The sequence below is a fragment of the Arthrobacter sp. SLBN-53 genome (genome assembly GCF_006715585.1).
Classification (GTDB): domain Bacteria; phylum Actinomycetota; class Actinomycetes; order Mycobacteriales; family Mycobacteriaceae; genus Mycobacterium; species Mycobacterium neoaurum_A.
On sequence record NZ_VFNN01000001.1, the window covers coordinates 1891157 to 1948029 of the forward strand.

The window sequence follows — 56873 nt, forward strand, 5'->3', positions numbered from 1 at the left end:
GGAAGCCCACCGCGCCGACAGTTCCCGGGCCGCCATCGCCGCCGCGACCATCAGCAGTGCCGAGAGCAGCACGATCAACTGCCCCACCCCGAAACCGGGCGGCGGCACGTCGATGCTGCCGAGCTTGCCGCCGATCGCGTTGGCCCGCCCCGTAGCTGTGGTCAACCACGGCAGCCAGGCACTCACCGCGAGTACCAGCGCGCAGAACGCGACCAGCCAGCCGGGACGCAATCGAGCCATGCACCACAGATTATCGGGTGGGTCTGCGTAGGCTGAACTGCCATGACGGAACTGCCCGACTGGGCCCGCGAGCTCGATCTCTCCCCGCACCCCGAGGGTGGGTGGTTCCGCGAAACCTGGCGCAGTGACCTCACCATTCCGCAGTCGGCGCTGCCGCAGGACTACTCCGGGCCCCGCCAGGCCGGTACCGCGATCCTGTTCCTCCTGATGCCCGGCCAGCAATCCGCGTGGCACACCGTGCGCAGCGCCGAACTGTGGCTGTACCACCGCGGCAGCCCGTTGGTGCTGGAGGTGGGCCGCGAGCAGCAGAACGCCGACAGCGTGGTGCTGGGGCCCGATATCGCCGCCGGCGAGCAGCCGCAGTTCGTGGTGCCACCCGGATACTGGCAACGAGCAACCCCTCGCGACCAGGCGCCGACCCTGGTCAGCTGCGTGGTGGTCCCCGGTTTCGACTTCGCCGATTTCGCGCTCAGCGCGGGGGCACCGACGACAGATTGAACCCGGCCCCGGTCGGGTCGGCGACCGCGGCCAGCCGGCCATACGGGGTGTTCTCCGCAGCGCGGACGACCGTACCGCCGTGATCGACGATCAGCTCGATCGTCTTGTCGACATCATCGGCACCGAGGAAGAAACACCAGTTCGACGGTTCATCGGCAGTCATGAACGCTGCGCCGTCCATCACGCCGAGACGCTGCTCACCGTCGAAGATCACCGTGCTGTAGCGGAATTCGTCACCGTCGGCCTCCACCTGGGTCTGCCACCCGAACACCGTGCGGTAGAAGTCCACGGTCGCCGCGAAGTCCCGCGTCGTCACCTGATGCCATACCGGGGCGCCCGCGACACCGGTCGCCTCGAAGCCCAGGTGGCCGGCGGGCTGCCAGAGCCCGACCATCCCGCCGGTCACATCGGAGATGACCGCCATGCGGCCCTTGGCCGGGATATCCAGCGCTCCGCCGCAGCTGAAGCCACCGGCACCGATCACCGCCTGCAGCGTCGCGTCGACATCGGCGGTGTGCAGATAGGTGGTCCAGCCATCGGGCATATCCCACTGCGGGTCGTTGGGCATCAGCCCAGCAACCTGGACACCGTCGACGAACGCGCTGACGTAGCCACCGTATTCAGGTCCGGCGGACTCGAACGTCCAGCCGAACACCGCACCGTAGAAGCGTTGCGCGCCGTCGATATCGGATGTCGACAGGTCTATCCAGCAGGGGGCACCGAGAGGGTGTGAAGTGGTCATGCCGATACCGACCCGGCCCGGCGCCCAAACTCATCGCCGACCGCAGAACTCCGCCGAGAGTGACGCTCTGGTCGCCCGCGGACTCGCCGCGGCAACCAATGCGTCACTCTCGCCGACCGTTAGGAGTAGACCTTCTTGAACTGCTCCAGCGACTGCTTGATATCGCTCTTGAGCGCACCGGCCACGATCATGCCGATCGGCCCGAACAGCGCGGGCCCACCCAGATGGATGTCCAGCTGCACCGAGGCGCCGTCGGCGACGGGCTTCACCCGCGCGATGAGCTTGATCTTGACCCCGCCGACACCATCGCCGTTGAGCGTCATCGATTCCGGCGGCTTGTAGTTCACGATGCCCCAGTCGACCCGGTTGTTCATCCCCTTGACCTCGACGATGGACGAGATCTTGGTGCCCTTGTCCAGTGTCTCGGGCAGCTTCGAGCGCCATACCCGGTGGATCGTCAGCCACTCGTCGAATCGGGAAAGGTCCGATGCCGCTTCCCAGGCCTGCTCCGGAGACAGCGGAACGTCGATGGAGACGGAGAGCTTCGCCATCTACGGCGCCGCCGGGGGCGGTGGCGAACCGGCCGGCGGCTGACCCGACTGCTGATTGGGCGGCACCTGTGGCGGTTGCTCGGCACCGGTCTGTTCGCGGGCGGCCTTCTTCGCGGCCTCCTGCACCTTGTCGACATGCTGGGCGTATTTGCCCTGGGTCTTCTTGTCGACCAGGTCACCGGCCTTCTCGATCACGGTGTCGACCTTGTCGGTGTTCTTCGCCACCAGGCCTTTGATCTTGTCCAAGAAACTCATGCCCCAACCCTAGCGCCACAACTTCCGTGGTTCACCGGACAATTTGCCCTCCACCCACCAGGCGATCTCGACCAGCATCGCCCCGACGGCGCCGATCAGCAGGCCCATCGAGGTCAGCTGGAGGTTCGACGGGTCGAGCAGGAAGGTCCGCTGGGCCACCGGCAGCGCGAAGATCACCACATAGGCCAACCCCGACGTCGCCACCAGCGCCACCCGCCACCACTCGTACGGGCGCGCCACGACGGCCAACACCCATACCGAGGCCACCAGCAGGGTGATCAGGGCGGTCGTCGACGCTTGGGTCTGCTGCTCGGCCGTGGCACCACGGCCTTCGTAGGCGAGCAGGTACGACACGAACGTGCTGGCCCCGACGATGACGCCGGCCGGCAGCGCCGAGGTCATCACCCGGCGCACGAAACCCGGTTTGGCGCGCTCATGATTGGGCGCCAGCGACAGGATGAAGGCCGGGATCCCGATGGTGAACCAGGCGGCGATGGTGACGTGGATCGGCTGGAACGGATACAGCAGTGGATCGGTGCCGAACAGTGCGGAGGTCAGACCGCCGATACCGACCAGTGCGGCCAGCAGCACCGAGTACACGGTCTTGGTGAGGAACAGATTGGAAACCCGCTCGATGTTGCCGATCACCCGGCGTCCCTCGGCCACCACATAGGGCAGGGTGGCGAACTTGTTGTCCAGCAACACGATCTGGGCCACCGCACGCGAGGCCGAGCTGCCCGAACCCATCGCCACACCGATATCGGCGTCCTTGAGTGCCAGCACGTCGTTGACGCCGTCACCGGTCATCGCGACGGTGTGCCCGCGGGACTGCAACGCGTGCACCATGGCCCGCTTCTGGTCGGGGCGTACCCGCCCGAAGGTGGTGTACTGATCCAGCGCGTCGGCCATCTCCTCGGTCTGCTCGGGCAATCGCCGCGCGTCCAGGGTCTCACCGTGCAGGCCAAGCGTGCCGGCGACGGCGCCGACCGACTTGGCGTTGTCCCCGGAGATCACCTTCACCGTGACCCGCTGCGAGGCAAAGTATTCGAGGGTGTCCTTGGCGTCCGGACGCACCCGCTGCTCCAGGATCACCAGCGCGACGGGGGTGACGGTGCCCGGTGCCTCCGGGGCGTCGACCGCGGTATCGCAAGACCCGAGCAGCAGCACCCGCAGCCCCTGCGAACCGATGCGCTCGGCCTCGGCGGCTTCCGGGGATTCCGGGTCGAGCAGGACATCGGGGGCGCCGATCACCCAGTTGCCGTGCTCCCCATAGGAGCTACCGCTCCATTTGGTGGCGGATTTGAAGGGGGCGGTGGCGGTGGCGGTCCAGCCGGGCGGATCAGCGTAGGCCTCGGCGATGGCCGCCATGCTGGCGTTGGGCCTGGTGTCGTCGGCGGCCAGCTGGGCCAGCACCGCCGCCGCCTCCGATTCGCCGAAAGACTCCAGATCGCTGACCCGCATCCCGTTCTCGGTCAGGGTGCCGGTCTTGTCCGCACACACCACGTCCACACGGGCCAGTCCTTCGATGGCGGGCAGTTCCTGCACCAGGCACTGACGCTGGCCCAGCCGCACCACGCCCACGGCGAACGCGATCGAGGTCATCAACACCAGGCCCTCGGGCACCATCGGCACCAGTGCCCCGACCATCCGCAGCACGGACTCCTGCCATCCCGCGTCGGTGGTGAACAGCTGGGTGTAGATGATCAACGCACCGGCGGGCACCAGCAGGTAGGTGATGAACTGCAGAATCTTGTTGATACCACTGCGCAGTTCGGATTTCACCAGGGTGAACTTGCTGGCCTCCTCGGCCAATTGCGCGGCATAGGCCTCGCGGCCCACCTTGGTGGCGCGGTAGGCACCGGTTCCCGCGACGACGAAGCTGCCCGACATCACCTTGTCACCGCGATCCTTGGGCATCGGATCGGCCTCACCGGTCAGCAGCGACTCGTCGACCTCAAGGTTGTTCTCCTCCAACACCTCTCCATCGACGGTGATCTGGTCCCCTGGACCGACCTCGATGATGTCATCGAGAACGACCTCGCTCGGGGCCACGGCCCGGGTGCCGGACTGCCTGCGCACCACCGGTTTGGCCTGCCCGACGATGGCCAGCTTGTCCAGGGTCTGCTTGGCCCGCAGCTCCTGGATGATGCCGATCGCGCTGTTGGCCACGATGAGCAGTCCGAACAGCCCGTTGATCAGTGACCCGGTGGCCACCACGATGGCGAACAGCACGCCGAGGATGGCGTTGATGCGGGTGAACACGTTGGCGCGCACGATCTCCGAGACGCTGCGCGCGGCCCGGGTCGGGACATCGTTGGTCTTCCCCTCGGCGAACCGCTGGGCAACCTCGGCGTCGGACAGGCCGGTGATCATCGCTGTCACCTGTGCTCCATTCTCTTCGCGCAGGCGCTCATCGCAAAAACACCCCGTCGTCGTAGTACTCCAGCGTCAGCTTCGCACCGTCGAAGGTGGCCGCCGATATCGTCCCCGGCGGTGCGTTCTCGGTGACGAAGGAGAAGGTGAACACGTCGCCGTCCCGGTGGGTCAGCTCGAAGGAATCCCCCCGCGGACCCATCCCGAGGAACAGCTTGCCGTCCCGTTCGGACACCGTCGCCGGACCCCAGAAATCGTTGCGGTATGTCCCCGCATAGCTCGAAAGCGGCCGCGCCGGAGCGGGATCGGCCGGCGGTGTCTTACCGACCAGCGATCCGACCGGGTCACTCATCGGCAGCATCCGGGCGGAGTACAGGTCATACCAGGGTTCGCGGACCTCACCGAACTGCACCAGATCGGCGAACTGGGCGGTCAGCGCCTCCGGCACGCCCGAGATCGTCCCGTTGGTCAGCGCGATGATCCCGACATCGGCAGAGGGCAGCAGCAGCACGTTGGTGCCCGCCCCGAGCTGAAAGGCGCCCGAATGGCTGGCCTCGGTACGGGCGGCGGCGGTGGTACTGAGGTTGAATCCGTAGCCGTAGAACCCCGATCGCATGGCCGGTTCGCTGCCCGGGCTGGACACGATCTGTGGGGTCAGCGCGGGCAGCAGCGACGCCGGTTGCATCAGTGGTCGACCTTCGGCGAGCACCATCGACATCCAGCGCGCCATATCGTTCACCGAGGAGCTCACCCCGCCGGCCGGGGACTGCGCATCGGGGTCCCTGGTGTAGCGCGGTTGGTAATCGCCGGGCGCGACGCGGATATGCCCGACGGCGCGGTTCTGCCGCCCCTGGTAATCGGCGAACCGGTAGCTCGTCGAGGTCATCCCCAGGGGCTCGAACAGCGACTCCTGGGCCAACTGCTCCCACGGTTCGCCGGCGGCCGCGGCGACCGCCTCGGCGCCGGCGGTCAGCCCGAAATTGGTGTAGGCGTAGGAGATCCGGAACGGGTCCAACGGCAGCTGCCGCAGTTTCTCCAACACCGCGCGCCGGTCGTAGCCGATGTCCTCGAGCTGATCGCCGGCGTGGTCGGGCAGTCCGGACCGGTGCGAGAACAGGTCACCGATGGTGAGCATGCGGGTGACGGCCGGATCCGACAGGGCGAACCACGGCAGCTTCTCGGCCACCGGGGTGTCCCATCCGACGGTCTTCGCGTCGACGGCGCGGGCGGTGACGGTGGCGCTCACCGGTTTGGACAGCGAGGCCAGCTGGAACACCGTGTCGGGGTCGACCGCTTCCCCCGTGCGGGTGTCACGCACCCCGAAACCCTTGGCGTAGATGGTTTTTCCACCGTGCACCACGGCCACCGCCATACCGGGCACACCGGAGGTCTGCAGCAGCTGTTCGGCGATACCGTCCAGCTTGGCGACGGCGTTGTCCACCGCGTTCTCCGGCAGCGGCATGGCCGGGACCAGCGGTGGCGGAACCGGTGCCCCCGTTGCGCCGGGAGCAGCGCCGGGAGAGGTCGTGGTGCTCGCCGGGGCACCGGAGTCCGGGGCGCAACCGGCGAGCACCAGGACCGCCGCGGCACAGGTCAAGATCAGTCTCACGGCATCAACGCTATCGGGTCAGCCGCGCCACCATGTTTGATTCACCGGCGATCGGGCCGGGTCCGCGGACACCTGCTCCCCCGGGCGCGGCGTCGCCACCGCGACTCCCTCGGCGGCCGCCGCGGTGAGCATCCGCTCCACCGGCTCCGACCAAGGGTGCGGTGCCAGCCGGAAGGTCGCCCAGTGGATCGGCACCAGCAGTCCGGTATCGCTGACATCGCGGTGCGCACGCACCGCCTCCTCGGGATTCATGTGGATATCGGGCCAGCCCGGGTGATAGGCACCGATCGGCATCAGTGTCAGGTCGAACGGCCCGTAGGAGTCGCCGATCCCGGCGAATCCCTGGGTGTAGCCGGTGTCACCGCCGAAGAACACCCGATGCCGCGGTCCGATGAGCGCCCACGACGACCACAGGGTCACGTTGCGGGTGAGAAACCGTCCGGAGAAGTGCCGGGCCGGGGTGCACACGATGGTCAGCGCGCCCAGCTGTGCGCTCTGGTCCCAGTCCAGCTCGACGATGCGCGCTGCCGGGATCCCCCAGGTGCGCAGGTGGGCGCCGATGCCCAGGGGCACGTAGAACTTCGCACGCTGGCTGCGGGCCAGCACCGTGATGGTCTCGGTGTCGAGGTGGTCATAGTGGTCATGGCTGATGATCACCGCATCGATCGCGGGCAGCTCGTCGATATCCGCGGGCACCGGATGCAGCCGCTGCGGACCGATCACCCGTGAGGGCGAACAGCGCTGGCTCCACACCGGATCGGCCAGTACCCGATAGCCGTCGACCTCGATCATCACCGAGGAGTGCCCGTACCAGGTCGCGGCCAGGTCGGCGGGTGCGATGTCCGGCGCCGGACGGACCAGCGGGATCTCCCGCGGCGGGTGCTGCTGCCTGCCGCCGGTGAGCAGGTCACGTACGAGCGCGAACTGGTCCTCCCGGCTCAGCTGCACCTCCGAGGCCGGTTCGCGGTTGACGAAGACACCGTCACGCCAGTTCGGTGACCGCTTCGCGGTGGCCCCGATATCGGCGGCCCCCAGCGCGGCGGGCGTGCCCTGCGCGGCACGCAACAGCCAGCCGCCCGCGGCCACCGCTGCGGTTCCACCAAGCACCCGGGCCGCCGCGCCGAACATCAGGCGCCTTGGAACTTCGGTGCGCGCTTCTCGATACGGGCGACCTGCGCCTCGATGACGTCCGGGCTCGCCCAGGCCTTGTCGAAGCCCTCCTTGTGGGCCGGCCACGGCTCCTCGTAGGCACCGTCGTCGTTGAGCACGCGCTTGGAGTGCGCCACCGACAGCGGGGCGTATCCGGCGATCTCGGCGGCCCAGCTCTGCGCGTCGGCCAGATCGCCAACCCGGTTGACCATGCCGGTCTGCACCGCGGTGTCCAGATCCAGACGTTCGGCGGCGATCAGCATCGCCCGCGCCCGGCCATGCCCGACCAGCGACACCAGCCGGCGGATCGACCAATTGTCCAGCGCCAGGCCGTACTTGGCGATCGGGAATTGGAAGAAGGCCCCCGGTGCCGCGACCCGCAGATCGCAGATCATCGACAGGATGACCCCGGCCCCGATGGCCGGGCCGTTGAGGGCGGCGATGATCGGCAGCGGGCTGGCATCAATGGCCAGGTTGAGGTCTCTGGCCTTGTCCGGCAGTTCCTTGGCCACCCCTTCGGCATCGGACAGATCGGCGCCCGCACTGAACACGGTGCCCTGCCCGGTGAGCACGATCGCCCGCACTCCGCTGGACGCGGCGTCCTGGCTGGCTTTCTCGATCTCCACGCGCAAGCCGTCGACCAGTGCGGCGTTCAGCGCGTTGCGGCGCTCGGGCCGCTGCATCTCCAGGGTGAGGACGTTGCCGTCCCGGGTCACTCCAATCATGGGGCCAGCCTATTAGCCTTCTCGTGTGAGCAGTGCGCTGGCACTACGTGATGCCGTCCTGGACGAGGGTTCCTTCCGCAGCTGGGATACCGCCCCCCTGCAGGTGGCGACCTCCGAGCAGTACCGGGCCGAGTTGGCCGCCGCGGCCGAGAAGTCCGGTCTCGACGAGTCCGTGCTGACCGGTGAGGGCACCGTGTTCGGGCGTCGGGTGGCCGTGCTGGCCTGCGAGTTCGATTTCCTGGCCGGATCCATCGGGGTAGCCGCCGCCGAGCGGATCACCGCCGCGATCACCCGCGCGACGGCCGAGCGGCTGCCGCTGGTCGCCTCGCCGGCCTCGGGCGGCACCCGCATGCAGGAGGGCACCGTCGCCTTCCTACAGATGGTCAAGATCGCCGCCGCGGTGCAGCTGCACAAGCGCGAGCACCTGCCCTACATCGTCTACCTGCGTCACCCCACCACCGGCGGGGTGTTCGCGTCCTGGGGTTCGCTCGGCCACGTCACCGCCGCCGAGCCGGGCGCGTTGATCGGGTTCCTCGGGCCGCGGGTCTACGAGCACCTGTACGGCGAGAAGTTCCCCGACGGGGTGCAGACCGCCGAGAACCTCTACCGGCACGGGGTCATCGATGGGGTGGTGGCGCTGCCCCAGCTGCGATCGGTGCTCGACCGCACGCTGGCGGTGCTGTGCGATCCGCCGGGCCCGGCGCCCGCGGTGCCCGCGGCCGATCCGATACCCGATACCGCGGCCTGGGATTCGGTGCTGACATCGCGGCGCCCGGACCGGCCGGGGTCGGAGTTCGTGCTGCGGCACGGCACCACCGATCCCGTGCAGCTCTCCGGTAATGCGACGCAGGTGCTGCTGGCGCTGGCCAGGTTCGGCGGTCAGCCCGCGGTGGTGCTCGGTCAGCGCCGGCTCGGGATGCTCGGCCCGGAAGCGCTGCGCGAGGCACGGCGCGGGATGGCGCTGGCGGCGGGGCTGCGGTTGCCGCTGGTCTCTATCATCGACACCGCCGGACCGGCGCTGTCCGCCGAGGCCGAGCAGGAGGGGCTGGCCGGTGAGATCGCGCGGTGTCTCGCCGAATTGGTGACGCTGGAGGTGCCGACGGTGTCGGTGCTGCTCGGTCAGGGCAGCGGCGGCCCGGCGTTGGCGATGGTGCCCGCCGACCGGGTGCTGGCCGCCCAGCACGGCTGGCTGGCACCGCTGCCGCCAGAGGGGGCGAGCGCGATCGTGTACCGCGACACCGAACACGCACCGGAACTGTCTGCCGCGCAAGGTATCCGGTCCGCCGATCTGCTGCGTGACGGCATCGTGGACGCGATCGTCGCCGAGCATCCGGACGCCGCCGACGAACCCCGCGCGTTCACCGAACGGCTCTCGGCGACCATCGCCGTCGAGCTACACCGGCTGCGGGCGATGTCGGATCTGGAACGGGTCGGCACCCGGCTGCACCGCTACCGCAGGATCGGACTGTAGGACCGGTAGCCCGATCACGAAGGCCGTGGCACCGGGTTCGGACCGGGCCGTGATGGATCCGCCGTGGGCCTCGACGATCGAGGCCGCGATCGACAGCCCCAGTCCGAAGCTGCCGGCATCCCGCGCCCGGGACTTGTCGGCACGGACGAACCGCTCGAACAGGTGTCCCAGCAGGTCGGCGGGGATGCCCGGCCCGTCGTCGGCGATCGTCAGCTCCGCATACCCTTCCGTCACGACGATCCCGGCCGTCACCGAGGTTCCGTCGGGAGTGTGCACCCGCGCGTTGTGGAGCAAGTTCGACAAGGTCTGATGCAACCGGGCGCGGTCACCGCGCACCCACACCGGGTGCCCCGGCAACTCCAGGTGCCACCGATGCTGCGGCGCCGACACCATGATGTCGTTGACGGCATCGGCCAGCAGCTCGGTCAGGTCGACGGCGGCCATATCGAGATCCTGCCCCTCGTCGAGGCGGGCCAGCAACAGCAGATCGGCGACCAGAGAAGTCATCCGGCGCGACTCGGATTCGATTCGGGCCAGCGCATATTCGGTGGTTTCCGGTAACACCGCGGCATCCTGGCGGGTCAGCTCGGCGTAACCGTGGATGGCCGCCAGCGGGGTGCGCAACTCATGGCTGGCGTCGGTGATGAACTGGCGCATCCGACGATCGGAGGCCGCGACATCGGACAGCGCGCCCTCGACGTGGTCGAGCAGCCGGTTCAGCGTGTGCCCCACGAGGCCCACCTCGGTGCGCGGGTCGGTATCACCGGCGGGCACCCGCGGGGTGATGGTGTGGTTGTCGCGGTCCAGGGGCAGCGCGGCCACCTCGGCGGCCGTAGCCGACACCCGGTGCAACGGGCGCAGGGCGAACCGGACGACGGCCAGCGTGCTCAGCGCGGTGACCACCAGCGCCAGCAGGGTCAGCCCGGACACCACGACGGTCTCGCGCATCATCGCGTCCCACGCGGGCGCGCGCGATACCCCGGTGACCAGCATCTCGCCGTCGTCGCCGAGTTGGCCGACCATCCGGTACCAGCCGAGACCGGGAAGTTCGACGGTGCGGATCTCACCGTCGGTCCAGGGGATCCGGGCAATCGTCGATACCGCGTCCGGCGGGGCCGGCACGGCCTCATCGGCCAGGAAGTGCGCGGAGTCGACGACCCGTCCGTCCTGGATCAGCGCGACGACGTTGCCCTGCGCCTGCCCGATCAGGTTCACCAGCGGCTTCATCTCACCTGGCTCGGGCAGCTGACCGTCTGCGCCGGGAGTGGAGCGGTATTTGACCACCGAGGTGACACACCCCTGCAGCGCCCCGGCCAACTGCGTGTCGATGATGCCGAGCACCGAGGAACGCAGCGTCAGGACCGAAGTGGTACCGATGGCGGCCACCGCGAGCATGACCATCACAGACAGCCCGACGACGAGTTGTTTGAGCAGGGTCCAGCTGCGCCACATCCGCCTCACGGGGCGGCCCGCAGCAGGTAGCCCACTCCGCGGACGGTGTGGATCATCGGCTCTCGGTCGGTGTCGATCTTCTTGCGCAGATACGACACGTACAGGTCGACGATGCTGGTCTTCCCGCCGAAGTCGTAGTCCCACACCCGTTGCAGAATTTCCATGCGGCTCAGCGCTTTTCTCGGATTGCGCATCATGAATCTGAGCAGGTCGAATTCGGTGGAGGTCAACGCGATCGGTTCACCGCCGCGGGTCACCTCTCGACTGGCGGCGTCCAGGCAGAGGTCCCCGACGGTGAGCAACTCCTCGTCGGCCGGCGTCAGATACGCGGTGCGGCGCAACAATCCGCGCAGCCGGGCGACCAGTTCCTCCAGCGAGAACGGTTTGGTCATGTAGTCGTCGCCGCCCGCGGTCAGCCCGGTGACGCGATCGGCGACCGAGTCGCGCGCGGTGAGGAACAGCGTCGGGGTGTAGGTACCGGACTCACGGATCGTCGCCAGCACACCGAGACCGTCGGTGTCGGGCAGCATGATGTCCAGCACCAGCAGATCCGGGGTGTCGGCGCGGTACTTCTCGACAGCCTCGGCGGCATCATGGGCGACGTCGATCTCCCAGCCCTCGTACGTCAGCGCCATGCGGATCAAATTGGTCAGGGCGCGTTCGTCATCGACGAGCAGCACCCGGATCGGGGATCCATCGGCACGGTACATCTTCGGTAGCCGGCCGAGGATGGCGCGCCGCGGTCCTTGGTCGTCGACGGGTGCGGTGCTCACTGCTCCATTGTTGCCGCAGTTCACAGGGAAAGATCATGTGAATCGTCTATGAGAGTGCCGTTCGCGGCTGGACCTGCCAGAAGACTTGGGGGCACACCGATCTGGCCATCCACCGAAAGAGGCGAACCACGTGTCCATCTCGAAGTCCACCGTCACGACGCCTGCCACCCCGGCAGTAGACGAGCGCCTGTCGGCCAACGCCCCGATCGCGCTCGGCGTGTTCCGCATCCTGGTCGCGCTCATGTTCGCCATGCACGGCACGATGAAGCTGTTCGGTTTCCCCAGCGGATCACCCGCGGCGCTGGGAACCTGGCCGGACTGGTGGGCCGGTGTGCTGGAGATCGCGCTCGGGCTGTTGATCGCCGTCGGATTGTTCACCCGCCCGGCGGCGTTCATTGCCTCCGGCATGATGGCCGTCGCATACTTCTGGATGCACATCCCGGAAGCGTTCTGGCCCATCGACAACGGCGGCGAGAGCGCTGCGCTGTACAGCTTCATCTTCGCGCTGTTGGTGTTCACCGGCCCAGGAGCGCTGTCGATCAACCGCAGGTAGGTAGCCCCCACTTTCCGGTACGTGCGTGCCAACATCTGCATCCATGACCACCTCGACAGTCGATGCCGTTGCACGCTCGCAGGATCCGCTGACCGCCCGGACCCCGCTGGCCCTCGGCGTGTTCCGGATCCTCGTCGGTCTGATGTACGCCATGCACGGCACGGTCAAACTGTTCGCCTTCCCCAACGGGCCGACGGTCACCTTCGGCGCCTGGCCGAGTTGGTGGGCGGCGGTACTGGAAGTGGTGTTCGGCCTCCTCATCGCGGTCGGGTTCGCCACGCGGGTGTCGGCGTTCATCTCCTCCGGCGTGATGGCCGTCGCCTACTTCTGGAAGCACTTCCCGGACGGTTTCTGGCCCATCGCCAACGACGGCGAGACCGCGGCGCTGTACAGCTTCATCTTCGCGCTCTTGGTCTTCACCGGCCCGGGGGCGCTGGCACTGCGGCGTCAGCGCTGACCGGGTTCAGACCTCGATCGGCGGGTTCAGACGCTCCATCGTGTACTGCCGGTCCCGCCGGGCCGCCCACGAGCTGGCGGCCAGCGCGGCGACCAGCAGCCCGCCGAGCACCGCGATCGCGATCCACATCCGGTGATCGACCCCGCCGGCGATGGTCTGGCGCAACCCGTTCACCGCGTAGGTCATCGGGTCGAACGGGTGCAGGATCTGGAACGGTTTGGCGGTGGTCTCGACCGGATAGATACCACCGGCCGACACCAGTTGCAGCATCAGGAAAGCCAGCGTCACCACGCGTCCCACCGAGACCCCGAAGACGGCGTTGAAGGCCTGGATGATCGCCAGGAACGTGGCGCCGATCAACAGCAGGAACGCCACGGTCGCCAGGGGATGTTTGGCCTGCAGCCCGACACCGAAATGCACCACCACGTACATCACCGCCACCTGACACACCACGATCAGCAACGCGGGCCAGTAGGAGGCCAGCGCCACCCGCAGGGCGCCGAGCCCGTTCATGACGGGCCGTGACTGGATCGGTTTGAGCAGCATCCAGATGATCAGCGCGCCGATGAATAAGGCCAGTGGCAGGAAGAACGGCGCGAACCCGGTGCCGAAGGTGGCCGCCGGATTGTCGGTGTGCAGGTCCAGCGCCACCGGGGTGGCGATGGTGCGTGCCACATCGGTGCGCTGTTGCGGGGTCCAGGACGGCACCTGGGCCGAGCCCTCTTTGAGCTTGCTCGCCAGCTCCGCGCTGCCGTCGGCGAGCTTCTGTGTGCCGTCGGCGAGCTGGTCGGCACCGTCGGTGAGCTGGCGTCCACCGGCGGCGAGCTGGACCAGTCCGCTGTTGAGCTGATGGGCACCGTTGTTCAGTTGGTCGACTCCGTCGCGCAGTTGGGCCACGTCATCACGCAGGCCCCCGTTGAGCGCGCGGGTGATGAACACCCGTAGCTTGCTGTTCGGGTCGCCGAGTTCGCCTTCCAACCGGGATGCGCTGTCGCGCAGCTTGAGCAGGCCGTCATCGGTTGCGGGGTCGATTCCGTTGGCGCGCAGCAGGCGCTGTGCACCGGCCAGGACGTCACCGGCGTGCCGCACCGTCGGGTCCGGGTTGGTCTGCAGGATGCCGAGGGCCTGGTCGACGATCGCCGCGGCCTGTGCCTGATCGATGTTCAGCGCGGCCACCCGATCGGTGGTGGAGCGCACCGCCGCGCTGAGCCGCTGGGCGAGCAGGCCCACCTCGTTCGGGTCGAGTTGCAGCCCATGGACACGATCCAGCATCTCCAACAGCGGTCCGGTCGCCGAATCCACCCGGGAGGCCAGCTGTTGGGTGCCCGCCATCAGTTGTGCCGACCCGTCGCGCGCGGTGACCAGACCGGTGGTCAGTTCACCGGCCCCGGTGGCCAACCGTTGAGCACCGTTGTTGGCCTGGGCATTACCGCTCGCCAACTGTTGGGCACCGTCGGCGGCCTGCACCAGACCGGCCCCGGCATCGGTCAGACCCGTGAGCACCGTGCCCACCGTCTGCTCACCGATGCTGGCGTTGACCTGGTTGATGACCTCGCGGGCGGCATTCTGCCCGATGATCGAGCCCAGGTAGTTGTTGGCATCGTTGAAGGCGAAGTCGATCTGCGCCTGCTGCGGTGAGCCGCCCGAGGGTGAGGCAATATCGGCGCTGAAATCCTCGGGCAGGGTGACGGTGAAGTAGTACCTGCCGCTGCGTAGCCCGTCGGCCGCCTCGTCGGCGGAAACCTCGTGCAGCTGCAGCTGTCCGGAGCTGATCAGGGCGTCGGCAACCTGCCTGCCCGCGTCCAGGGGTTTACCGTCGACCTCGGTCCCGGTGTCCTCGTTGACCAGCGCCACCGGCACCTTGTTGACGGCATCGAACGGATTCCAGAAGGCCCACAGGTACATCGCGCCGTAGAGCAGTGGCATCAGCACCACCGTCACCAACGCGATCCGCGGCATCGCCCCGCGGGAGAAGCGCTTCAGATCAGTGCCCAGCGACATTCCGGCAAGCATCGTCACTCACTCACTTTCAGCTCGGCTTTGGCGCCGGGAACAGGATTGGCGGATGCGGTGATCACCGTCTGGTTCTCCCCCAGCGCGATCAGTCGGTCCAGCACCACCGCGCGGTTGTTGTCGTCGGTGATGCCGTCGAGGTCACCGACCACCAGCAGCGGCGGGGTTCCGGTATTGGCCAGCGCGATGCGCAGCAGAACCTGGTTGAGCTCCCCGACCTGGTCGAAATAGGCGTCCATATCGGGCAGCGGCACATCCCCGAATGTCGTCGCGCAGAGGGCGCTGAGATCGGATGCTCCGGCCTTCCCGATGAACCGATACCAGGGCGCGTCCCAGCGCAGCTGCTCGGTGATCAGGTCGGCGACGGTGACCGACTCGGCGATCTTGTCCAGCGCGTCGATATTGGCCAGTGCCGAAACGTCGAAGATCTTGCGGGCGTCGCTGTGCCCGAAGACGGTGATGGTGCCCGCCTGCGCCCGCATCCGCCCGGCCAGCGTCAACAGCAGGGCGGTGCGACCGGTACCGGCCGGATGGATCAGGGCCGTTACGCCACCGGCGTCGATGTCCAGGTCGACCGGGCCATAGACCGGACCCCATGGGCCCTTGACCCGTATTGCTCTGGCGACGACGGCCGGTTCTGGATCTGCCACCGACCAATCTCAGCACACACCTCAGCTCAGGTGGAGGTACCCGCCGAACATCTCCAGCAGTTGTGCTGTCCGCCACCAGATGAGACAGCAGAACAGCACCAACAGTCCGCCCGCCACCGCGGCCTGCACAGCGTTTCGTTGCGCGCGCGGCGCGTAGACGAAACCGGCGGCCACCAGGCCACCCGCGATCAGACCGCCGAGGTGGCCTTGCCAACTGATGGCACCGGCGCCGATCAGCGGGGCCGCGAAGGTGAACACCACGTTGAGCACGATCAGGCCGATGACCCATTTGACGTCGAGGTTGAGCTTGCGCGACACCACGAAGATCGCACCGAACAGCCCGAACACCGCACCCGATGCGCCCGCCGTGGCGGTGTTCAGCGGGGAGATCAGGTACACCAGCACCGACCCGCCGAGCGCGCTCAGCCCGTAGAGCGCGCTGAACCGCAGCCGGCCGAGAAGGCGCTCCAGCGACGGGCCGATGACGTACAGGGCGTACATGTTGAACAGGATGTGGGCTATGCCGTAGTGCAGGAACGCCGAGGTGATCAGCCGGTAGTACTGGCCGTCGGCCACCGCGGGTGGCCACAGCGTCAGCTCGTTCTCCAACCGCCCCGACGCCATCTGCAGGACGAACATGACGATGTTGATCGCGATGAGTGCGTAGGTGATCACCGGGGTGTCGCCGGCGATCTTGCCGCCGAACCGTCCCTGGACGGGCCGGACGGTCGCCGCGCCGGCGGCCACACATTCCGGGCACTGGTGACCCACCGCGGCCGACTGCATGCAGTCCCCGCAGATGTAGCGGCCGCAGCGGGTGCAGGAGACATAGGTCGGGCGGCCGGGATGGCGGTAGCAGACCGGCGCCGGTGGCGGTGGCGGCTGCTGCGGGTACGTCATGTCCCCCATCATTCCCGATGCGCTACAGACCCAGGATCTGCACACTCTCCTCGCGCATCTGCACCTTGCGGATCTTTCCGGTGACGGTCATCGGGAACTCCTCGACCAGATGCACATAGCGCGGGATCTTGTAGTGCGCCAGCCTGCCCTCGGCGAACGTCCGCAGCGCCGCGGCGTCGAGGGGCATCGCACCCGGCTTCATCTTGATCCAGGCGCAGATCTCCTCGCCGTACCGCGGGTCCGGGACGCCGATCACCTGGGCGTCCTCGATGCCGGGGTGGGTGTAGAGGAACTCCTCGATCTCGCGCGGGTAGACGTTCTCGCCACCGCGGATCACCATGTCCTTGATCCGGCCGACGATGGTGCAGTAGCCGTCCTGGCGCATGACCGCCAGGTCACCGGTGTGCATCCAGCCATCCTCGTCGATGGCCTGGGCAGTCTTGTCGGGATCGTCCCAGTATCCGAGCATCACCGAGTAGCCACGGGTGCAGAACTCGCCGGGCTCGCCGCGGTCGACGATTTCGCCGGTGTTCGGGTCGACGATCTTCACCTCGACATGGGGGTGCGCCCGGCCGATGGTGGCGGTGCGGCGCTCCAGATCGTCATCGTGCAACGTCTGACACGACACCGGCGAGGTCTCGGTCATGCCATAGGCGATGGCCACCTCGGCCATGTGCATCTCGTTGATGCACCGCTTCATCACCTCGACAGGGCACACCGCGCCGGCCATGATCCCGGTGCGCAGGCTCGACAGGTCACGGTCGGCGAAGCTCGGGTGGTTCTGCATGGCGATGAACATGGTCGGCACGCCGTATACGCCCGTACAGCGCTCGGCCTCAACGGCTTCCAGGGTCAACCCGGGATCGAACCCGGGTGCCGGGATGACCATGGTGACACCGTGGGTGGTGCAGCCGAGATTGCCCATCACCATGCCGAAGCAGTGGTAGAACGGCACCGGTATGCAGAGCCGATCGCCGGGGGTGAAGTTGATGCCCTCGGTGACGAAGAAGCCGTTGTTCAGGATGTTGCGGTGCGACAGCGTCGCACCCTTCGGGAAACCCGTTGTGCCCGAGGTATATTGGATATTGATCGGATCGGTGTTGGACAACGTCGCTTGGCGTTCGGCCAGCCGGCCCGCGGGTACCGCGTCGGCGCGCAGAGCATCCCAGTCGCCGGTGCCCAGGAAGATCACCTCGCTCAACGAGGGTGCCTCCTTGCGCACCTCGGCGACCATCCCGACGTAGTCGCTGGTCTTGAACTCGGTTGCCGAGATCAGCATCCGCACTTGCGCCTGGTTGAGCACATAGGCCAATTCGTGTGTGCGGTAGGCGGGGTTGATGTTGACCAGGATGGCGCCGATCTTGGCGGTCGCGTACTGGACGATGGTCCACTCGGATCTGTTCGGAGACCAGATCCCGACGCGGTCACCCTTGGCGATACCCCTGCCGATCAAACCCCGCGCGACGACGTCGACCTCATCGTCGAGTTCGCGGTAGGTCCACCGCTTTCCCTGCGCCACATCGACAAGTGCCTCGATATCGGGGTGCGCGGCGACCGTGCGTGCGAAGTTGGCACCGATGGTCTCTTCGATGAGAGGGGTCGTGGTGGGTCCCGCGTCATAGCTTTTCATCTGTCCGGCCACCTAATTCCCGTCGCTTCGCTCGCCCACGCCTATTTCCCGTCGCTTCGCTCGCCCACGCCTATTTCCCGTCGCTTCGCTCGCCCAGGAGATCCTCGTAACGGTGTTCGGTCTCGATCTGCTTGCCAGACCTGTGTGCCTCATCCTCGCGCCTGCGCAGTTCGACGCGCCGGATCTTGCCGGAAATGGTCTTGGGAAGTTCGAAGAACTCGACGCGACGCACCTTCAGATAGGGCGCCAGATGGTCACGGGCGTATTCCATGATGCCCTTGGCCGTCTCGGCATCGGCCGGCCATCCTTGTGCCAGAGCGACATAGGCTTTCGGCACCGCCAGCCGGGTCTCGTGCGGCTGCGGGACGATCGCGGCCTCCACCACGGCGGGGTGCTCGATCAGCACACTTTCCAGTTCGAACGGCGACACCTTGTAGTCGCTGGATTTGAAGACGTCGTCCGTGCGCCCGATATAGGTGATGTACCCGTCGGCGTCACGGCTGGCCACATCGCCGGTGTGGTAATAACTGTCGGCCATCACCGCCGCATTGCGTTTCGGGTCATCGAGGTATCCGGTCATCAGATTCAGCGGTCTGGCAACGAGATCCAGACAGATCTCGCCCTCGTCGGCCTGATCACCGGTCAGCGGATCGACCAGTACCACCGGCACACCGGGCATCGGGCGGCCCATCGAACCGGGCTTGACCGGCTGGCCGGGGGTGTTGCCGATCTGCAGGGTGGTCTCGGTCTGCCCGAAGCCGTCCCGGATGGTCAATCCCCACGCCCGCTCGACGGCACCGATGACTTCGGGGTTCAACGGCTCACCGGCACCGAGGATCTCGCGCAGGCCGTCGGGCTTGGTCCCGAGATCGGCCTGGATGAGCATCCGCCATACCGTCGGCGGCGCGCAGAACGTGTTGACCCCGGCCCGACGGATCTGGTGCAGCAACTCGGCGGCATCGAAACGGCTGTAGTTGTAGACGAAGATGGTCGCCTCGGCGATCCACGGCGCGAAGAAGCAGCTCCAGGCGTGCTTGGCCCACCCCGGTGAGCTGATGGCCAGATGGACGTCACCGGGTGTGACGCCTATCCACGCCATCGTCGACATGTGCCCCACCGGGTAGGACACCTGGGAGTGCTCGACCAGCTTGGGCTTGCTGGTGGTGCCGGAGGTGAAGTAGATGAGCAGCGGGTCACCCGTCGTGGTCACCGCCTCGAAGGTCTGCGGGGTCACCGCGTAGGCATCGCTGTAGCAATGCCAGCCCTCCACCTGCCCGATGCTGATCCGCGTGTACTCCCCCGGCACAACATCGAACTTGCCTGCATCAGCGGCGTTGGCGATGACGTACTGGGCCGCGCCGCGGGTGATGCGATCGGCCAGGTCCTCGGCACCGAGCGCACCGGTGGTCGGCATGATCACCGCGCCGAGTTTCGCGATCGCGAGCATGGCCTCCCACAGTTCGACCTGGTTACCGAGCATCAGGATGACGCGGTCACCCTTACCGACGCCCAGGCTCTTGAGCCAGGTCGCGACGCGGTCGGAACGCTGTGCCATCTCGGCGAAGCTGACCTTCGTCTCGGTGCCGTCCTGCTCGACGATCCACAGTGCCGGGCGCGTGTTGTCACGCGCGATGACGTCGAACCAGTCGATCGCCCAGTTGAATGTGCCCTCGATATGCGGCCACTCGAAGGTGCCGACCGCCTTGTCGTAGTCGCTGATCACGGCCACCAACTGGTCGCGGGCGGCCCGATAACGCTCGGTGTTGATGCTCATGGCAACTAGGATCTAGGTCACACTTGTCCGCCCGCTACCCCCGGAAGAGGGGATACCCGTGTCGTCCCTGTTGCGCCCCCGCGACGCCGACGCCGTGCGCGCCGCGCTCCGCCGGGTCGCCGCCGAGGGTGATGTGCCGGTGCTGTTCGGCGGTGAGGTGCACGAGGACGCGCTGTTGCTGAGCGAGTTCGTCGGCACCCGTACCGCCGGACTGCGCGGACTGGTGGTGCGGTCCAATTCCGGGCTCGGTGGGGCGACCATGGTGGCCGGACGGCCGCTGGCGGTCTCGGACTACCGCAACGCCGCGTCCATCACCCACGACTACGACGCCCCGGTGCTGAGCGAGGGCATCCGGTCGGTGCTCGCCGTACCCGTCGTGGTCGACGGATCTGCGCGGGCCATCCTGTACGGCGCGTACCGCTCGGGGGCACCGTTCGGCGGGTTGGCCGCGGACCTGATGGTGGACTCGGCGCGTCGCCTGGCCCACGAGCTGCGGGTGCGCGACGAGGTGGACCGCCGGATGCGACTGCTGGAAGCGCGGATGACCGGCGCGGCGAATCCGGAGACCATCCGCGAGGTGTATGCCGGACTACGCACGCTGGCCGCCGGCGCCGACACCGATACCGCCGCCGAACTGCACCGGTTGGCCGAACTACTGTCCGCACCCTCGGCATCGGAGTTCCATCTGAGCCCGCGGGAGATCGACGTGCTGGCCCAGATCGCGTTGGGCTGCACCAATGCCGAGGCCGCCGAACGGCTTTCGCTCAAGACCGAAACCGTGAAGAGCTATCTGCGCAGCGCGGCGGGAAAGCTGGGGACCAAGACCCGGCACGAGGCGGTATCGAAGGCGCGCCGCGCCGGACTGATTCCGTAGTGGCGTCGATCCATTACGCCAGCGACTCCACCCACGCCCGGTGCAACCCGGCGAACCGCCCACCGGCGTCGACCAACTCGCTGGGCGGTCCGTCCTCGACGATCTCGCCGTGCTCGAGCACCAGCACCCGGTCGGCACTGAGCACCGTGGAGAGCCGGTGTGCGATCACCACCGCGGTGCGGTCGGCCAGCACCGTGGTCATGGCGCGCTGCACCATCCGCTCACTCGGAATGTCCAGTGATGACGTCGCCTCGTCCAGGATCAGCACCGCCGGATCGGCCAAGAACGCGCGGGCGAAGGCGATCAACTGACGCTGCCCCGCCGACAGCCGGCCGCCGCGCTTGGCGACATCGGTGCCGAAGCCCTCGGGCAACCCGTCGATGAAACGGTCGGCACCGACCGCCGCCGCGGCCGCTCGCACCTCGGCGTCGGTGGCCGTGGGCCTGCCGAACCGGATGTTGTCGGCGATGGTCCCCTCGAACATGAAGTTCTCCTGGGTCACCATCACCACCTGCTCGCGCAGCGCGCTCTGGGCGATGTCACGCAGGTTGATCCCGTCGAGGGTCACCGCGCCGCTGACCGGGTCGTAGAACCGCGCCAGCAGCTTGGCGATCGTCGTCTTGCCGGCCCCGGTGGTCCCGACCAGCGCGACGGTCTGTCCGGCCGGGATGTCCAAGGTCAGTGACGGAAGCACCGGACGATCCGGAACATAGGAGAACCGCACATCGTGAAAGCCAATGTGGCCCTTCACGTCCGACAGCGCCACCGGGTGCGCCGGATCCTGGATGTCGGGATCCTGGGCGAGTACGCCGGCGATCTTCTCCAACGCCGCCGACGCGGATTGGAAGGTGTTGAAGAACTGCGAGATCTCCTGCATCGGCTCGAAGAAGATGCGCAGATACAGCAGGAACGCGGTCAGCGTGCCCACCGTCATCTCGTCGTGCAGCACCAGGTACCCGCCGAACAGCAGGACCGCACCGGTGGCGAGGTTACCGGTCAGCCGCACCGCGGGCATGAAGATCGCGAGCAGCTTGAAGGCCCGCTCGTTGATCGACTTGTACTGGTCGGCAACATCTTCGAAGATCTGCTGGTTACGCGGCTCGCGGCGGTAGGCCTGCACGGCCTTGATACCGGTCATGGTCTCGACGAACTGCACGATGACCAGTGCGGCGGCCTCGCGCACCTTCAGATACGTCTTGGACGACTCGCTGCGGAACCACCACGTCAACAGCACCAGGATCGGGAACGCCGTCAGGCAGACCAGACCGAGCCGCCAGTCCAGCACCACCAGCAGTACGGCCGTGCCGAACATCGTCAGTACCGCGGTGATCAGCCCGTCGAAGCCGGTGGCCAGCATGTCCTGGATGGCGTCGACATCGTTGGTGGACCGCGCGACCACCCGACCGGAGGTGTAGCGGTCGTGGAACGCCACGTCGAGGCGTTGGAAATGCCGGAACAGCCTGCGCCGCAGCTCGATCAGGATCTCCTGGCCGATCCGCCCGGACCGGCGCAGGAAGTACATCCGGCTGGTGGCCTGCACCACGACCACACCGCACAGCGCGGTCAGGATCAGGATGAGTTCGTGCGCGGTGCCGCCGGCGACGATCGGCGGGATGCCGTGGTCGATTCCGCGCTGCACCAACAGCGGCACCGACAACCGGGCGGCGTTCTCCACCACCACCACGATCGCCAGGACCGCGAGCACCGCCTTGTAGGGGCGCAGCAGGGAACCCAGCAGCCAACGGGCCTCGCGTCGCCGCGATACCGACTCGTCGATGGGCAGGTTCTCGTCGTCGGCGGTGACCGCCTGCCCGCGCCAATCCGTGTTCGCCGTCACTGTTCGGCCCCGGCGAATTCGTCGTCGGCGGCCAGCAGATACCGGTACTCGGGCGCATCGGCCAGCAACTCGGCATGGGTGCCGACCCGGGTGACAGTCCCGTTCTCCAGCAGCGCGACCCGGTCGGCCAGCAGCACCGTCGAGGCCCGGTGGGCCACCACGATGCCGGTGACATCACGCAGCACCCGGCCCAACGCCTCGGTGACCTCGGCCTCGGTATGTACGTCCAGGGCCGACAGGGTGTCGTCGAGCACCAGGATGCGCGGTTCGGCGATGATCGCGCGGGCCAGCGAAAGACGTTGCCGCTGGCCACCCGACAGGCTCATGCCCTGCTCACCGATGCGGGTGTCGAGGCCGAACGGCAGGTCATAGACGAACCCGGCCGAGGCCACCTCGATACCGCGGGCCAGGTCCTCCTCGGTCGCGTCCGGGTTACCCAGGCGCAGGTTCTCGGCGACCGACATCGAGAACAGCGTCGGATCCTCGAATGCGGTGGCCACGGTGTGCCGCAGCGCGGGCAGCGACAGGTCCCGGATATCGGTGCCGTCGACCAGGATGGCTCCCTCGCTGACATCGTGCAGCCGCGACAGCAGCGAGGCCAGCACCGACTTCCCGGCCCCGGTGGCACCGACCAGCGCGACCGTCTCCCCCGGCTCGACGGTCAGATTCACGTGGCGTAAAGCCCAATTGTCCGGCTCGCCGGACGGCGCCCCTCGCTCGGAGTCCGGGAACCGGAAACCCACGTCGACCAGTTCCAGCCGCCCGCCCCGGGGCAACTCGGACACCGCCCCGTCGGTGATGGTGCGCGGCTCGTCGAAGATCTCGGCGACGCGGTTGGCCGCCGTCATCGACTCCTGTGTCATGGACAGCAGGAAGCCCAGCGAGGCGATCGGCCACACCAGCGACAGCATCATCGTGATGAACGCCACCAGGGTCCCCATGGTCACCAGTCCGTGCCCGGCGGCATAGGCGCCGAAGCCCAGCACGATGATCAGCGTGACGTTCGGGATGACCTCCAGCAGCGTCCAGAACTTGGCCGACACCCCGACCTTGCGGATCTCGGTCTCGAACAGGCTGGACGCGCGATCGTCGAAACCGCGGTAAGCGTGCTCCTCGCGGCCGAAGGATCTGATGACCCGCAGCCCCAGCGCGGACTCCTCGACATGGGTGGCCACGTTGCCCGCCTGGTCCTGGGACTGCCGCGACAGCATGGTGAACTGGCGCTGGAAGTGCAGAATCGTGAGCGTGATCGGCACGATCGCGACCATCACCACCACCCCGAGCGGCCAGTACATCGACAACAGGATCGCGGTCACCACGATGATCTGGACGATGTTGAGCATCAGGAACAGCAGCCCGAAGGACAGGAACTGCCGGATCGCCGACAGATCGTTCATCACCCGGGAGAGCAGCTGGCCCGACTGCCAGTTGCCGTGGAAGGACATCGGCAGCACCTGCAGCCGCGCATAGAGGTCCTTGCGGATATCGGCCTCGACACCCATCGTCGCGCGGGCCACCAGCCAGCGCCGGACGAACCACAGCACGGCCTCGGTGACCAGCAGCGCCATCGCGGCCAGCCCCAACGTCCAGAGTCCGGCCGAATCCTTCTCGCGCACCGGCCCGTCGATGACGGCCTTGGTGAGCAGCGGCACCGAGACCGTTGCGCCGAGGCTGACGAAGGCCGCGATGACCATCGCGAACCAGCGGACCCGATAGGGCTTCAGGTAGGGCAGCAACCGCAGGATGTCCGAGGAGGAACGGATGCGCCGCGGCGGTGCGGCGATGGCCGGTGCCGACACCAGCCCGTTACGCGCACTCGACATACGCCATCACCTCCTCCCCCGACCATCTTGAGTTCTACGGCACGGGTCCGACAACCCGATTAATGCTGTGTACCCACCGTAAAACCTGAACAATGGATGAGGTCAAACTGTTTCCGCGCAGCGCCGACGCGGGAAACTACCTGGTTTCAGCCGGGTAGGTGCAGAGCGTGATGAGGCTGAAGCAGTGTAGGAAAAAGTGCCCCTCCGCCGACACCGGTTCAGCCGGTTGCCGATACCTGTGCAGAGACTGAAACCAGCGAGCAATGCGGGCAGCCGTACCCGGCGGTGCGTGTGCCGCCCCACAAAGGCGCAGCGCCGACCGGCCAGCATCCCCCAGCCACCGGGCCCTTTGGGGCAGTATTGGCGGCATGGAAAGTGGTTCCTCGACCTCGCCTCGGGTCCTCGTCGTCGACGACGATCCCGACGTCCTCGCATCGCTGGAACGCGGTCTGCGGCTGTCCGGGTTCGAGGTCTCCACCGCGGTCGACGGCGCCGAGGCCCTGCGCAGCGCGACCGAGACCCGCCCGGACGCGATCGTCCTCGACATCAACATGCCGGTGCTCGACGGTGTCAGCGTGGTGACCGCGCTGCGTGCCATGGACAACGACGTCCCGGTGTGCGTGCTCTCCGCACGCACCAGCGTCGACGACCGGGTCGCCGGTCTGGAGGCCGGCGCCGATGACTACCTGGTGAAACCCTTCGTCCTGCAGGAGCTGGTCGCGCGGGTCAAGGCGCTGCTGCGCCGCCGCGGGTCGACGGCGACGTTCTCCTCGGAGACCATCTCGGTCGGCCCGCTCGAGGTGGACATCCCCGGCCGTCGCGCCAGGGTCAACGGCGCCGATGTCGACCTGACCAAGCGGGAGTTCGACCTGCTCGCGGTGCTCGCCGAACACAAGACCGCGGTGCTCTCGCGCGCCCAGCTCCTCGAGCTGGTCTGGGGCTACGACTTCGCCGCCGACACCAACGTCGTCGACGTGTTCATCGGTTACCTGCGCCGCAAGCTGGAGGCCGGCGGCGCTCCGCGCCTGCTGCACACCGTGCGCGGTGTGGGCTTCGTGCTGCGGACGCAATAGCCCGTGGACCTGTACGACCGGCTCTACCGGATGCTGGGGCTGCCCAAACGCATCGTGTCGCTGCGCACGATCGTCTTGGCCGCAGCGCTCGGCGTCGTCACCACCGTCATCATCATCGGGACCTGGGTGTGGATCGGCGTCACCAACGAGCAGTACAGCCAGCTCGATCGGCGCCTCGACTCGATCAGCAGCCTCGGCGATGTCAGCACGCTGCTCTCCGATGCGATGAAGAACGACGGCGACGCCCCGGTGGTCGACCCCGACCTGGTGCGCACCGCGCGCATCGGCGGTGCGACGGTGTCGGTGCCCTACGACGTGGTGCTGCCGGAGTTCCCCGACGGTTTCCAGACCACCACCATCAACGGTGTGCAGTACCGGGTCCGCACCTTCACCGCGGGTCAGGCATCGATCGCGCTGGGCTCGACGCTGACCGACACCGAGCGCCAGATCGACAACCAGCACCGCCGGGTGCTGCTCATCAGCGGCGGTGTCATCGGCGGCACCATGGTGGTCGGGTGGATCATCTCGGCCATCATGATCACCCCGTTCCGGCGACTGGCCCAGCAGGCCCGGGCCATCAACGCCCAGTCCAACCCGGACGAGGTGAACGTGCGTGGGGTGTGGGAGGCCAGCGAGATCGGCGAGGCCGTCGAGGGCATGCTGGCCCGCATCGGCGATGAACAGCAGCGCACCAAGGCAGCGCTGGAGTCGGCGCGCGATTTCGCCGCCGTCGCCTCCCACGAACTGCGCACGCCGTTGACCGCCATGCGTACCAACCTCGAGGTGCTGGCCACCCTCGACATGCCCGACGACCAACGCGCCGAGGTACTGGGCGACGTCATCCGCACGCAGTCGCGGATCGAGGCCACGCTCTCGGCACTGGAACGGTTGGCCCAGGGGCAGTTGGCCACGTCCGACGACCACGCTCCGGTGGACCTGACCGATCTGCTCGACCGCGCGGCACATGACGCGATGCGGGTCTATCCCGAACTCGATGTCTCACTGGTGCCCGCACCCACGGTGCTGATCCTCGGGCTGGCGGCCGGGCTGCGATTGGCCGTCGACAATGCCATCGCCAACGCGGTCAAGCACGGTGATGCGACCAGGGTCCAACTGTCGGCGGTCAGCTCACGCGAGGGTGTGGAGATCGCGGTCGACGACGACGGCTGCGGTATCCCCGAGGAGGAACGCACCAAGGTGTTCGAACGGTTCTCCCGCGGATCGACGGCATCGGCGTCGGGGTCCGGGCTCGGGCTGGCGCTGGTGGCCCAGCAGGCCGAGCTGCACGGCGGGACCGCCTCGCTGGAGGCCAGCCCGCTCGGTGGGACCCGCTTGTTGCTGCGGTTGCCCGCTCCGCACTAGGGCTAGGGCTAGGGCAGCCGGCGCAGTCCGAACGCCAGCGTGCACACCACGCCGGCCAGGAAGGACACCAGCAAGAGGCCGGTGTTCACGATCGATCCTCGCTCTCCTGCGGGCACGGTTTGACCACCAGCACCAGCACCACCCAGGTCAGTGCCGAGCCGAGCACGAATGCCAGCAGGTACCCGAACCACTGCATCAAAAATTCCATGGCCGTCCCCTGACTATTGCGGCACCGGCGGAGCCATCGAGAGCACCGCGATATCGTCGAGCATCTTGAGGTCCGGCCACGCCGTGCCCACCGCCTGCTCCAACCGGAGTTTGGCGGCATCGGACTGCGCTGTGCCGAACAGCGTGATGGTGGAACCCTCGATACTGAATCCGAAGTCCGACAACGGCTCACCGGCCTTGAGGACACCGTCGAATCGGGTGAGGTCGGCCGCCGTGACACCGGCGATGGGGGTCAGCAGGTCGAGCACCGTGGTACCGGGCAGATTGTTGCGCACCTTGTCCACCGCAAACGCCACCGAGGCCGGATCGGGCAGCTGACCGGACAAGACGACGTCATTGCCCTTGCGCCGCAACGAGAACGGCGCCACCATCGCCCCCGGTCCGGCCGTGTCGGTATCCGTCGCGGTGGAGGCGATGACGGGAAGGTCGGGCAGGGTCTCGTGTTCCGGTGAGCCCGCCCAACCGATCAACCCCAGACCCAGCGGCACCGCGATCAGCGCAGCCAACCAACCGACGCCCGGCGCGCGCCGGTAGTAGCGCGCAGCCGGGCGCCGGTGGGTGTTGACCATCGTGTGTCGCTAGCGAGCGCCGAGCAGGTCGATGACGAAGATGAGCGTCTTGCCGGAGAGCCGGTGACCCCCGCCCGCGGGACCGTAGGCCTGTTCCGGCGGGATGGTGAGCTTGCGGCGGCCGCCGACCTTCATCCCCGGAATGCCGTCCTGCCAGCCCTGAATCAGTCCGCGCAAGGGGAACTCGATGGATTCACCCCGGTTCCACGAACTGTCGAACTCCTCACCGCTGTCGTATTCGACGCCGACGTAGTGCACCTCGACGTTGCCCCCGGGCACCGCTTCGGCGCCGTCACCGACGATGATGTCTTCGATGGTCAGCTCGGTGGGCGCCGGGCCATCGGGAAATTCAATCTCAGGTTTCGTTGCCACGATTTACAACCGTAGTCGGGCAGACTGACTTTGTGGCCAAGGACGCGGACACCGATCTGGACATCGTCATCGTCGGCGGCGGGCACAACGCGTTGGTCGCCGCCGGTTATCTGGCCCGCGCGGGCCGGCGCGTCAGAGTGCTCGAACGGTTGGACCACGTCGGCGGTGCGGCGGTCTCCGCGCACGCCTTCGAGGGTGTCGATGCCCGGCTGTCGCGGTATTCGTATCTGGTGAGCCTGCTGCCGCGGCGCATCATCGACGATCTGGGAGCCAGGCTGAGACTGGCGCGCCGCCGCCAATCGTCCTACACGCCCGACCCCGCGACCGGCGGGGCGACCGGACTGCTCATCGGGCGGGACAGCACGTTCGGGGCGGTCGGCGCCGGCGCCGACGCCGACCGGTTCGCCGACTTCTACCGCCGTGTACGGCTGGTGACGACCGCACTGTGGCCGACCCTGTTGTCGCCGCTGACAACCCGCTCGGCGGCCCGCGATCGCGTGCTGTCGGGCGGGGATCCGGCGGCCGCCGCGGCCTGGCAGGCGCTCATCGAAGAGCCGATAGGCCACGCCATCACCGAGGCGGTGGAAAGCGACCTGGTCCGTGGTGTGCTGGCCACCGACGCGTTGATCGGGACGTTCGCCGCCACCGACGACCCCTCGCTGATCCAGAACATCTGCTTTCTGTACCACCTGCTGGGTGGGGGGACCGGCGACTGGGAGGTGCCCGTCGGCGGCATGGGGGCGGTCAGCGGTGCGCTGACGGCCGCCGCGTGCGGCTTCGGGGCCGAGATCGTGACGGGCGCCGACGTCTACGCGATCAACCCCGACGGCGAGGTGCGCTACCGCAGAGGCGACGTCGACCATGTCGTGCGGGGGCGGCATGTGCTGGCCGGAGTGGCCCCCGCGACATTGGCCCGGCTGCTCGGTGAGCCCGAACCCACGGTAGCCCCCGGTGCGCAGATCAAGGTGAACCTGATGCTGACCCGGCTACCGAGACTGCGCGACCCCGCCGTCACCCCGGAACAGGCTTTCGGGGGCACCTTCCACATCAACGAGACGCTGCACCAACTCGATTCGGCTTACGCCGCAGCGGCCGCCGGTACGCTACCCGAGCCGCTGCCGTGTGAGATCTACTGCCATTCGCTCACCGACCCGAGCATTCTGTCCGACTCCCTGCGCCGGTCGGGCGCGCACACCCTGACCGTGTTCGGCCTGCACACCCCGCACGGACTGCTCAACGGACTCGATCCCGACACGGCGCGGCTGCAGTTGACCGCGGCCGCGCTGCATTCACTGAACACCGTTCTGGCCGAACCGATCCAAGATGTCGTGATGCTGGACCGCCATGGTCGCCCGTGCGTCGAGGCGAAAACCACGAGCGATCTGGAGCAGGCGCTGGGCATGACGGCAGGAAACATCTTCCACGGGGCCCTGAGCTGGCCGTTCGCCGAGGACACCGAGGAACTGGACACCCCGGCGAAACGCTGGGGTGTATCCACCGCACATGAGTCGATCATGTTGTGCGGCTCGGGAACTCGCCGCGGCGGCGCGGTATCCGGAATCGGCGGCCACAACGCCGCGATGGCGGTGCTGGAGAGCTAGCCGCGCGCTGCTTTGCGCAGAATCTCTTGTAACGCAATCAAATCTGCGTCACTGAGTGATCGCATCAGATCCGGAGCGGGATTGTCGACGCTGTCGATGACGGCCAGCAGCGCGCGCCCGGCATCGGTGAGCGACACCTTCTTACAGCGTCTGTTGTCGGGATCGGTCTCGCGGATCACCAAGCCGCGCTTGGCGAGGTCGTTGACGGCAACGGTGGCCGCCGGCGCGTCGATGGTGGCTGCGTCGGCGATCTCCTTGACCGACAGAGCCCGGTTGGCCAACCGGCTGATTATCCGGATTCGACTGAAGGGCAAACCCGTTCGTTCCACAACGGCGCGCTTCCAGGTGTCCTGGTTGCTGATGACGACCGAGGACATCAGCCGCCACACGTCGTCGGCGCGATCAGACATCGGCGCGCACCTTCGGTCCCTCGATGAGCGGGGCGAGCCGTCGCGCCGACTCCATCGCCCGGGGCGCGGTCGAGATCACGCCGAGCACGGCGATCACCACACCCAGCACCACACATGTCGACCACAGTGGGCGGGCCGCGTCGGCGAAGTTCACGGCTGCCGCGGCATGACTCGAGCCGGCCGCCGCCAATGCCGCACCGGCGATCGAACCGCACAGCGCCACACCGATACTCACTCCGATCTGACGGCTGGTACTGGTGACCGCGGATGCGGCGCCGGCCCGGTCCAGCGGCATCCCGCTGACGGCGGCGTTGGTGATCGGCGCGTTGACCATCGAGAAGCCGATGCCGAACACCGCGAAGACCAGCATCAGTGTCCACACCGCAGCATTCTCCGGCAACAGCACCAGCGCGGTCGAGGCCAGCGCGATCATCGACCCCGAGATCACCAGTGAGGGCCGGGCCCCGTATCGCCCGACCATCCGGCCCGACAGCGGCGAGAACACCAACGCTCCGACCGCGATGGGCAGATAGATCAGACCGGTCTGGACGGCCGAAAACCCGCGTGCCCCCTGCAGATACAGCGACATCATGAACAGCAACGCGCCCCAGGATGCGAAGGCGCAGATGGCGATCACGGTCGCCGAGGCGAACGGCACGCTGCGGAAGAAGCGCAGATCGATGAACGGGTCCGCGCGCCGGGATTCGAAGCGCAGGAATGCCGCGAAGGCCAGCAGCGCGAGCGCCGCGGCCCCGATGACGCGATAGTTGTCCCAGCCCAGCGCCGGACCCTCGATGAGCGCGAACACCGCGCCGAACAGGAACAGCACCGCCAGAATCTGGCCGACCGGATCGACATTGCGCATGGTCGCGGACTTGGTCTCCGGCACGAACAGGGCCGTCAGCACGATGGCGGCCAGACAAATCGGCAGATTGATCCAGAACACCGCGCGCCAGCCGATCAGGTGGATGAGCAGACCACCGACGGTGGGGCCGAGCGCCATCGCGATGCCGACGACGGCACCCCAGACACCGATGGCCCTGGCCCGTTCGACCGGTCCGGTGAACACCTGCGAGATGATGGACAGCGCCACCGGATTCAGCATCGAACCGCCGACGGCCTGTAGGAAGCGCGCGGCGATCAGGGCGTCGATGCCGGGGGCCAGACTGCACAGCAGAGAGCCCACGGCAAAGACGGTCAGCCCGATCTGGAATACCCGGCGGCGCCCGAACCGGTCCCCCATCGCCCCCGAGAGCATCAACAACGACGCGAGCACCAGGGTGTAGATGTCGATCACCCATTGCAGCTGCGAGGCCGTCGCCCCGAGATCGGTGCGGATCGACGGGATCGCGACGTTGACGATGGTCGCGTCCATCGACACGATCAGCAGACTCAGGCAGCAGGACGCCAGCACGATGCGCTTGCGCGCGGCCGTCATCCCCGTCATCGCGTCACGACCCAGATCGGGCACAGTTGCATTCACACAACTATTGTGAAACTACAACTGTCCATCGGTCAAGCCGACCGATGCCGAGATACGTTCGGCGAGGCCGGGAAGAGCGTCAGCGGGCGCCCAGGTCGACGTAATCGCGCTCGGTGTAGCCGGTGTAGATCTGGCGCGGACGGCCGATCTTCGAGGGCTCGGAGTGCATCTCCTGCCAGTGCGCGATCCAGCCCGGCAGCCGGCCGAGCGCGAACAGCACGGTGAACATGCGGGTCGGGAAGCCCATCGCCCGGTAGATCACGCCGGTGTAGTAGTCGACGTTCGGGTAGAGCTTGCGCTCGACGAAGAAGTCATCGGTCAGCGCGATCTCCTCGAGCTGCTTGGCGATGTCGAGCAGCGGATCCTCCACACCGAGCTTGCCGAGGATCTTGTCGGCCTGCTCCTTGACGATGCGGGCGCGCGGGTCGTAGTTCTTGTACACGCGGTGACCGAAGCCCATCAGCTTCACGCCGTCCTCGCGGTTCTTGACCTTCTTGACGAAGGTCGCCACATCGTCGCCGCCGTCGCGAATCTTGGTCAGCATCTCCAGGACAGCCTGGTTGGCGCCGCCGTGCAGCGGACCCCACAGCGCGTTGATGCCACCGGAGATCGAGGTGAACAGGTTGGCCTGTGAAGAACCCACCAGCCGCACCGTGGACGTCGAGCAGTTCTGCTCGTGGTCGGCGTGCAGGATCAGCAGCATGTCGAGCGCACGGACGATCTCGGGATCGACCTCATAGGGTTCGGCCGGGAAACCGAAGGTCATCCGCAGGAAGTTCTCGACGAGGGTCAGCGAGTTGTCCGGGTACAGGAAGGGCTGACCCTCGGACTTCTTGTAGGCGTAGGCGGCGATGGTCGGCAGCTTGGCCAGCAGGCGGATCGTCGACAGCTCGACCTGCTTGCGGTCCAGCGGATCCAGCGAATCCTGGTAATAGGCGCTCAAGGCGTTGACCGCCGAGCTCAGCACCGGCATCGGGTGGGCGTTGCGCGGGAATCCGTCGAAGAACCGCTTCAGGTCCTCGTGCAGCAGGGTGTGCCGCTGGATCTGGTTGGTGAACGACTCAAGCTGCTCGGCTGTCGGCAGCTCACCGTAGATCAGCAGGTAGCTGACCTCGATGAAGGTCGACTGCTCGGCCAGCTGCTCGATCGGGTAGCCGCGGTAACGCAGGATGCCGGCGTCCCCGTCGATATAGGTGATCGCGCTCTTGGTGGCCGAGGTATTGACGAACCCACCGTCGTACGTGGTGTAGCCGGTCTTGGAGAGCAGCGGCCCGAGGGCGATTCCGTCGGAGCCTTCTGTGGCCTTGACGATGTCGAGGTCGATCTGACCGCCCGGATACGACAGGGTTGCTGTCTCGTCAGGGCTGGAGTTTTCGGCCACTTGAACCCCTTCTGTGGTCTGGGCTGCGCGTCACTACTGGACGGTAGTCGCTTACGTTACGTCGCGCCTGCGCGGGGTTGCCCCTCGGGTACCTCGCGCGACCGCGCCTTCGAACCCCATGGCCGCCAGGTGCGGACCAGCAGGTCATAGGCGGCTTGGATACGGGTGGCGACGATCTCAGGCTCGATCGGTGGGTACCCGGGCGTGCCGAGACCGTGACACGCTGTGTTCATCACCACAGTCCAGGTCTCCAGCACCAGGTAGACGGCGTCGTGCTCGGTCGACAGGCCCATCCGCTCCGCGACCGCTCGCACCGTGGGAAATCGATCCTTCTGGTCGCGGTACGGGATCGCGGTCACATTGAGGCTCGCCGAGGAGTTCACGATCTGGATCAGGGCAGCCATCCGCTTGAAGATCGGCGTCTGCTCACCGCCGGGCCCCGGCTGCAGGGCGTCCAGATGCGCCCGCAGCATGGCTTCGTACTCGGTGATGTCGTGGGGCAGCGCCGACAGTGCCGCCGCGACATAGGCGGCGGTGTCCTCCACGATCGCGATCACCACCGCGTCCTTGGTCGGAAAGTAGCGGCTGAAGGTGCGCGGGGACACCTCCGCGGCCGAGGCGATCTGCTCGACGGTGGTGTTGTCATAACCGTGCCGCTGACACAGCTCGGCCGCGGTCGAGATCAAAGTGGCCCGGGTACGCAGCTTCTTGCGTGCCCGCAGCCCCTCCGGCTGATCAGACATTCGTCGCGAGATCGGTTCCGGTCAGGACAGGAGCGGTCACGATCGGCTCAACCGGACCGGGCAGGTCCGCCGGAGCGATATCGGTGCTGAACAGTTCCCCGGCGAACCCGGCGACATGCCGGCACGCGCGGTTGAGGCGATCCGCCATGACCAGCGGGCCCAGCGGCGCGCCGTCGTCATCGGAGACGAGGTCACCGCAGGCCGCGATGATGATGGCCGAGAACAGCGAAAGGCCGAGCAGCATGCCCCGGTCGTCGGCAGGCACGCCCAGCTGGTCGGACAGCGCGGCGATGACGCTGTCGTTGCGGAAATCGAATGCACTCTGACGCAGCGCATCTGCGCTGTTGATGATCCGAAGGATCAGCACGACGCGCTCACTGGTCAACCGTCCGACGCCACCGGCGGCGGTGCGCGTCAGCACCGAAACATGCGCGGCCCGCAATGCTTCCAAAGGGCCGAGGCCGCGCGGAAGCCGGCGCAGTTCCAGCGCGATCTCCTCGGACAGCTCCTCGAGCAGGGTCAAGAAGACCGCCTCCTTGGAGGCGAAATATCGGCTGTAGGTCCGTGGGGACACCTCGGCCAGTGCGGCGATCTGATCGACGGTGGTCGTCTCGTATCCCTGGCGCAGGCACAGATCCAGCGCAGCGTCGATCAATGTCGTCCGAGTCCGCTGCTTCTTCCGTTCGCGCAAACCGAGATCGGTTTCCCTGTTCGCCGCAGCCACCCGAGGATGGTAACCCGTGCGACTGAGACTGCACGGTAGGTTTCCGGTGGGCTTGGCCACCCGGGGCACGGCCGCTACGGTTGTAGCCGCTCGATTCGCGCGCCGGCATCGGTGACCCGAATCCTGTTATGCACCCGGTTTTCCCGGCCCTGCCAGAACTCGACCACCTCCGGTGCGATCAGATAGCCGCCCCAGTTCGGCGGCACGGGAACCGCTTCCGATTCGCCGAAACGCGCCGTGACATCGACGAGTTGATCGAGCAGGACGGCCCGCGACGCGATCGGATGCGACTGGCGCGATGCCCATGCCCCCAGCTGCGATCCGCGCGGACGCTTGGCCCAGTAGTCGGCCGTGTCGGCCTCGGACACTTTGTTGACCGGGCCGCGAATGTGCACCTGGCGGCCAAGCCCGTACCACGGGAAGGTCGCCGAGGCATACGGCTGTATTGCCAACTGCTCCCCCTTGTCCGAGTCGTAGTTGGTGAAGAACGTGATCCCTGCCTCGGTCGCCCCCTTGCACAACACGGTCCGGGTGGCCGGCCGACCCTGTGCGTCGACGGTGCCCACGACCATGGCGTTGGGTTCGGTCAACCCCGCGGCGCGCGCATCGGAAAGCCAACTGTCGAACAGCGCCAGCCAGCCGTCGGCCAGCCAGTCGGCATCGAGGTCCGCACTGCCGTCCTTCTCCACCGATCCGTACTCGGCGCGCATCCGGGCCAGTTCCTCGGGTTCCATTTGCAAGACGGTACGCCCACGCCGGACATCATCGGCGAGTGCGAGAATCTTCGATATGGCGCAGGAGTCAGCAGTTCGCTCTGATGGTCCCGACGCGTTCACCGCCGGATTGGAAGGCGTTGTCGCGTTCACCACCGAGATCGCCGAACCCGACAAGGACGGTGGCGCGCTGCGTTACCGCGGTGTCGACATCGACGACCTGGTGTCGGACCGGGTGACTTTCGGTGATGTCTGGGGGCTGCTCGTCGACGGCGACTTCGAGCGTGGCCTGCCGCCCGCCGAGCCGTTTCCGTTGCCGATCCACTCTGGTGACGTGCGCGTCGACGTCCAGGCCGGATTGGCCATGCTGGCACCCATCTGGGGCTTTTCACCGATCCTCGACATCGACGACGACACGGCCCGTGAGCAGCTCGCACGCGCATCGGCCATGGCGCTGTCCTATGTCGCCCAGTCGGCCAGAGGGATCCACCGGCCCGCGGTGCCACAGCAGAACATCGATCAATGCCCGACTGTCACTGCACGTTTCATGACTCGCTGGCAGGGCGAACCGGACCCACGCCATATCGAGGCCATCGACGCGTACTGGGTGACAGCGGCCGAACACGGCATGAATGCCTCCACTTTCACCGCCCGGGTCATCGCCTCCACCGGCGCCGATGTGGCCGCAGCATTATCGGGCGCAGTCGGCGCGATGAGCGGCCCACTGCACGGTGGCGCGCCCGCCCGCGTGCTGCCGATGATCTCCGAAGCCGAACGCACAGGCGATCCCGCAGCCGTGGTACGCGGCATCCTGGACCGCAAGGAAAAGCTCATGGGCTTCGGGCACCGGGTGTACCGGGCCGAAGATCCACGCGCCCGGGTGCTGCGTGCCACCGCAGAACGACTGCGCGCGCCCCGCTTCGAGGCAGCGGCCGCCTTCGAGCAGGCGGCGCTGGCAGAACTGCGTGAACGCCGCCCCGACCGCGCCATCGAGACCAACGTCGAGTTCTGGGCTGCGGTCATTCTCGATTTCGCCCAGGTACCGCCCTCAATGATGCCCGCCATGTTCACCTGCGGACGCACCGCCGGCTGGTGCGCACACATCCTGGAGCAGAAGCGACTGGGCAAACTGGTGCGCCCGGCCGCGGTCTACGTCGGCCCCGCCCCGCGCTCACCCGAATCCGTGCTCGGCTGGTCCCGGATCCGTCCATGACGGTGCTCGATCCGTCCATGACAATGTTCGATCCGTCCATGACGGTGTTCTACTCGGCCGCACGCTCTTTCGAGCAACTGGTACGCGGACTCGACACCGCGGACTGGAACGGGCCGGGTCTGGGCGACTGGGATCTGCGGGCACTGGTCGGGCACACCTCGCGGTCACTGGTGACGGTGATCGAGTACCTGAAAGGGCCCGCACTGACCGGCCCGCTGGTCGATGCGCCGGGCTACTACCTCGCGGTCCGCGATGTCAGCGGCGCAGCCGGGGCCGAGGCGATCATCGAACGCGGCAGGCAGGCCGGCCGCGATCTCGGTGATGACCCGGCCGCCGCCGTCTCGGCACTGGTCGCCACCGCGTGCTCGGATGTGGCGCAGGCCGGCGACCCGGTGGCGCAGGCCGGCGACCCGGTGATCACGGTGATCGGCGGAATCGGCATCACGTTGTCGGAGTATCTGCAGACACGGGTGTTCGAGCTGGTGGTGCACGGCCTGGACATCGCCCGTGCGACGGGGCGCGACTACCAGCCCTCCGAGCAGGTGCTGGAGGCCGCGACCGTCCTGGCGGCCAGGATCGCAACGCGGTCGGGCCGGGGCGGACCGCTGCTGCTCGGTCTCACCGGGCGCGCCGAGCTGGGCGACGGATTCTCGGTCGTCTGATGCTGTCCTGCAGACAGGTGTGCGCTGTCGCGATGAGAATTGCGATGTCGTCCGGTCCATACAACGTCATCCATACAACGGCATCCCGACGTCATCCCGACGTCCCAGCTTGAGGAGCACCATGACCATCGACATCACCCCCGCCGTCATCCCGCACCTGGTCGTCCACGACGGCGCCGCCGCCATCGATTTCTACGTCAAGGCGTTCGGTGCCACCGAGCTGGGCAGACTGCCGGGCCCGGACGGTCGGCTGGTGCACGGCGCGGTGCAGATCAACGGATCGACGGTGATGCTGGCCGACGACTATCCCGAATACTGCGACGGTCAGTCGGAGACGCCCAAGAGCCTCGGCGGCACTCCGGTCACCATCCACCTGGTGGTCACCGACGTCGATGCCGCCTTCGCACGCGCGACCGAGGCCGGTGCCGAGGTGGTGATGCCGATCGAGGACATGTTCTGGGGCGACCGGTACGGCGTCGTGCGGGATCCGTTCGGGCACAAGTGGTCGATGGGCCAGCCGGTGCGTGAGGTCAGCGACGAGGAGCTGGGCAAGGCTATGCGGGAATTCCCGTGAACCCGGGCAGGTAAAGCCCCAGCAGGCCCGTCGGCAGGGCGTTCGCGCCGGTGATCGCACTGATCGCCGAGATGCTGGCGGGCTTGGGGGTGCGCTCGAGCTCAGGGGTGCTCGGATCGGAACCGTACAGCCCGAACTGCAGGTGATAGCCGTCGGACCACTCCAGGTTGTCGACGAACGACCAGTATGTGTATCCGCGGATATCGGTGCCTTGGGACACCAGATCCTGCACCACCGCGATGTGGTTGACGATATAGCCGGGCCGCTTGGTGTCGTCATCGTCGGCGACGCCGTTCTCGGTGATCCACAACGGTTTTCCGTAGGACGCGGCCACCTCGAGCACCTCGCGGAAGCCGCCGGGGTCGATGGGCTGGTTGAAATCACTACAGGTCTGCTCGGCGGCCTGGCAGCGCAGCGGGATGCCCTGCAGGAAGTTGAATCCGGGCACGGGCGCGAACCCGAAGCCGACCATCGGCTGCGAGCCGTAGTACTGCACGCCCATGAAGTCGACCTTGTCGGCGAAGCCGGGCCGCACCTCGTCGGCGTCCTTGTGCCCGTCGAAGTTCAGGTCGACCCAGCCGTCGATGACCGCATTGGGGAACCATTCGTTGAAGACCCGGTTCCAGGCGTCGGCGGCGGCCACATCCTGTGGGTTCACCGGATCCGACGGGCGGGCCGGAACCATGTTGTTGGCGAAACCGACGAACGCCGTCGCGTCGTACTTGTGGATGGCGTCATAAGCCGCCACATGGCCGCGGGCCTCGTTGACCAGGAAATACACGGCGAGGTCGGGACGAATCACCCCGGGCGGCCACGCCGGGACGATGCCCGGGATGGACAGGAACTGCGTCATCACCGGTGGGACCGGCTCGTTGATGGTGACCCAGTTGTCTACCTGATCTCCGAAAGTCCATGCCAGATAGGCGGCGTACTTCTCGAACTCGACCGGGGTCTGCGCGGACAGCCACCCGGCGCGCTCGACGGGCAGACCCAACTGGGCCAGCGGACGGGCCGCGACCGGATCGTGTATCCAGATCGGCAACGTGAAGTGGTTGACGGTCACCAACGGTTCCAGTCCGTGCGCACGCAGCGCCGCGAACACAGCCCGGTAGTGGGCGACCTCTTCCTGATTGGCCAACGCATCGAGTGCCTGCAGATCGGCAAGGCTGACCCCACCGCCTTCGTCGCCGATATCGATGGCGGCTGTCGAGTTCGGGAAGATCCGGCTCCATTCGATGGACATCCGGAAGGTGTTCATCCCCAACTCGTTTCGAGCCAGCTCGGCATCGGACTCATAGGACACATAGGTGCCCGGCCCGTTCTCCGGCAGTCCCTTGGTCAGCCCGAGGGCTTGGTTGAGGGGGTCGTGCACCCACGCGTACCAATCCGAGTTCGGATCGATCGGAGAACCGGGACCGCCCTCGGCCTGGAATCCGGCGTGCGCCACGCCCCAATGGAAGTCGTCGGGGAAGGACAGGTCGATCCCGGAGACCGGTGTGACGGTGACCGTGATCGTCTTGGCCACCGCATGACCGCCGCCGGGGTTCAGCAACTGCCCGATGATCGGTATGTGCTGGAGGAATCCGAGTGGGCCGTGCCAGTGCACGCCCGAGTGCTCGTCGGACACCACCACGGTGAAACTGTCGGTGCCGCCGACGGCGGCCATCGCATTCATCGGCCGGTAGATGAAGGCACCGGTGTTCTTGTCGATCACGACCGAACCACCGTTGGCCGGCCGTCCCACCACCGTGTAGGTGAGGGCGTCACCGTCGGGATCGGATGCGCCGACGTTGCCGGTGACCAGGCCCGTGCTGGTCTGGGTGGTCTCGCCGGAGTAGTCGATGCGGGGACCGGAGTTGAAGAACTCGCGCCGGACGAAGGCCAGCACCGCCCACAGCGACGGCGGACTGGTCGGACCGGCAGGCAGGCCCGCGGCGAAAGGCGCCAACACCGCACCCACGAAGCTGCGGATCACATTGACCACGTAGCCGATAGCTGTCACCGGGTTGGGCAGCGTGGGCGTCCATGCCGTGGTCGCTGCGTTGGTGGACAGAGCGTTGGCGGACAGCGCGTTGGCGGACAGCGCGTTGGTGGACAGCGCGGCGGCCGATGACGCGGCAACCTCGGGAAGCGGCGCGGTCGCGCTCGACCGTTCGGCGGAGACCGACAGAGAGCGTGAGTCCTGGCGCGTGTCGGCGGGGTCGGGTGCCTTCTGGGTGGTCTGGGTATCGCGCGTCTCGAAGGCGTTGCGGGTGGCATGTCCGTCCGATGGACGCTGCAGCGGTGCGTCGTTCGGCGGCGCGTCGGGTCCTTCGGCTTCCCCTACGGGGTCGGCCTCGTTGACCTCGGTCACCGGCTCTTCGGTGTCGAGTTCCTCGGGCGCGTCTTCCTCGACTGCCTCTTGCTCGGGTGCGTCCTTCTCGACTGTCTCGTCCTCGGGCGCGTCCTCTTCCGCTGCACCGATCTGGGGCCGCGCACCGTCGGCCGTGTCGTCACCGGCGTCCGGCTTCACCGACTCCCGGTCGTCCGGCGCGTCCTGGGAACTCGGGGACTCGCGGGAGTCCGCGGCGGGCGAATCGGCCAACGCCAAACCCGGTGAACCCGTTCCGAAGGCGGTCCAAATACCGACCGCCATTGCCAATCCAGCCACCCGACCACAACGCATGCATTTCCGTATACACGCTCGACACCGTCGGTGACCGCGTTTTGGCCGGTCCTCAGTGCCGCAGCCCCGCGAGAAGTCGCTTCCCCAAGGGCGGACGCGGCGCGGTGGCCGCCGCGGCGAGCATGTCGGGGACCTGGGTGAACTTGCCCCGCGGCCGAACCCCGCCACCCCGCGCGATCTCGGCCGCGTCGATGGCACGCCAGCCCGCGGCGTCAACGACCGCGGGCTGGCGGCCTCGGACGAGCTTGTCCAGCGCCGCCGGCCTGTGATCCGGGTCGCCGAGCCGTCCTCGGTTGTAGTCTTCGACCAGCCGGCGCACGGTCTCGGCCGCACACGACTTGTTGGTGCCGATGAAGCCCGTAGGGCCGCGCTTGATCCAGCCGGCCACATAGGTCCCCGGCGAATCGACCACCCGGCCACCGTCGTTGGGCACGACGCCCGCCCGCTCGTCGAATGGCAGATCCGCGATCGCTTTGCCGCGGTATCCGATCGAGGTGAGCACCATGGCGGCCTCGAGCACACCGGCACCGGATCCGGTGAACTCGATACCGGTGACTCGCTGATCGCCGAGTACGCGATGCGGTGTCACGTTGTAGGCCAACCTGATTCGCGGCCGCGTGATCGGCGCCGACGCGTCCCCGAGTTTGGTGAGAATCTCCAGCTTGTTCCTGGTCAGGGGATCGGTCACGCCGGCCAGGTCCGCGATCACCTGTTGGTGGTCGGCCGCATCCAGCACCACATCGCAGGTGGTGGTCAGGCCGATGAGTTCGGGCAGGGTGAAAGCCGAGAACTGCGGACCCCGCCTGGCCGCGATCACCACTTCCTGGACGCGGGAAGACCGCAGGGCGCGCAGCGCGTGATCGGCGATATCGGTGCGTGCCAACTGATCCGGGTCGGAGGTCAGGATGCGGGCGACGTCGAGTGCGACGTTGCCGTTGCCGATGATGACAACTCGCTCACCGCTGAGGTCCACCGCCAGATCGGTGAAGTCGGGATGGCCGTTGAACCACGCCACCACCTCGGTGGCGGTACCGGTTCCCGGCAGGTTCATCCCCTCGATATCGAGTCGACGATCATTGGGCGCGCCCACGGCATAGAGCACGGCGTGATGGTGCTCGAGCAGATCGGCATGCGAAATATGCTTGCCCACCTCGACATTGAGATAGAGAGTCAGGCCGTTCTGCTCGGCCATCCGGTCGAAGAGCTTGGTGACCCGCTTGGTGCTCTGATGGTCCGGCGCGACTCCGGCCCGAACCAGGCCGTAGGGCGTCGGCAGCTTTTCGAACATGTTCACCCGGACCCCTCGCTGGGTGAGCAGCTCGTCGGCCGCGTACATGGCAGCCGGCCCGGACCCGACGATTGCCACCGTCAGCGGACCCTTGCGCGGTTCGATCCGTGGCGCCTCGATCACCGGGGCCAGTTTCGAGGTCGGCGGAATCCGACCTTCCCGTTTTGGATAGAACGCCGCGTTCAGCTCGATGAACGGCAGCTGGTTGTCGGTCAGCTTGGTATCCGGCGAGATCGCCCCTACCGGACACGCGCTGACACAGGCGCCACAGTCGACACAGGCCAGCGGGTCGATGTAGAGCATTTCCGCGGTCGCGAAGCCCGGCTCATCCGGTGAGGGATGGATGCAGTTGACCGGGCACGCATAGACACAGGACCCGTCGCTGCAACACGACTGGGTGACGACGTGCGGCATGACCGACGCTAGGCCACGCTGACCAGGTGCTCGCGCGCAGGTTCACTGCGGTAACGGGCCGGCGGTCCGTCGATCTTGCAGAGCTTCCAGATCAGCTTCGCGATCGGGTTCATCAGACCTGTGTCATGGCACAGCATGCGCACGTCGGAGAACATGTTGCGCAGGAACATCCGGGATTCGGGCGCCGAGAAGAAGATCTCCTTGCGCACCGAGCGCGGAATGTCGAATTCCTTCCAGAATTCACGCGGCGGCACCACGATCGCCGAACACAGGATGCGCATGGTGAGCGGGACGAAGATCGACAGCATCCAGCGCTGCTTGCGGCGCAGCGTCGGCACCCGCTTGTGCAGGTACTGGTGCGCGAAGGAGATGTGCCGCGCCTCCTCGGCGACGTGAATCGCCATGACACGCTCCATGATCGGATGCAGGGACTTACCCTCGCGCAGCACGTTCTTCTGGGTGTGGTCGATGGGTTCCTCGCCGGCGAGAACGCCGAAGAAGAACGGGATGGGGAACGGGCCGGCGGCCAGCGGGATGATCGGCTGCAGCCACTTCAGCAGCTTGGGCATACCGGGGACGTCCACGCCCATCCGGTTCACCATCTCCTGGAACATCAGGGTGTGGTTGCACTCTTCGACCGACTCGTGCAGGCAGTAGCGGTATTCCGGTGAGCCGTTGGGCACCCAGAACGAGTACTCCATGAGGCCGCGGATGAGGATGTTCTCGAAGTGCAGACCGACCTTGGCCACATTGGCCTGGCGCCACATGCCGATCTCTATCTGCCGATCGACGGGCTGAGCCTGGTACCACGGGTGGCCGCCGATCGGGTCGGTGGCGGGCAGGATCCAGCGCTCGTCGTTCGGGATCACGGCGAATTCCGGCGAATCCCACTCGATGTCGTTGAACGGGTTGAAGCTGCGGCGGACGGAGCCCTCGGAGAGGGTCTGCAACATCTCGACGTACTCGGTGTCATCCCGGACATCCATGTTCTTGCGCCACCGCTGGATCACGCGTGTCCTGGCTTCTTTGACCGCCATGTCGAGGCCTCCTTGCCTTGCCCGGCTCGAATCGCCCGGGGGTTTACATTCGATCGCTCGATGTCTAGGGACAGTACCCGCGGTCCCACTAAATAAACAGGGGCTTTGATCAGCTGTGGGGCAGCCGGGTTACCTGGGTCACATGTGACCGCCGTCACTTTCTTGGGGTAGTTGGGCGGCAAAAGTGACATCTCCGTAGCTAAGATTCGCCCGTCACTCTCGGCGGACGGGGAAGCTCATGAGTACACGCAAGCGCGTCGACATCACCGCCGGGACGACGTCTGGCTCCAGCGAGAAGAAGAAGAAGTTCCTCCTCGTCGGCGTCGCCGCGGTCTTCGTCGTCATCGGCGCGATCGTCCTGTCCTCGTGCGCCACCCAGATCGGGCCCGGACAAACCGCGGTGAAGGTCGACGACTACTGGCTGATCCCCGCAGATCCGAAGGTGGACGGGTGTATCGAACCGGAAACCTCGGCGTTCAACCCGCCGGGTGGTTTCAAGGCCTACCGATATCCATCCCGACAGATCAGCTGGGACGCCACCGGCAGCCCCGATTCCGAAGCCGATCCCACGATCGTGGTCTCCAACGCCACCGCGCCGGCCGAGCTTCGGGTTCCCGTCGTCATCACCTTCGACCTGACCAGCGACTGCGACATGCTGATGGACTTCCACCGCGATTTCGGCACCAAGTACCAGGGCTGGCTGGACGATGACGGCCTGGTCACCACCGGCTGGGTGAACCTGCTGCGCTACGTGATCGGGCAACCCGCCGAACAGGTGCTGATCAGCGTTGCCCAGAAATACACCTGGCGCGAAATCTGGAATGACGAGAAGGTGCGCATCGAATTCCAGAACGCACTACGCGACGCGCTGCCCGGGGCCTCCAAAGCCCGCACCGACGGCCGGGAGTTCTTCACCAACTTCCAGGTGACCGTCATGAAACCGGACCCCGTGGACCAGGGCCTCAAGGACGCGATCATCGCCGAACAGAAGGCCATCGCCGACGCCCGCGCCGCCGAGGCCAAAGGCGTCGCCGATGCGAACGCCGCGCGCGCCAAGGCTGAAGCCGACCGGGCCGCCGCCCAGGCCCAGACCGAACTCGCCCGCCAGGTCGCCCTGCAGAAACAGGCCGAGATCGCCGGCTATCCGAATGTCGAGGCGTATCTGCGGGCGCTGGCGATCGAGCACGGGCAGAACCCGTACCAGCCGACCTACGTGGTGCCCCAGGCCCAAGGCTGACCCAGCGGTAAAAACCATGTGCCCGGACCGATAATCTTGGCGGTATGGCCGAACTGACGATCCCCGCCGATATCAAGCCGAACGATGGGCGGTTCGGCTGTGGACCGTCGAAGGTGCGGCCCGAGCAGCTGGCCGCCCTGGCCGCGGCGGGCGACCTGTTCGGCACCTCGCACCGGCAGGCGCCGATCAAGAATCTGGTCGGTCGCGTCCGTGACGGACTGCGCGAGCTGTTCTCCGTGCCCGACGGATACGAGGTCATCCTCGGCAACGGCGGTTCGACGGCGTTCTGGGACGCTGCGGCGTTCGGCCTGGTCGACAAGCGCTCGCTGCACCTGACCTACGGCGAGTTCAGCGCGAAGTTCGCATCGTGCGTGGCCAAGAACCCGTTCGTCGGCGACCCGATCATCGTCAAGACCGACCCGGGCACCGCGCCGGAGCCGACCTCGGATCCGTCGGTGGACGTGGTGGCCTGGGCGCACAACGAGACCTCGACCGGTGTCGCGGTGCCGGTGCAGCGCCCCGCGGGTGACGCGCTGGTGCTCATCGATGCCACCTCGGCCGCCGGTGGCCTGCCCGTCGACATCACCGATACCGACGCCTACTACTTCGCGCCGCAGAAGAACTTCGCCGGTGACGGCGGTCTGTGGCTTGCGGTGCTCTCGCCCGCGGCGCTGGCCCGCATCGACGCGATCGCCGCGAGCGGACGCTGGGTGCCGGACTTCCTGTCCCTGCCGATCGCGGTCGAGAACAGCCTGAAGAACCAGACCTACAACACCCCGGCCGTGGGCACGTTGATCCTGATGGCCGAACAACTGGACTGGCTCAACGGCAACGGCGGCCTGGACTGGGCGGTCAAGCGGACCGCCGACTCGTCGCAGCGGCTGTATTCATGGGCCGAGTCCTCGGAGTTCGCGACCCCGTTCGTCGCCGACCCGGCGCTGCGCTCGCAGGTCGTGGGCACCATCGACTTCAACGATGACGTGGACGCCGCGGCGGTGGCCAAGGTGCTGCGCGCCAACGGCATCGTCGATACCGAGCCCTACCGCAAACTCGGCCGCAACCAGCTGCGCATCGCGATGTTCCCCGCCGTCGACCCCGAGGACATCAGCGCCCTGACCCAGTGCGTCGACTGGGTGGTCGCCAACCTCTGAGGCTGCCGACCTCAGCGTGTCTGCGCGGTAACGGACGGATAACAACGTAGGGTGCGCGAAGGAGGTCACTATGCGGGAACTCAAGGTCGTCGGACTCGATGTGGACGGCAAACGAATCATCTGCGAGGCTCCCGACTCCGGTGACAACTTCGCCATCCGTGTCGACAATCGCCTGCGCGCTGCCGTGCGCGGCGACAAGGCGACCTCAAATCAAACCGAGATCGAGGTCGAGGTGACCCAAGGCTTGCGACCCAAAGAGATCCAGTCCAGGATCCGCGCGGGTGCATCCGTGGAGCAGGTCGCCGCGATCGCCGGTGAGGACATCGACCGGATCCGCCGCTTCGCCAACCCGGTCCTGCTGGAGCGGGCGCGCGCGGCCGAGCTCGCCACCGCCGCACATCCGGTGCTGGCCGACGGACCGTCGGTACTGACCCTGCTGGAGACCGTCACCACCGCGATGATCAACCGGGGCCTGGATCCGAACGCGACGAACTGGGATGCCTGGCGCAACGAGGACGGCCGCTGGACCGTTCAGCTGTCTTGGAAAGCAGGCAGGTCGGACCTGCAGGCACATTTCCGCTTCACTCCCGGATCACACGGGGGCACCGTGGTGGCCTTCGACGACAGCGCCTCCGAGCTGATCGATCCGAACTTCGCACCCCGCCCGTTGCGGCCGGTGGCCGCAGTCGCGCAGCTGGACTTCGAGTCCCCCGCTGCCGCACCGGTGCCGGGACCTGTCACGCCGCCGGTGCCCGCGCCGGCCGCCGTCGCGCCGCCGGTCGCCCCGCCCGCTCCACTTCCTCCCGTTGCGGCGCCGACTGCCCCGCCGGTGGCGCAGCCCGAGCCCGCGGTGGCGCAGACTTCCGAGGACACCGTCGCGGCGGCCGAGCCCGAGCCCGCGGCCCCCAAGCCGCGTCGTACCCGCAAGGCGAAGCCGTCCGTCCCTGCGTGGGAAGACGTGCTGCTGGGCGTGCGGTCCGGGACCCAGCGCTGAGCTTTCGCTAGAACGGCGGGTCGCCGTCGAGCGCGATCTGTAACGCGTTGCGAGCCCGTTCGGCATTGACGCGGTATTCACGGTCCTGTTTTCGGGTGCGCTGTCGCGTGGGCAGGATAGGTTCGCGGTCGTGCTGGTCGACGAGGCTGATGCGTCGTGTTCTCGGTACGTCGGCGCGAATGGTGTTGTGAGGAAACAGAATTGCGGCCAACGGCCTGGTGGTGTACGCATGGCCGGTGGGTGCCGTCCAGGTGGTCGATCCGTCGGGGTGGGCGGTGGGGGTCCAGCCGGTGTTCAGTGTCTTGACGAGGTGGTGCTCGCGGCAGTACGGGCGCAGGTTGCCGGGGTGAGTGGCGCCGGCGGGCCACGGGGTGAGGTGGTCGATGTCAGCTTTGTGCGCGGGGCGCCCGCAGCCGGGGAAGGCACAGGTCATGGCCGTCATACGGACGTATGCCGAGAGCTTGGCCGACGGACGGTATCGGGTTTCGGAGCCCAACCCGGCCACGTTAGTCAGGGGCCGGACTTTCGCTCCGGTGTTGATGAGTTCGGTGAGTAGGTGGGCGGGGATGATGGCGCCGTCCAGGGAGATGCCCGCTCCGGCGCCGGGCGGGGTGTACTGCGCGGCAGGTGCGGCCGGGGGCGCGGGTTCCGCAGCCGCGGCCGGCTTCTCAGCTGACTGACCCTCACCGGATGCGTCGCCCGGCCCGCCATCGGGTTCCACCGGCCCCGACCCTGGTCCGCCCTTCGGCCCAGGGCCCGTCGCGGGCTCGGCACCGTCACCGGCGTCCGGATTCTGACCGATGAGCACGTAGATGTTGACGGCGCTGGAGCGCGGGTCTTTGCCCGAACCCACGCAACTGCTGTCACCGCACAGGCAGGTGAGTTGGTCGGCGCCGGCTGCCAGCGCGGCGATGGCGTCGACGCGGCGCTCCCGTTTCGTGCGGGGATCGTGGGCGCAGACACCGTCGGCCAACTCATCGGCGCGAGCGTCGGTGATCTTCGCGTCCGTGGTGCGCATCCGGCCCCAGAAGGACACGACACCGTCGGGGTCATCGCGGTCACCGAATTCGAGGTAGCGGTCCTTGGCCGCAGCCTTCGACCGGATGACCGCCAGCGGATCGTACTTGTGGACCCAGAAGTCGACGGCCGCGGTCAGCGCGTTCTCTGACAACATGCCGAACCCGTGGGCATTCTCGGCGATGCCGGCATCGATCGAGGCCAACGCGCCAGGGTCAGTGACCAGGTGAGTACGCCAGGTGATCGCGTTGATCACCTTGGCCGATATCGCCCCGGTACCGAACACGGCGGCGGTCCGCGGGAGCCGTTCGCGCAGGGCGACTCCGATACGCATCTGCGTGTTCGCGGCATGCGGCCCCAGGTTGCACGCCGCGCCGATCTGGGCTTTGGCTTGGGCCCAGCCGTCGATCAACTTCAGTGCCGAAGCGTCGTCCTCGTCATCGCACCAGCGCGAGGTGGCCTCGGCGATGAAGGCCAGCCGGCGAGCGGCGGCGGCGGACTCCTCCCGGGTGGCGGCCGCAACTGCGTCGATGAGCGCCTCATCGCTCAGCTCCGACAGTTCCCACCGTTCGAACATACTTGCGATATTACCGAGGGGGTGTGACACGACGGGGCATCGCAGTTGCGGTGCCGAGAATCCAGGCGAACAAGAGGGCCGGCATCGCAGTGATGGAAACACCCTCGAGCGAAAGCGGTCCCTCCCGAACGATGAACGTCGCCAGCAGAAGGGGGTGAATCACGGCACCAGCCAATGCAAGATGGGCCGTGTAACGCGGCATTACACGGTACGCATACACAGCGGCCGCATACGAGCCAAGGGCTACAACGGTTGGCATGCCCGACATCGCGAGCAGGCCGAAGGTCAAGTCGTACAGCATGATCGACATCTCGCCGCTGCGATTCCGGTACAACAGCAGGTTGAATGCCGTGAATCCACTCAGCAATAGGACGACGCATCCGCCGAAGCTCACCGCGAAGCACGTCGGCAATAGCGACCGCTCGGGCAGCCTGTCCCGAAGGACCGCGTAGAGGGCGGCACCGAAAACCAGCCATGTCGTAACGCCCACGGTGTTGAGCAGCATCGTCAACGTCAATCGACCGTGGTTGTCAGCCAACCATCGCGCCAACTGGTCCCCGGCAATCTGTGTCCCAGGAAACATCCAGATCGGGTACGTCGTGAGTGTTAGTGCCGGAAAGGCGAACCCGACGACCCCCGCCCAGTGCGCTAAACGCGGCGCGTTCCAACCCGTCATTGTCCACCCCATCTCGGAATTTTACCGTTGGTAAGATAGCCACCTGCCGAGACTATGCTCCCTCGACGCGAACTTATCAATGGTCAGTTCGCCGGTAGGGTACGTGCCCATGGCAAACACCTCGCGGCCCTACCACCACGGCGATCTCGAACGTGCAGTGATCGACGGCGCGGTGGAAGAAGTACAGACAGCCGGCGTCGCCGGGGTGAGCATGCGTCGCATCGCTCGGCGCGCAGGCGTCTCGCACGCAGCGATCGCCTACCGCTTCGGAGACAAGACAGGTGTGTTCACCGCCGTGGCTACGGAAGGATTCCGCCTGCAGGCAGACATGCTCCGGTCATCTGCGAATGGAGTCGACGACTTCCTCCGCGGCGGCCAGGCGTACGTCACTTTCGCGCTTACCCATCCCGGCTACTTCGAAGTGATGTTTCGCCCATACCTGTACCGCGGCGACGATCCCAGTCTGTTGGACGCAAAGGGGGCGGCGTTCGAAGTGCTGCATGGCACCGCGCGCGCCAGCCTCGGCGAACAAGCCGGCGAAGAGGAGGTGTCTGCTCTGGCTCTCGCCGGATGGTCTATGTCACATGGATTTGCGACCCTGGCGCTCACGTCGAACATCCTCGAGTTGCGGGATGCCGACCCCATTGCTGTCGCCGAGAAATTACGAACAGGCAGTGTCGCACTGGGGAAACTCGCTGCCGAGCTGTAACGCTAATCCACATCACATCAAAAAAGGGAAGGCATCACGCCTTCCCACTCTCACTTTATAGCGCACCCCCGGGCTTGCGGCAAGGCCCGGGGTATGCCGCAGAATCACTGTCCTCGAACGAGATTCAGGGGGAACAGTGCGAGTTTTGCTCTACACATTCGGATCGCGGGGGGATATCGAACCGCTGCTTGCGTTGGCCATCGCGCTGCGCGACCGGGGGGCCGAGGCCGTCTTCTGCGCACCGCCGGACTTCGCGGATCTGCTCGCCGCCAACGGCATGGAGCATGTGCCCACCGGCCCGTCGGTGCACGAATTGGTGCACGTCCGCAAGGCCACCCACAAAGACGCCCCGGCCCTCGCCACCGAACTGGTCGCCACCCAGTTCGGCACGCTGCAGACCGCGCAGCGGTGCGACGCCATCGTCGGGACCGGCCTGATGCCGGCAGGCATGCGCTCGGTGGCCGAGCTGGCCGGAATTCCGTACGTCTGCGCCGTGTTGACCCCGCACGTGCTGCCCTCACCGCATCACCGTCCGTTGCCGCGGCCGGGTAAGCCGTTCCCGGCGGGCCTGACCGATAGCGCACGACTGTGGGAACTGGATGCCGAGAAGGTCCAGGCCCTCTACGGACCGGCACTCAACGAGCACCGCGCGAGAGCCGGCCTCGATCCCGTCACCGACGTCCGCGACCACACGTTCACCGACAGCCCGTGGTTGGCCGTCGACCCGGTGATCAGTCCATGGCCACCGGCGCCGAACATCACCCCGATCCAAACCGGCGCCTGGATCACCGCGGACCGGCGCCCGCTGCCGGCCGACCTCGACGACTTCCTGACTGCGGGCCCGCCACCGGTCTATGCCGGATTCGGCAGCGTCACCGCGCCCCAGGATGCCGCCCGCACAGCCATCGAGGCCATCCGCAGCCATGGCCACCGCATCGTGCTCGGTAGCGGCTGGGCGGGCCTGACGAGCACCGCCGAGGACTGCTTCGTGCTCGGCGAGGTCAACCAGCAGGCCCTGTTCCCGCGCATGGCCGCCGTCATCCATCACGGCGGGGCGGGGACCACCACCACGGCCGCGGCGGCCGGTGTCCCGCAGGTGGTGGTGCCGCAGATCGTCGACCAACCGTACTTCGCCCGTCGCGTCGCCGCGCTCGGTATCGGCGTCGCCCACGACGGACCTGCGCCGACGGTGAACACACTCGCCGAAGCGCTTAGGCTGGTCCTGCAGCCCGAGATACGCACCCGCGCGAGCGCCCTCGCCCCCACCATCGCCACCGACGGGGCAAGCACCGCCGCGGCGATGCTGCTCGACGCATGACAGAGACCACCGGGGCCGACTATTCGAATTAACAAGGGGCACATGACTTCCCACGATTACGAAGCGGAACTGCTCGCCGAGCGCGAGTACGTCGCCGCTCTCTACACACGCCTGGACAACGAGCGCGCACGCGCCGACGAGCGCTACCGCGCCGCACTGCGGGGCGATATCGACAAGCAGGACGGTGCGACGCTGGTGCAGCGTGACGCCGACGTGCGCGCGCTGGCCGGTGAGGTCAGCCGCCTCGACGTGGCCGACAGCGGGCTGTGCTTCGGCCAACTGGAGAGCGTCGAGGGTGAGCGGTCCTACATCGGCCGTATCGGATTGTTCGACAACCAGAACGACTACGAACCGCTGCTGTTGGACTGGCGCGCACCCGCGGCCCGCGCCTTCTACGTTGCGACCGCCGCCAACCCCGAGGGCATGCGACGGCGTCGCCAGTTCCACACCAGGGGACGCGACGTGCTCGACTTCACCGACGAAGTGCTTGGCAGGCCCGGGGCCGACGGCGCACTGGAAGCATCCAGCGATGCCGCGCTGCTGGCCGCGGTCAACGCACCGCGCGCCGAGGGCATGAGCGACATCGTCGCCACCATCCAGGCCGAGCAGGACGAGATCATCCGGCTGGATCATGCCGGCGTCTTGGTCATCGAGGGCGGGCCGGGCACCGGCAAGACCGTCGTCGCGCTCCACCGCGTCGCCTACCTGCTCTACACCCAACGGGAACGGATGGAGCGCCACGGCGTCCTGGTCATCGGTCCGAGCCCGGCGTTCCTCAACCATGTCGGTCGGGTGCTGCCCTCCCTCGGCGAGACCAACGTGGTGTTCCTGACCACCGGAGAGCTGTTCCCCGGTATCCGCACCACCGCCGAGGACAGTCCCGAGGCCGCCCGTATCAAGGGTTCGCTGGGAATGCTGGACATCCTCAAAGCCGCGATCGCCGACCGGCAACGCACCCCCGAGGAGCCACTGGAGATCAAGCTGGCCGATGTCACCGTGGCCATCAACGCCGAGACCGCGGAGTGGGCCATCCAGGAGGCGCGCGAGACGGGGCTACCGCACAACGATGCCCGCACCACGTTCGTCGACGTCATCACATGGGTCCTCACCGAGCGCGCGATCGCGCGGATCGGCAAGGGCTGGCTGAGCCGCGAGGACAAGCAGGCCTGGGAGCATCTGCGCTCCGAGCTGCTCGACGAACTCGACGACCATGAGGGTCTGGCCAGGGCGTTGAACCAGTTGTGGCCCGAGCTGACCCCGCAGGCACTGCTGTCCGGCCTCTACGAGTCCCCGCAGCGGCTCACCGCCGCCGGTGCCGACCATGCGCTCTACCGCGCCGACGGTGCCGCGTGGACGGTCGCCGATGTGCCGCTGCTCGATGAACTGGTTGACCTGCTGGGCGGTATCAAGGTCGACAAGGCCGCCGAACGGGAACGCCAGGAGGAGCAGGCCTATGCCGCCGGTGTGCTGGACCTGATGGTGGCCCGCGAGGACCTGATGGACGACGAGGACCACCTGATCGCAGCGGACCTGATCGACGCCGAGGAACTGGCCGACCGGTTCACCGAACGCGACACCCGCGATCTCGCCGAACGGGCCGCAGCCGACCGCGAGTGGACCTACCGGCACGTCGTGGTCGATGAGGCGCAAGAGCTTTCCGAGATGGACTGGCGGGTGCTGATGCGCCGCTGCCCGAGTCGGTCGTTCACAATCGTCGGCGACCTGGCTCAGCGCCGCAGCGCGGCGGGGGCCACCTCGTGGGCCGACATGCTCAAGCCCTACGCGGCGGACCGCTGGGTGTACCGGCCGTTGACGGTCAACTACCGCACCCCTGCCGAGATCATGGCCGTCGCCGCCGCGGTGCTCGCCGAGTTCGCGCCGACCGTGCAACCCCCCGAGTCGGTGCGCTCGTGCGGCGTCCAACCGTGGGCCAAGCAGGTGCCCGAGGATGAAATTGCCGCGGCGATAGCGGCTTTCACAGAAGACGAGGCGACGCGGGAGGGCACCAGCGTGGTGATCGGCCCGCCCGGCATGCCCGGCACGGTGACCGCCGCGCACACCAAGGGACTGGAATTCGATGCCGTTCTGGTGGTGGCACCCGAGCGAATTCTGGCCGACGGACCACGCGGTGCGGCCGAACTCTACGTGGCGCTCACCAGGGCCACCCAGCGGCTCGGGGTGCTGCATCTGGGGCCGTTGCCGCCCGCGCTGCAGATGTTGGCCTGACGGATTCGCTACTGGGACAGGGCGATCGCCAACAGCACAACCCACCCCACGGAGACCCCGACCGCGGAGCCGAGAACAAACCAGCGCCGCACCGGAATCCGGCGCCATCCCCAGACGGTCGGGGCAAGCCCGCCGACGGCCACCAGGTTGAGACCCAGAGCCAGCAACGGGTGGATGCGCAGCAGACCCAGACCGAGCACCACGATGGCCGTGCCGACCACACCGGCGACGAACGCCGCCACGGTCAGCCCGGTACCCCAGGGGGTCGTCTCGCTCATACCCATCGATTCGCTCCGCAAGCGTCGCTCATGACTGCAACCTAGCGCGCTCATAGAACGCCAGCGCCGCGGCGGTGGCCACGTTGAGCGAGTCGGTACCCCGTGACATCGGGATACGCACCCTGACATCAGCGGCCCGCATCGTGTGTTCCTTCAGCCCCGGCCCCTCGGCCCCGACCATCATCGCGATCTTCGCGTCACCGAGTTCCGCCATTGCCGAGGCCAGGGTCGGGGCGGCCGGGTTCGGCGTCATCGCCAGCACCCGGAACCCGTTGTCGCGCAGCGTTTCCAGCTCCGCGGGCCAGGCCGGCGCCCATGCGTAGGGCACCAGTAGGGCATGTCCCATCGACACCCGCACCGCGCGCCGGTACAGCGGGTCGGCGCAGCCAGTGCCGAAGATCACCGCGTCCACGCCCAGGCCGGCGGCATTACGGAAGATCGAACCGAGGTTCTCGTGATCGTTGACACCCTCCAGGACCGCGACTGTGCTGGCACCGTCGAGCACCTGCTCGACGGTCAGTTCGGCAGGCCTTGGCGCCGCGGCCAGCACACCGCGGTTGAGGTGAAAGCCGATGACCTCGGCCATCACCTCGGCGTCGGCGCGGTAGAACGGCACGTCCACACCGTCCAGGTCGGTTGCCAGTTCACCGAGGCGCCGATCGGTGCCCAACATCGCCCTCGGCCGGAACCTCGAGGCGATCATGCGCTGCACCACCAGCACACCCTCGGCGATCACGAGGCCCTTGCCGCTGGGCAGGTCCGGGCGGCGGTCCACACTGTTCAGATCGCGGAAATCGTCAAGGCGAGGGTCGGCCGGGTCCGCGATGTCGATGATGTCGGCCAGCTCAGGCACCCTCGTCGACGATGGCGAGCATCAGGTCGGCGGCCGCCAACAGGGTGGCGCGCTCATCGGCGGTCAGCTCGTCGAGCCGCTGCTGTAGCCATTCCCGGCTGGCCCGGCGTTCGGCTTCGATCAGCTCCATACCGGCCTGCGACACCGACACCAGCACCTGACGCCGGTCATCCGGATGTGCGATGCGGTCCACGAACCCGAGATCGACAAGGGACGCGATCACCCTGGTCATCGACGGCGGCCGGACCCGCTCACGAGCGGCCAACGTACCCGGGGTGATCGGACCCTCCTTGGCCAGCGTCGCCAACGCGGAGAGCTGCGACAACGACACCGGAGAATCCGGCCGGCGGAACCGTAGTTGGCGCGCCAACCGGATCACGGCCAACGACAGATCGCTCGGCAGCCGGGCGTCGACGTCGTCTGTCACAGGTCCGAACAATACCCAGCGGGCATCGGCTAGGTTGTCAACCGATGCCCGACTACAGCCCCGCCACCGCACCGCAACCCCCCGCCCTCCCGGCGCGGTTGCTCGACCCGGTCCCGGTGATCGTGGTGATCGCGATCGGCTGGCTCGTCGCGGTGTTGCTCGCTTTCACCGTCCCTGCCCTGCACGACTGGCGGCCGATCACGGTGGCCGGCCTCGGGGTCGGCATTCTGGGTACGTCGATCTTCCTGTTGCAACGGCGCTCGGCCCGTCGTGGGGACCGCGGCGCGCAACAGGGCCTCACCTGACAAGGAGCACACACATGGGAGCCCCGCTGCTACAAGCCCAGATCGATATCGACGCGCCGCCGGCAAAGGTGTGGGCACTGATATCGGATCTGAGCCGGATGCCCGAATGGAGCCCGCAGACGCGCAAGATGAAGTTGCTCGGCGGCATGCGGGTCGGCGCCAAGACGGTCAACGTCAACCGGCGAGGCCTGCAGGCATGGCCGACGACGAGCACCATCACCGCGATCGAGCCCGAGCGCAAGCTGGCATTCCGGGTGGACCTGAACGGGACCGAATGGAGCTACGAGTTGGAGCCCATCGACGGCGGCACCAGGGTCACCGAGAGCCGCCGCGCGCCCAACGGCGTCAAGAAGGTGTCGACGGTACTGGTCAACGCCATGATGGGCGGTGTGCCCAGCTTCGAAGCGGAGTTGGTCGACGGCATGAATCAGACGCTCGCTCGCATCAAGGCCGCCGCCGAACGCGGCTGAGCGCCCCGGCTCAGGTCAGGTCGAGGACGCCGTCGTCGAACGGCACGTACAGCGGCGAGCCGGACCCGGCGGGGACCGGGGTGTCCGAATGCGCGCCGCAGCCGTACGTGCTCTCGACCACGCGGCCGTCGGCGGACAGCTCGTTGCAGCAGACCCCGAACAGGGTGCCCAACGACCCGGACAACTGCACGTAGAAACCACAGTCGCGGCACACCCGCTTGGTGGCCCGCGCCATCGCCGATGCCGGGCCGAATTCGCCTTCGTGCCAACGTTCCGCCGCGTCGAGGCGGCCCTCCAGGCTCAGCACACGGCGCCGGCCCAGGCCGATCTCGCCGGCCAGCTCGTCGAGTTCGGGGTCGCCGCTGGACAGGTAGCCGGGGACCAACCGGGGATCATCGGGCGGGGTGGCCAACAGGTCACCGGGACTCAGATCACCGGGTTGGACCCGTTCGTCCCAGGGCACCCATTGCGGCGCCAGCAGGGCCGTCGGGCCCGGGACCAACACGACCTCGCTGATCGTCACGTGCTCGGCGCCGGGGTAGGCGGCGACCACCACGGCCCACTGCCAACCCTGATAGCCCGGTTGCACGGCCAGGAAGCGATGGGTTGCCGCCGACTGGTCGTCGAACACCGCGCCGAGGTACTCACCGATCGAGTCGGGCCCGCTGACCTCCTCGATCGCTTCGCGCGCAGGCCCGACGGCGCCCATCAGCAAGGCTTCCAGGGCGGGCGCTCGCTCGGGCGACACCTCGGTGTCCGGGGCGGAGTTCTCGGCTTCGGTCATGCTGTCCATCGGCGTCCATATTGCCTGACCCGACCCGTCGGAGCCACACCGGTGGCCTGCACACGGGTGCGCAGGTCTTGAGGGACAATCGAGCACGTGTCTTCCCGGGATCCCCGCTACCACCCGCCGCGGCCGCCGTCGGCCGACGAGCACCCGGGCATGGCCAACTATCCCAGCGACGCCGACCTACCTCGGCAACGCAGGCAGCAGACACCCAGCGCCAACCGGTGGCTGCCACCCCTCGACGACCAGACCACCACTCACGGACGTACCGATCCGCCGCCGCGCAGCAGCGCCACCGGCGGTGAGCGCATCACCGTCACCCGCGCCGCCGCCCAGCGCAGCCGTGAGATGGGATCGCGGATGTACGGCCTGGTGCACCGCGCCGCCACCGCCGACGGCGCCGACAAATCCGGCCTGACGGCGCTGACATGGCCGGTGGTCGCCAACTTCGCGGTGGACGCGGCGATGGCGGTGGCGCTGGCCAACACCCTGTTCTTCGCGGCCGCCTCCGGGGAGAGCAAGAGCAAGGTCGCGCTGTATCTGTTGATCACCATCGCGCCGTTCGCGGTGATCGCACCCCTGATCGGCCCGGCCCTAGACCGACTCCAGCACGGCCGCCGGGTGGCGCTGGCGTGCTCGTTCGTCGCCCGCACCGTGCTGGTCGTGGTGCTGATCGCCAACTACGACGGCGCGACGGGCAGCTTCCCGTCCTGGGTGCTGTACCCCTGCGCGCTCGGAATGATGGTCTTGTCCAAGTCCTTCAGTGTGTTGCGCAGCGCGGTGACACCGCGCGTGCTGCCGCCGTCGATCGACCTGGTGCGGGTGAACTCCAGGCTGACGACCTTCGGGCTCATCTTCGGGACGATGATCGGCGGCGGTATCGCCGCGGGCTCGGAGTATCTGTTCAACATGCTCGAACTGCCCGGCGCGCTGTATGTGCTCGTCGCCGCGACCGTCGGCGGCGCCGTCCTGGCCATGCGCATCCCG

Annotated in this window: 55 protein-coding genes (2 of these 55 running past the window's edge); 20 read left to right on the forward strand and 35 right to left on the reverse strand. The window is 67.4% G+C overall.

Translation table 11 applies throughout. From position 1 onward, the window contains the following. A protein-coding gene (locus FBY28_RS08905) for a hypothetical protein (RefSeq protein ID WP_141866017.1) crosses the window boundary here: on the reverse strand, positions 1-240 show its 5' portion. It extends 180 nt beyond the left edge of the window; only the first 240 of its 420 coding nucleotides appear in the window; its start codon is at positions 238-240; the stop codon falls past the left edge of the window. Positions 241-282: 42 nt separating this feature from the next. On the opposite strand from FBY28_RS08905, the gene FBY28_RS08910 reads away from it, so the two are divergent. Beyond that, entirely contained in the window at positions 283-738 is a 456-nt protein-coding gene (locus FBY28_RS08910) for a cupin domain-containing protein (protein ID WP_141866019.1), read from the forward strand. On the opposite strand, the gene FBY28_RS08915 is transcribed toward FBY28_RS08910, so the two are convergent. The 7 genes from FBY28_RS08915 to FBY28_RS08945 form a co-directional block, all read right to left on the reverse strand. After that, positions 710-1480: a VOC family protein gene (locus FBY28_RS08915; RefSeq protein ID WP_216847586.1), complete on the reverse strand. Its 771-nt coding sequence runs from the start codon at positions 1478-1480 to the stop codon at positions 710-712. The genes FBY28_RS08910 and FBY28_RS08915 overlap by 29 nt on opposite strands. A 119-nt stretch (positions 1481-1599) precedes the next feature. Then, positions 1600-2031 (reverse strand): type II toxin-antitoxin system Rv0910 family toxin, encoded by a 432-nt coding sequence (locus FBY28_RS08920; protein ID WP_141866023.1) that lies wholly within the window; start codon positions 2029-2031, stop codon positions 1600-1602. Further along, positions 2032-2286 (reverse strand): antitoxin, encoded by a 255-nt coding sequence (locus tag FBY28_RS08925; protein ID WP_019510313.1) that lies wholly within the window; start codon positions 2284-2286, stop codon positions 2032-2034. A gap of 9 nt (positions 2287-2295) precedes the next feature. Beyond that, positions 2296-4659, reverse strand: a complete 2364-nt coding sequence (locus FBY28_RS08930) for a cation-translocating P-type ATPase (RefSeq protein WP_141870127.1) — start codon at positions 4657-4659, stop codon at positions 2296-2298. 37 nt (positions 4660-4696) lie between these two features. Then, entirely contained in the window at positions 4697-6268 is a 1572-nt protein-coding gene (locus FBY28_RS08935) for a serine hydrolase (protein ID WP_141866025.1), read from the reverse strand. Positions 6269-6286: 18 nt separating this feature from the next. Continuing rightward, entirely contained in the window at positions 6287-7396 is a 1110-nt protein-coding gene (locus tag FBY28_RS08940; protein ID WP_141866027.1) for an MBL fold metallo-hydrolase, read from the reverse strand. Continuing rightward, a complete protein-coding gene (locus FBY28_RS08945; RefSeq protein ID WP_141866030.1) occupies positions 7396-8142 on the reverse strand; it encodes an enoyl-CoA hydratase in 747 nt (248 codons plus the stop codon). The genes FBY28_RS08940 and FBY28_RS08945 overlap by 1 nt, the downstream gene beginning before the upstream one ends. 25 nt (positions 8143-8167) lie before the next feature. Between FBY28_RS08945 and FBY28_RS08950 the strand changes: the two genes are divergently transcribed. Then, a complete protein-coding gene (locus FBY28_RS08950) occupies positions 8168-9613 on the forward strand; it encodes an acetyl-coenzyme A carboxylase carboxyl transferase subunits beta/alpha (protein ID WP_141866032.1) in 1446 nt (481 codons plus the stop codon). On the opposite strand, the gene FBY28_RS08955 is transcribed toward FBY28_RS08950, so the two are convergent. Both FBY28_RS08955 and FBY28_RS08960 read right to left on the reverse strand, forming a co-directional pair. Beyond that, the gene (locus FBY28_RS08955; protein ID WP_174241578.1) at positions 9536-11065 is read right to left on the reverse strand and encodes a sensor histidine kinase; all 1530 of its coding nucleotides are present in this window, start codon (positions 11063-11065) and stop codon (positions 9536-9538) included. The two genes, FBY28_RS08950 and FBY28_RS08955, sit on opposite strands and share 78 nt — an antisense overlap. A 5-nt stretch (positions 11066-11070) precedes the next feature. Next, entirely contained in the window at positions 11071-11775 is a 705-nt protein-coding gene (locus FBY28_RS08960; RefSeq protein WP_174241806.1) for a response regulator transcription factor, read from the reverse strand. Positions 11776-11968: 193 nt separating this feature from the next. Here FBY28_RS08960 and FBY28_RS08965 point away from each other — a divergent pair, with 193 nt between their 5' ends. After that, positions 11969-12391: a DoxX family protein gene (locus tag FBY28_RS08965; protein ID WP_141866037.1), complete on the forward strand. Its 423-nt coding sequence runs from the start codon at positions 11969-11971 to the stop codon at positions 12389-12391. Between the two features lie 43 nt (positions 12392-12434). After that, positions 12435-12848 carry a DoxX family protein gene (locus FBY28_RS08970; RefSeq protein ID WP_141866039.1) on the forward strand — a complete coding sequence of 138 codons (414 nt, stop codon included), beginning with the start codon at positions 12435-12437 and terminating at the stop codon, positions 12846-12848. A gap of 6 nt (positions 12849-12854) precedes the next feature. On the opposite strand, the gene FBY28_RS08975 is transcribed toward FBY28_RS08970, so the two are convergent. The 5 genes from FBY28_RS08975 to FBY28_RS08995 all read right to left on the reverse strand — a co-directional run bounded on the left by FBY28_RS08975 (position 12855) and on the right by FBY28_RS08995 (position 19815). Continuing rightward, entirely contained in the window at positions 12855-14861 is a 2007-nt protein-coding gene (locus FBY28_RS08975) for a YhgE/Pip domain-containing protein (RefSeq protein ID WP_141870128.1), read from the reverse strand. Positions 14862-14863: 2 nt separating this feature from the next. After that, positions 14864-15511, reverse strand: a complete 648-nt coding sequence (locus tag FBY28_RS08980) for an ATP-binding cassette domain-containing protein (protein ID WP_141866041.1) — start codon at positions 15509-15511, stop codon at positions 14864-14866. Between the two features lie 21 nt (positions 15512-15532). Then, a complete protein-coding gene (locus FBY28_RS08985) occupies positions 15533-16411 on the reverse strand; it encodes a rhomboid family intramembrane serine protease (RefSeq protein ID WP_141866043.1) in 879 nt (292 codons plus the stop codon). Positions 16412-16433: 22 nt separating this feature from the next. After that, on the reverse strand, positions 16434-18041 hold the full coding sequence (locus tag FBY28_RS08990; protein WP_141866045.1) for an AMP-binding protein: 1608 nt from the start codon (positions 18039-18041) through the stop codon (positions 16434-16436). A gap of 70 nt (positions 18042-18111) precedes the next feature. Beyond that, the gene (locus FBY28_RS08995; RefSeq protein WP_141866047.1) at positions 18112-19815 is read right to left on the reverse strand and encodes an AMP-binding protein; all 1704 of its coding nucleotides are present in this window, start codon (positions 19813-19815) and stop codon (positions 18112-18114) included. A gap of 58 nt (positions 19816-19873) precedes the next feature. On the opposite strand from FBY28_RS08995, the gene FBY28_RS09000 reads away from it, so the two are divergent. Then, a complete protein-coding gene (locus FBY28_RS09000) occupies positions 19874-20689 on the forward strand; it encodes a helix-turn-helix transcriptional regulator (protein ID WP_141866049.1) in 816 nt (271 codons plus the stop codon). 13 nt (positions 20690-20702) lie between these two features. Here the strand turns inward: FBY28_RS09000 and FBY28_RS09005 are convergent, their stop codons facing one another. Both FBY28_RS09005 and FBY28_RS09010 read right to left on the reverse strand, forming a co-directional pair. Beyond that, entirely contained in the window at positions 20703-22526 is a 1824-nt protein-coding gene (locus FBY28_RS09005) for an ABC transporter ATP-binding protein (RefSeq protein ID WP_141866051.1), read from the reverse strand. Beyond that, a complete protein-coding gene (locus FBY28_RS09010; protein ID WP_141866054.1) occupies positions 22523-24349 on the reverse strand; it encodes an ABC transporter ATP-binding protein in 1827 nt (608 codons plus the stop codon). Before FBY28_RS09010 ends, FBY28_RS09005 begins: the two co-directional genes overlap by 4 nt. A 368-nt stretch (positions 24350-24717) precedes the next feature. Between FBY28_RS09010 and prrA the strand changes: the two genes are divergently transcribed. Further along, positions 24718-25422: a two-component system response regulator PrrA gene (gene prrA / locus FBY28_RS09015; RefSeq protein ID WP_019510295.1), complete on the forward strand. Its 705-nt coding sequence runs from the start codon at positions 24718-24720 to the stop codon at positions 25420-25422. A 3-nt stretch (positions 25423-25425) separates the two neighbouring features. Continuing rightward, a complete protein-coding gene (locus tag FBY28_RS09020) occupies positions 25426-26784 on the forward strand; it encodes a sensor histidine kinase (RefSeq protein ID WP_286177881.1) in 1359 nt (452 codons plus the stop codon). A gap of 85 nt (positions 26785-26869) precedes the next feature. On the opposite strand, the gene arfB is transcribed toward FBY28_RS09020, so the two are convergent. From arfB to FBY28_RS09030, 3 genes are read right to left on the reverse strand one after another with little or no spacing between them, the layout of a single operon-like run. Continuing rightward, entirely contained in the window at positions 26870-26992 is a 123-nt protein-coding gene (arfB, locus tag FBY28_RS26170) for a channel accessory protein ArfB (protein ID WP_286177882.1), read from the reverse strand. Positions 26993-27005: 13 nt separating this feature from the next. After that, positions 27006-27581 carry a channel-forming protein ArfA/OmpATb gene (gene arfA / locus FBY28_RS09025; protein WP_141866056.1) on the reverse strand — a complete coding sequence of 192 codons (576 nt, stop codon included), beginning with the start codon at positions 27579-27581 and terminating at the stop codon, positions 27006-27008. Between the two features lie 9 nt (positions 27582-27590). Further along, complete coding sequence (locus tag FBY28_RS09030) at positions 27591-27953, reverse strand: FKBP-type peptidyl-prolyl cis-trans isomerase (RefSeq protein WP_019510291.1); 363 nt, start codon at positions 27951-27953, stop codon at positions 27591-27593. 32 nt (positions 27954-27985) lie between these two features. Here FBY28_RS09030 and FBY28_RS09035 point away from each other — a divergent pair, with 32 nt between their 5' ends. Then, the gene (locus FBY28_RS09035; RefSeq protein ID WP_216847588.1) at positions 27986-29554 is read left to right on the forward strand and encodes a phytoene desaturase family protein; all 1569 of its coding nucleotides are present in this window, start codon (positions 27986-27988) and stop codon (positions 29552-29554) included. Here FBY28_RS09035 and FBY28_RS09040 read toward each other — a convergent pair. The 6 genes from FBY28_RS09040 to pdxH form a co-directional block, all read right to left on the reverse strand. Beyond that, positions 29551-29964 (reverse strand): MarR family winged helix-turn-helix transcriptional regulator, encoded by a 414-nt coding sequence (locus FBY28_RS09040; RefSeq protein WP_141866059.1) that lies wholly within the window; start codon positions 29962-29964, stop codon positions 29551-29553. The genes FBY28_RS09035 and FBY28_RS09040 overlap by 4 nt on opposite strands. Continuing rightward, a complete protein-coding gene (locus FBY28_RS09045) occupies positions 29957-31447 on the reverse strand; it encodes an MFS transporter (RefSeq protein WP_216847589.1) in 1491 nt (496 codons plus the stop codon). Before FBY28_RS09045 ends, FBY28_RS09040 begins: the two co-directional genes overlap by 8 nt. A gap of 79 nt (positions 31448-31526) precedes the next feature. Next, positions 31527-32828 (reverse strand): citrate synthase, encoded by a 1302-nt coding sequence (locus FBY28_RS09050; RefSeq protein ID WP_141866061.1) that lies wholly within the window; start codon positions 32826-32828, stop codon positions 31527-31529. A 56-nt stretch (positions 32829-32884) separates the two neighbouring features. Further along, positions 32885-33571, reverse strand: coding sequence for a TetR/AcrR family transcriptional regulator (locus FBY28_RS09055; protein WP_141866063.1), 687 nt, complete (start codon positions 33569-33571; stop codon positions 32885-32887). Then, positions 33564-34295, reverse strand: coding sequence for a TetR/AcrR family transcriptional regulator (locus tag FBY28_RS09060; protein WP_160145469.1), 732 nt, complete (start codon positions 34293-34295; stop codon positions 33564-33566). The genes FBY28_RS09055 and FBY28_RS09060 overlap by 8 nt, the downstream gene beginning before the upstream one ends. 74 nt (positions 34296-34369) lie before the next feature. Continuing rightward, a complete protein-coding gene (pdxH, locus tag FBY28_RS09065; RefSeq protein WP_141866067.1) occupies positions 34370-35029 on the reverse strand; it encodes a pyridoxamine 5'-phosphate oxidase in 660 nt (219 codons plus the stop codon). A gap of 55 nt (positions 35030-35084) precedes the next feature. Between pdxH and FBY28_RS09070 the strand changes: the two genes are divergently transcribed. From FBY28_RS09070 to FBY28_RS09080, 3 genes are all read left to right on the forward strand, one after another. Further along, positions 35085-36221 carry a citrate synthase 2 gene (locus FBY28_RS09070; RefSeq protein WP_141866069.1) on the forward strand — a complete coding sequence of 379 codons (1137 nt, stop codon included), beginning with the start codon at positions 35085-35087 and terminating at the stop codon, positions 36219-36221. Further along, positions 36218-36883, forward strand: a complete 666-nt coding sequence (locus FBY28_RS09075) for a maleylpyruvate isomerase family mycothiol-dependent enzyme (RefSeq protein ID WP_216847590.1) — start codon at positions 36218-36220, stop codon at positions 36881-36883. Before FBY28_RS09070 ends, FBY28_RS09075 begins: the two co-directional genes overlap by 4 nt. Positions 36884-37004: 121 nt before the next feature. Continuing rightward, positions 37005-37457 (forward strand): VOC family protein, encoded by a 453-nt coding sequence (locus tag FBY28_RS09080; RefSeq protein WP_141866071.1) that lies wholly within the window; start codon positions 37005-37007, stop codon positions 37455-37457. Here the strand turns inward: FBY28_RS09080 and FBY28_RS09085 are convergent. The 3 genes from FBY28_RS09085 to FBY28_RS09095 all read right to left on the reverse strand — a co-directional run bounded on the left by FBY28_RS09085 (position 37438) and on the right by FBY28_RS09095 (position 42861). Beyond that, positions 37438-40092, reverse strand: a complete 2655-nt coding sequence (locus FBY28_RS09085) for a family 1 glycosylhydrolase (protein ID WP_141866072.1) — start codon at positions 40090-40092, stop codon at positions 37438-37440. The two genes, FBY28_RS09080 and FBY28_RS09085, sit on opposite strands and share 20 nt — an antisense overlap. A gap of 82 nt (positions 40093-40174) precedes the next feature. Further along, positions 40175-41824, reverse strand: a complete 1650-nt coding sequence (locus FBY28_RS09090; protein WP_141866074.1) for an FAD-dependent oxidoreductase — start codon at positions 41822-41824, stop codon at positions 40175-40177. Between the two features lie 8 nt (positions 41825-41832). Continuing rightward, positions 41833-42861, reverse strand: coding sequence for an AurF N-oxygenase family protein (locus FBY28_RS09095; protein WP_174241579.1), 1029 nt, complete (start codon positions 42859-42861; stop codon positions 41833-41835). A 238-nt stretch (positions 42862-43099) separates the two neighbouring features. Here FBY28_RS09095 and FBY28_RS09100 point away from each other — a divergent pair, with 238 nt between their 5' ends. The 3 genes from FBY28_RS09100 to sepH all read left to right on the forward strand — a co-directional run bounded on the left by FBY28_RS09100 (position 43100) and on the right by sepH (position 46243). After that, a complete protein-coding gene (locus tag FBY28_RS09100; RefSeq protein WP_141866076.1) occupies positions 43100-44098 on the forward strand; it encodes an SPFH domain-containing protein in 999 nt (332 codons plus the stop codon). Positions 44099-44142: 44 nt separating this feature from the next. After that, positions 44143-45249 (forward strand): phosphoserine transaminase, encoded by a 1107-nt coding sequence (serC, locus tag FBY28_RS09105; protein ID WP_019510276.1) that lies wholly within the window; start codon positions 44143-44145, stop codon positions 45247-45249. A gap of 70 nt (positions 45250-45319) precedes the next feature. Next, positions 45320-46243 (forward strand): septation protein SepH, encoded by a 924-nt coding sequence (gene sepH, locus FBY28_RS09110; protein ID WP_141866078.1) that lies wholly within the window; start codon positions 45320-45322, stop codon positions 46241-46243. A 7-nt stretch (positions 46244-46250) separates the two neighbouring features. On the opposite strand, the gene FBY28_RS09115 is transcribed toward sepH, so the two are convergent. Then, on the reverse strand, positions 46251-47837 hold the full coding sequence (locus tag FBY28_RS09115) for an HNH endonuclease signature motif containing protein (RefSeq protein WP_141866080.1): 1587 nt from the start codon (positions 47835-47837) through the stop codon (positions 46251-46253). A gap of 10 nt (positions 47838-47847) precedes the next feature. Then, positions 47848-48525: a hypothetical protein gene (locus tag FBY28_RS09120; protein ID WP_216847591.1), complete on the reverse strand. Its 678-nt coding sequence runs from the start codon at positions 48523-48525 to the stop codon at positions 47848-47850. A gap of 97 nt (positions 48526-48622) precedes the next feature. Here FBY28_RS09120 and FBY28_RS09125 point away from each other — a divergent pair, with 97 nt between their 5' ends. The 3 genes from FBY28_RS09125 to helR all read left to right on the forward strand — a co-directional run bounded on the left by FBY28_RS09125 (position 48623) and on the right by helR (position 52766). Further along, positions 48623-49222 carry a TetR/AcrR family transcriptional regulator gene (locus FBY28_RS09125; protein WP_216847592.1) on the forward strand — a complete coding sequence of 200 codons (600 nt, stop codon included), beginning with the start codon at positions 48623-48625 and terminating at the stop codon, positions 49220-49222. Between the two features lie 145 nt (positions 49223-49367). Then, a complete protein-coding gene (locus FBY28_RS09130) occupies positions 49368-50540 on the forward strand; it encodes a glycosyltransferase (protein ID WP_141866082.1) in 1173 nt (390 codons plus the stop codon). A gap of 42 nt (positions 50541-50582) precedes the next feature. Then, on the forward strand, positions 50583-52766 hold the full coding sequence (helR, locus tag FBY28_RS09135; RefSeq protein ID WP_141866083.1) for an RNA polymerase recycling motor ATPase HelR: 2184 nt from the start codon (positions 50583-50585) through the stop codon (positions 52764-52766). Positions 52767-52774: 8 nt separating this feature from the next. Here helR and FBY28_RS09140 read toward each other — a convergent pair whose 3' ends face one another. From FBY28_RS09140 to FBY28_RS09150, 3 genes are read right to left on the reverse strand one after another with little or no spacing between them, the layout of a single operon-like run. Then, entirely contained in the window at positions 52775-53044 is a 270-nt protein-coding gene (locus FBY28_RS09140) for a DUF2537 domain-containing protein (RefSeq protein WP_141866085.1), read from the reverse strand. Positions 53045-53072: 28 nt separating this feature from the next. Then, positions 53073-53897 (reverse strand): TrmH family RNA methyltransferase, encoded by an 825-nt coding sequence (locus tag FBY28_RS09145; protein ID WP_216847593.1) that lies wholly within the window; start codon positions 53895-53897, stop codon positions 53073-53075. After that, complete coding sequence (locus tag FBY28_RS09150) at positions 53890-54324, reverse strand: Rv0880 family HTH-type transcriptional regulator (protein WP_141866088.1); 435 nt, start codon at positions 54322-54324, stop codon at positions 53890-53892. Before FBY28_RS09150 ends, FBY28_RS09145 begins: the two co-directional genes overlap by 8 nt. Positions 54325-54368: 44 nt before the next feature. On the opposite strand from FBY28_RS09150, the gene FBY28_RS09155 reads away from it, so the two are divergent. After that, a complete protein-coding gene (locus tag FBY28_RS09155; RefSeq protein WP_141866090.1) occupies positions 54369-54629 on the forward strand; it encodes a DUF2530 domain-containing protein in 261 nt (86 codons plus the stop codon). A 14-nt stretch (positions 54630-54643) separates the two neighbouring features. Continuing rightward, the gene (locus FBY28_RS09160; RefSeq protein WP_141866092.1) at positions 54644-55099 is read left to right on the forward strand and encodes an SRPBCC family protein; all 456 of its coding nucleotides are present in this window, start codon (positions 54644-54646) and stop codon (positions 55097-55099) included. Between the two features lie 10 nt (positions 55100-55109). Here FBY28_RS09160 and FBY28_RS09165 read toward each other — a convergent pair whose 3' ends face one another. Further along, the gene (locus tag FBY28_RS09165) at positions 55110-55892 is read right to left on the reverse strand and encodes a DUF3027 domain-containing protein (protein ID WP_141866094.1); all 783 of its coding nucleotides are present in this window, start codon (positions 55890-55892) and stop codon (positions 55110-55112) included. 87 nt (positions 55893-55979) lie between these two features. Between FBY28_RS09165 and FBY28_RS09170 the strand changes: the two genes are divergently transcribed. Beyond that, positions 55980-56873: the 5' portion of an MFS transporter gene (locus FBY28_RS09170; protein WP_216847594.1), read on the forward strand. 750 nt of this gene lie beyond the right edge of the window; the window shows 894 of its 1644 coding nt (coding positions 1-894); the start codon lies at positions 55980-55982; its stop codon lies off the right edge, out of view.

What these genes read in the sequence shown, in the direction of transcription:
- FBY28_RS08910 (WP_141866019.1), top strand. Translation starts at nt 283, where the DNA reads ATGACGGAACTGCCCGACTGGGCCCGCGAGCTCGATCTCTCCCCGCAC.
- FBY28_RS08915 (WP_216847586.1), bottom strand. Translation starts at nt 1,480, where the DNA reads ATGACCACTTCACACCCTCTCGGTGCCCCCTGCTGGATAGACCTGTCG.
- FBY28_RS08920 (WP_141866023.1), bottom strand. Translation starts at nt 2,031, where the DNA reads ATGGCGAAGCTCTCCGTCTCCATCGACGTTCCGCTGTCTCCGGAGCAG.
- FBY28_RS08925 (WP_019510313.1), bottom strand. Translation starts at nt 2,286, where the DNA reads ATGAGTTTCTTGGACAAGATCAAAGGCCTGGTGGCGAAGAACACCGAC.
- FBY28_RS08930 (WP_141870127.1), bottom strand. Translation starts at nt 4,659, where the DNA reads ATGATCACCGGCCTGTCCGACGCCGAGGTTGCCCAGCGGTTCGCCGAG.
- FBY28_RS08940 (WP_141866027.1), bottom strand. Translation starts at nt 7,396, where the DNA reads ATGTTCGGCGCGGCGGCCCGGGTGCTTGGTGGAACCGCAGCGGTGGCC.
- FBY28_RS08945 (WP_141866030.1), bottom strand. Translation starts at nt 8,142, where the DNA reads ATGATTGGAGTGACCCGGGACGGCAACGTCCTCACCCTGGAGATGCAG.
- FBY28_RS08955 (WP_174241578.1), bottom strand. Translation starts at nt 11,065, where the DNA reads ATGTGGCGCAGCTGGACCCTGCTCAAACAACTCGTCGTCGGGCTGTCT.
- FBY28_RS08960 (WP_174241806.1), bottom strand. Translation starts at nt 11,775, where the DNA reads ATGTACCGTGCCGATGGATCCCCGATCCGGGTGCTGCTCGTCGATGAC.
- FBY28_RS08970 (WP_141866039.1), top strand. Translation starts at nt 12,435, where the DNA reads ATGACCACCTCGACAGTCGATGCCGTTGCACGCTCGCAGGATCCGCTG.
- FBY28_RS08975 (WP_141870128.1), bottom strand. Translation starts at nt 14,861, where the DNA reads ATGCTTGCCGGAATGTCGCTGGGCACTGATCTGAAGCGCTTCTCCCGC.
- FBY28_RS08985 (WP_141866043.1), bottom strand. Translation starts at nt 16,411, where the DNA reads ATGACGTACCCGCAGCAGCCGCCACCGCCACCGGCGCCGGTCTGCTAC.
- FBY28_RS08990 (WP_141866045.1), bottom strand. Translation starts at nt 18,041, where the DNA reads ATGAAAAGCTATGACGCGGGACCCACCACGACCCCTCTCATCGAAGAG.
- FBY28_RS08995 (WP_141866047.1), bottom strand. Translation starts at nt 19,815, where the DNA reads ATGAGCATCAACACCGAGCGTTATCGGGCCGCCCGCGACCAGTTGGTG.
- FBY28_RS09010 (WP_141866054.1), bottom strand. Translation starts at nt 24,349, where the DNA reads ATGTCGAGTGCGCGTAACGGGCTGGTGTCGGCACCGGCCATCGCCGCA.
- prrA (WP_019510295.1), top strand. Translation starts at nt 24,718, where the DNA reads ATGGAAAGTGGTTCCTCGACCTCGCCTCGGGTCCTCGTCGTCGACGAC.
- arfB (WP_286177882.1), bottom strand. Translation starts at nt 26,992, where the DNA reads ATGGAATTTTTGATGCAGTGGTTCGGGTACCTGCTGGCATTCGTGCTC.
- arfA (WP_141866056.1), bottom strand. Translation starts at nt 27,581, where the DNA reads ATGGTCAACACCCACCGGCGCCCGGCTGCGCGCTACTACCGGCGCGCG.
- FBY28_RS09040 (WP_141866059.1), bottom strand. Translation starts at nt 29,964, where the DNA reads ATGTCTGATCGCGCCGACGACGTGTGGCGGCTGATGTCCTCGGTCGTC.
- FBY28_RS09055 (WP_141866063.1), bottom strand. Translation starts at nt 33,571, where the DNA reads ATGTCTGATCAGCCGGAGGGGCTGCGGGCACGCAAGAAGCTGCGTACC.
- pdxH (WP_141866067.1), bottom strand. Translation starts at nt 35,029, where the DNA reads ATGGAACCCGAGGAACTGGCCCGGATGCGCGCCGAGTACGGATCGGTG.
- FBY28_RS09070 (WP_141866069.1), top strand. Translation starts at nt 35,085, where the DNA reads ATGGCGCAGGAGTCAGCAGTTCGCTCTGATGGTCCCGACGCGTTCACC.
- FBY28_RS09075 (WP_216847590.1), top strand. Translation starts at nt 36,218, where the DNA reads ATGACGGTGCTCGATCCGTCCATGACAATGTTCGATCCGTCCATGACG.
- FBY28_RS09080 (WP_141866071.1), top strand. Translation starts at nt 37,005, where the DNA reads ATGACCATCGACATCACCCCCGCCGTCATCCCGCACCTGGTCGTCCAC.
- FBY28_RS09085 (WP_141866072.1), bottom strand. Translation starts at nt 40,092, where the DNA reads ATGGCGGTCGGTATTTGGACCGCCTTCGGAACGGGTTCACCGGGTTTG.
- FBY28_RS09090 (WP_141866074.1), bottom strand. Translation starts at nt 41,824, where the DNA reads ATGCCGCACGTCGTCACCCAGTCGTGTTGCAGCGACGGGTCCTGTGTC.
- FBY28_RS09095 (WP_174241579.1), bottom strand. Translation starts at nt 42,861, where the DNA reads ATGGCGGTCAAAGAAGCCAGGACACGCGTGATCCAGCGGTGGCGCAAG.
- FBY28_RS09100 (WP_141866076.1), top strand. Translation starts at nt 43,100, where the DNA reads ATGAGTACACGCAAGCGCGTCGACATCACCGCCGGGACGACGTCTGGC.
- serC (WP_019510276.1), top strand. Translation starts at nt 44,143, where the DNA reads ATGGCCGAACTGACGATCCCCGCCGATATCAAGCCGAACGATGGGCGG.
- sepH (WP_141866078.1), top strand. Translation starts at nt 45,320, where the DNA reads ATGCGGGAACTCAAGGTCGTCGGACTCGATGTGGACGGCAAACGAATC.
- FBY28_RS09115 (WP_141866080.1), bottom strand. Translation starts at nt 47,837, where the DNA reads ATGTTCGAACGGTGGGAACTGTCGGAGCTGAGCGATGAGGCGCTCATC.
- FBY28_RS09120 (WP_216847591.1), bottom strand. Translation starts at nt 48,525, where the DNA reads ATGGGGTGGACAATGACGGGTTGGAACGCGCCGCGTTTAGCGCACTGG.
- FBY28_RS09125 (WP_216847592.1), top strand. Translation starts at nt 48,623, where the DNA reads ATGGCAAACACCTCGCGGCCCTACCACCACGGCGATCTCGAACGTGCA.
- helR (WP_141866083.1), top strand. Translation starts at nt 50,583, where the DNA reads ATGACTTCCCACGATTACGAAGCGGAACTGCTCGCCGAGCGCGAGTAC.
- FBY28_RS09140 (WP_141866085.1), bottom strand. Translation starts at nt 53,044, where the DNA reads ATGAGCGAGACGACCCCCTGGGGTACCGGGCTGACCGTGGCGGCGTTC.
- FBY28_RS09155 (WP_141866090.1), top strand. Translation starts at nt 54,369, where the DNA reads ATGCCCGACTACAGCCCCGCCACCGCACCGCAACCCCCCGCCCTCCCG.
- FBY28_RS09160 (WP_141866092.1), top strand. Translation starts at nt 54,644, where the DNA reads ATGGGAGCCCCGCTGCTACAAGCCCAGATCGATATCGACGCGCCGCCG.
- FBY28_RS09165 (WP_141866094.1), bottom strand. Translation starts at nt 55,892, where the DNA reads ATGGACAGCATGACCGAAGCCGAGAACTCCGCCCCGGACACCGAGGTG.